Below are 45,752 nucleotides of genomic sequence, written 5' to 3'. Positions count from 1 at the left end.
GAAGACGGCAAGGTCGTCGGCCTGCGCACCGAGCGCACTCAGCTCGACGGCACCGGCAACGTCAAGGGCACCGGCACGTACAAGGACTGGGATGTCCAGGCCGTGTACCGCGCCGTCGGTTACCTCTCGCAGAACGTCACGCAGCTGCCGTTCGACGACCAGGCGGGCACCGTCCCCAACGACGCCGGACGCGTCGTCGCCGACGACAACGCCGAGGGCGCAGCCCGGTTCATGCCGGCCACCTACGTCACCGGCTGGATCAAGCGCGGCCCCGTCGGCCTCATCGGCCACACGAAGGGTGACGCCAACGAAACCGTCGCGAATCTTCTCGAGGATTCCGTCGGCTTCGCCGGCGCCGCGAACCCCGACGAGAACGCCGTCATCGAGTTCCTCGAAGGCAAGCAGGTGCCGTACACGACCTGGCAGGGCTGGTACCGCCTCGACGCGCACGAGCGCAGCCTGGGCGAGCCCGAAGGCCGTGAGCGCATCAAGGTCGTCGAGCGTCACGACATGCTGAAGGCGTCCGAGCCCGACCGCGCGAACTGAGTGCGCAGAAGTAACTGAACAGAAGCCCTCCACCGGCCCGACGCGACCCAGGTCACATCGGGCCGGTGGTGTGTGCGGGGACCCAAGGCAACAGGGCAAAATAGACCCCGTGTTTGACGCCCACGTGCATATCATCGACCCGCGCTTCCCGCTGGTCGAGAATCACGGGTACCTGCCTGAGCCCTTCACCGTGGCCGATTACCGGGCCCGGCTTGCCTCACTGAAGGGCCTGAGTGTTGACGGCGGCGCTGTGGTGACCGCGTCGTACCAGGGCAATGACCAGGAATACCTGAAAGCCGCCTTGTCCGAGCTCGGCGAAGGCTGGGTGGGCGTCACTGCTTTGCCGCTCGATGCGACGGATGAAGACATCGTTGCGCTGGACGCGCTGGGAGTGCGCGCCGTCCGATTCAATCTGCGCCGAGGCGCCACCGACCTGCGTCTACTCGCCGATCTCGCCAACCGGGCATTCGATCTGGTCGGCTGGCACGCCGAGTTCTACGTCGATGCCACGCTGTTGCTGTCGCTGGAACCCGTATTCGCCAAATTGCCGGCGGTGAGCATCGATCACTTGGGAATGTCCACCCGCGGACTGCCGTATCTCCTCAACCTCGTCGACCGCGGGGTACGCGTCAAAGCCACCGGGTTCGGACGCACCACCATCTCCGACGTCGGCGACGTGCTTCGCCAGATCCACGCGGTCAACCCCGCTGCGCTGATGTTCGGCACCGATCTACCCGGCACACGGGCACGTCGAGCGTTCGAGGTCCACGACCTGGACGTGATCGCCGAAGCTGTCGGCGACGACCTGTCCGCGGTCATGTGCGACAACGCCCGCTCCTGGTACCGCTGCGCTCAAGTGAACGCGACGGCTCCCAGCCACAGCCCCGCCGCGATCAGCGCTCCGAACAGTTCCACCAGCATGGACAATCCGACTGCCTTCACCGCGTGAAGCGTCGACGACCAGGCGATGTCGTAACGGCGCAGCCGCGCTAGTTCGGCGAAATACGTTCCGACGATGAATCCGAGGAACAAGCCCACGACCGGAATCACGAAGAACCCGATGATGCCGACGACGCCGCCGACCACCACCGACAGGTTGGGCACTCCCCCGGACTTCATCCGCTTGCCTGGCCAGGTGTACTTCACGATCCCGGTGACCACCAGTGCCAGCGTCGACAGCGCGAACACCGTCCACGCCGTCGCGCCGCCGGTCATGATCGCCCACACCAGAATTGCACCGAAAACGAGAAGTGTCCCCGGAAGAATCGGAACGACGACACCGATCAGACCGACCAGGATGACCAGCCCGACGAGGACCTCGGCCACAGGACTCATCCGACGGGACGCACCTTCGACGCGGCCTCGCGAGCACGGGCGCGTGCAGTCGGCACGTCGGCGGCCGTCGACACTGCAACACCCATGCGACGACGCGTGAAGCTCTCGGGCTTGCCGAAGAGCCGCAGGTCCGTCTCGGGAACCGAGAGTGCCTCGGCGACGCCGTCGAATCCGATCCCCTTGGCCTCCACTCCGCCGTAGATCACTGCCGATGCTCCCGGCACCATGAGCGTCGTGTCGACCGGCAAGCCCAGGATCGCGCGGGCATGCAGCTCGAACTCCGAAAGTCGCTGCGTCCGCAGAGTCACCAATCCGGTGTCGTGCGGCCGTGGGCTCACTTCGGAGAAGAAGACGTCGTCGCCCTTCACGAATAGCTCGACACCGAAGATGCCTCGCCCGCCCAGAGCCGTGGTCACCTTCTCGGCGACGTCTCGGGCCGAGGCGAGGGCAACCGCGGACATCTGCTGCGGCTGCCACGATTCGATGTAGTCACCGGCTTCCTGCAGGTGCCCGATCGGCTCGCAGAACGACGTCTCGACCTGACCGCTCTCGCCGACGGCGCGAACCGTCAATTGTGTTATCTCGTAATCGAAATCGACAAAACCCTCGACGATCACCCGGCCGTGATTCACACGACCTCCGGCCATCGCGTAATCCCATGCGGCGTCGAGATCTTCGGCGGATCGAACCGTCGACTGTCCCTTCCCCGACGAGGACATGACGGGCTTGATGACGCACGGGAAACCGATTCGGTCTGTCGCTGCCTGCACTTCGGCAAGCGAGTCCGCGAAAGCGTACGGCGAAGTGGGCAGGCCCAACTCCTCGGCCGCGAGCCGACGGATCCCCTCACGGTTCATCGTGAGCTGGGTGGCGCGGGCGGTGGGAATGACCACCGCGGCCCCGCGTTCTTCAACGAGTGCAAGCGCATCCGTCGCAATGGCCTCGATCTCGGGAACCACGAAGTGAGGCTTTTCCAACTCGATGACGGCAAGCAGCGCTTCCGGATCGGTCATGTCGACGGTATGCGCACGATGAGCCACCTGGTGCCCAGGGGCATCGGGATACCGATCCACCGCAATCACTTCGACGCCAAGACGCTGCAACGCGATGACAACTTCCTTACCCAACTCGCCTGATCCCAACATCATCACGCGGATGGAGTTCTCGGTCAGGGGAGTTCCGAATCGGAGCGGAAGCGTCGGCAGGGGCGAAGGCGTCGAATCAAGCTGCATGGGTGCGACTATATGCCAATCCCGATGCAGGTCAGCGCGGTTATCGGCCGTCCACCACACCTTCGCGGCCAAATCCTCGCCTGATCGTTCGTGGTATGTCAGGTTTGCGATAGGTGCGGGTGGCCATATCCGGCTCGGAATTCCGTTGCGGCAATGCATCGTTGCCGAGCCGGCGCACTTTCACGAGGTTGCGCCCGGCGCGCTTGGCTTCGTACAGAGCCTCGTCCGCGACGGTCATAAGGGTGGTCAACGTCGGCGTCGCATGATCGACCCACGCGACGCCGACACTGACGGTGCTCGTCACTTCTGATTCGGCCGAGTACTCGACTTGCGCGCCGCGGACCGCCTCGGCCACATCGACTGCTCGCGCGTAGCTGCAGTCCGGAAGCAGAATGGCGAACTCCTCGCCGCCGAGCCTTCCGATCAGATCGCCGTCCGACAATCGGTCAGCGGCCCGTTCGGCGAAGTTCGCGAGAACGCTGTCACCGGTCATATGTCCATGCGTGTCGTTGATGCTCTTGAAGTGGTCCAGGTCGAGCATCAGCAGGCCGACCGGGGATTGTGTGCGAGCCGCGGCGGCAAGCTCCGATTCCGCGTGTCCGAGAAACGCACCACGCGAGAGGACCCCGGTCAGATGGTCGAATTCGACAGCAAGGAAGAGCTCACGCTCGGCAGCGCGACGTTCCTCGGTCGCACAGGCAACCGCGATCGGCCCCAACGCGATCAGCGTGACGGCAATGGACGTGATGACGTCCTCGTTCCACGTCGAGGCAGCTTGATCTCCGATATCGAGTCGACCGCTTCCCGCCATCATGAGTGACCACACCGACCAGACCACTGAAACGAAGGCAGTGCTCGGAACCGAGATGCGAGTGGCGCACCACAGGAGAGCCGGAATCGGAAGGACCAGCGCGATCGGCCCTTCGATGCTGAGGGCGATCGGCACGCAGGCTGCAGTGGCGAGTAGCGGAACGCTCATAGCGGCGACGGTTTTGGCAGTCAGTTTGCTGCGGAACTCGGCAAGGCTCGACGGGATGGTGAGAGTGAGAATGAGAGGAAGGACCAGCAGGTACGCCATGACCTCGGTGGCACCCCAGTGGAAGAACGTGTCGGTAAAGGACTGACCGCGTAAGAGCCGGTCCAAGGCGCCGGCAGTGGCCGCGGTACCAGTCGCCGCGACGAACGAGACGAAGACCATCCACACCAGCGACTGCGAATCGACCAATCGGAACGGTGTGCGCTTCAAGTAGTACAGAACAAGAACACCGACTGTGACTCCGGCGAGGTTCGCCCCGTTCAACTGCACCGCAAGCGAGAGCGAGTTGCCGGTGATCAGGTCAGCGCAGACGTATCCGACAGCCGCAGCGATCCACGTCGGCCACTCGATCAGGACCGGCCATCTGACCATCATTCCCAGCAGAATGGCGTTGGCGCACCAGAATGTCGCGAGCAAACCTGGTGGGCGCGTGAGGATGCCGATCAACGAAGCCGCAAGTACAACGGCCAGCACTAGGAGAAGGCGCAGAAAGCGACTCGTCCCTACCATGCGTCACCTCGCGGTCGGCTACCTCTGAATTCGGGAGCACCGGACGTCGCGGTGACCGTATGCCGATGTCGTCGAACCATCGTACGCAGGTGCTGCCACTCACAGTTCTGTGTTCACACGCCAAAACGGCAACTACGAAAATCTCCGCAAACGCGGGTGCCCTCCGGCCACGACAGTGGACAGAGGGCACCTGCATGCAATCCGATTGGCAGAGCCGAATGGACCTGCCGGAAGGGATGACTACTCGGCGGATCCGCTGGACAGACCCGAGAGTGAACCGGTGGACGAGCCCTCGCCCTCGCCGGACAGCGATTCGGTGGGAACGGACTTGAGGAAAGCTCCGAGCGCGGTGAGCAGGGGTCCGAGGGTGCTGAGTGATCCGAACATAGGAGGTTCTCCTGTTTGTGAGGTGGTGTGATGTTCCAGCGCCATTCCGGCCGCAGGCGGTGGCCGAGATGGTTCGGGAACTTCTGCCGCGCGGATGGCTGAACCGCCCCCCGAACAACATCCCGAGCTGTGATGTAGCGCACTAACTTGGCGCTGCCTGCATTTATAGACTGACTGCCCACACTTGTCTAGCTACCGAATAGCTACCAACTTGAACTGTCGGTAACACCTTCTGACATAATTGCAGTTCATAGGCCAAATAGACGGTTCGAAATATCCTATAATGTGATTTAGCTCACAATTGAAATGCAAAAAGTGTGGCCCGCAGACAACCGCGAGCCACACTTTCGGACAAACGGGACTTACTTGTCAGCCGCCGATCCTGTGCCCGGGGTGAGCGAGCCACCACCGAGTGCCGTGAACAGGTCCTTGAGTACCGGAATGAACGTCTTGACGACGCCGCTGAAGTCTTCGAACGAACCCATGTCGGGCCTCCTTATGTCGGGATGCAGTTGAAATGAAGTGGGGACCGAGAATTACTCGGCAGTGGAACCAGCCGAACCCGAGCCGTCCGCCGATCCCGCGTTCAACTTGGTCACGAATGCGAGAACGCTCTTGAGGAAGGCGTCGAGATTCTGAATTGAGGTCATGCGACTACTCCTGTGTTGTTTCGGAAGAATTGTTGTGGTCGAACGTCAGGAGTTCGAGCTCGCGGTGTCCAGCCCCTGAAGGGTCTTGAGCATGTTGACCAGGGGAAGAAGCTGGAGAATGCCCCAGCCCATGCCGTTGGCCTTGAGAAGGTTTCCGAGGGATCCCATGTGTGACTCCTTGCATGAATATCTATGACGCGGCGCACGTTTTGTTCGCTCCGCCTCTTTGTAGCCAAGCTAAATACGTACGTCCAGTTTGTTTCTATCCAAGAAGGACCGTGACATATTGGAGCAATGTGTAAACCAGCAGTTCAGGCCCTGTGACCTGAAACCAATATCGAATTCAAGTGTGTTGGACATCACATTCGATTTGGACAAATGGATGCAATCGTCAGAGTCGGTGCCAACCTCGACCACGATCTGTCATACCGTGTGCTTGTGATCAATCGCGAACGAGCGGCAACCGAAGCGCACCGGGAACCGTCGTGCTAGCAAAACTCCTCAAGGCGTACCTGCCGCCGTACCGCTGGTTGCTTGCCGGGGTCCTCGCACTTCAACTCTTCGGGGCCATCGCGTCGTTAGTCCTCCCCACGCTCAACGCTCGGATCATCGACGACGGTGTCGCCCGAGGCGACACCGGATTCATCATGTCCACCGGCGGGATCATGCTGCTGGTCTCGCTTGCGTCGATCATCGCGTCGGTCGCGTCGACCTATCTGGCGGCAAAATCGTCGATGGGCTTCGGCCACGACGTTCGAGGCGCCTTTTACAAGGCCGTCGGCAGCTTCTCTGATCGCGAATTCAACAGTTTCGGTGCGCCGACGCTGATCACACGGAACACCAACGACGTCCTGCAGATCCAGGCCCTGGTCATGCTGACGTCCTCGATGCTCGTCAGCGCCCCACTGATGTGTATCGGCGGCATCATCATGGCGCTGCGCGAGAACCTGCAGATGTCCTGGCTCCTGACGATTTCGGTACCACTGCTCGGCATCACCGTCTCGGTCGTGGTGGCCAAGCTGATCCCGCATTTCCGGACGATGCAGACGCGGATCGACAACATCAATCGATCACTGCGCGAACAGCTCACCGGTATGCGTGTCATCCGCGCCTTCGTTCGAGAACCCGACGAGACGATCCGCTTCGACAAAGCCAACAAGGAACTGACCGACACCTCGCTCCTCATCGGTCGCTACCAGGCGGTTCTGCTGCCCACCGTCATGTTGATCGCCAACCTGTCGAGCGTCGCGGTGCTGTGGTTCGGCGCGCATCTGGTCGATACCGGAGACATGCAGATCGGCCAGATCAGCGCCTTCCTCGCCTACGTCATGCAGATCCTGATGTCCGTGGTCATGGCGACCATGTTGGCCGTCGTGATCCCCCGCGCGGCCGTGTGTGCCGACCGCATCACCGAGGTACTCGACACCGAGCCGACCGTGCCCGCACCGGCCCAGCCCCTTCGCCCGACCAGCCCCTACGGCGTTGTCGAGTTCGGTGGAGCCGGATTCACGTATCCGGGAGCTGAAACGCCGGTCCTGTCGAATGTCTCGATGCGATGCATGCCAGGAACGGTCACCGCGATCGTTGGCAGTACCGGTAGTGGCAAATCGACCCTCGTCTCACTCATCCCCCGACTGTTCGACGTCACGGCCGGCGCCGTCTTGGTCGACGGCTTGGACGTGCGTGGCTGGGATCAGGACGAACTCTTCGCCAACTTCGGATACGTGCCCCAGAAGGCGTACCTGTTCGCCGGCACGATCGCGAGCAACATCCGCTACGGAAACCCGACCGCCACCGACGACGACATCTGGGCAGCCCTCACCATCGCCCAGGCAGACGACTTCGTCCGGGAACTGTCCGACGGTCTCGAGTCTCCGATCGCCCAGGGCGGCGGCAATCTCTCGGGCGGACAGAAACAACGTCTCGCCATCGCCAGAGCTGTGGTCCGCAGACCCCGGATCTTCGTCTTCGACGATTCGTTCTCCGCACTCGACATGCACACCGACGCCGCAGTCCGACGCGAACTCCGCACGGTATCGACTCATTCGACGGTCATCATCGTCGCGCAGCGCGTCGCGTCCATCATCGATGCCGACCAGATCATGGTCCTCGAAGACGGCGCTCCGGTCGGTCTCGGCGACCATCAGTTCCTTCTGGCCAACTGTCCTACGTACCAAGAGATCGTGGCTTCCCAGATTCCCGCGGAGATGAGCGCATGACCAGCCCGCAGGACCCGACGTGGGGCAGCCCCAACAGCCAGTACTTCGACGATGCCCCGACGGTGGTGTTCGCCAAGATCCCGAGCGAACCTGAATCCGCGGACGGGGATGCGAAGTCGAGTAACCCCGAGAACCCCGACAAAGAGCCGAAGCCCGCGCTGACCGCGACGGACACCAAACCTCGCCACTTCAAGGCGACGATGAAGCGGCTTCTCTCGCTTCTGCAGCCACACAAGTTTGCGGTCGTCTGTGTCGTCGTTGCGACGATCGCCAGCATCGCGCTCTCCGTCGCGGTGCCGAAGATCCTCGGTCACGCGACAGACCTCATCTTCGCCGGGTTCATCGGCAAGAGCCTGCCCGCCGGACTGACCCGCGATCAGGCAGCAGAGGCGATCCGCGCATCAGGAAATTCGACGTTCGCCGACCTCGTCGCCAACTCGACCGACGTCGTTCCCGGTGTAGGTCTGAACTTCGACGCCATCGGCAAAGTCGTCATGCTCGCGATCGTCGTGTACTTGCTCTCGTCGCTACTTGCCTGGTTGGAAGCATTCCTCCTCAACATCATCGTCCAGAAGACCATCTACAACCTGCGTGCCTCGGTCGAGGCGAAGCTTCACCGTCTCCCCCTTCCATACTTCGACAAGACGCCGCGTGGCGAGATCCTCAGCCGCGTCACCAACGACATCGACAACATCTCGTCGACGTTGTCGTCGACGTTGACCTCGCTCCTGACGTCGGTGCTCACCGTCCTCGGCGTCCTGACAATGATGTTCGTCATCTCTCCGATGCTCGCCCTGATCGCACTGATCGCGGTGCCGGTATCGGTGCTCCTCGTTGCCAGGGTCGCCAAGCGTGCACAGGTGTTGTACAAGGCTCAGTGGACCGAGACGGGCAAGATCAACGCACAGATCGAAGAGAACTACAGCGGTCGCGACCTGGTACGCGTGTACGGGCATCAGGCCGAAGCCGAGCGTGAATTCGCCGAGCAGAACAAGAAACTCCTCGACGCGTCCTTCGGCGCACAGTTCCTCTCCAGCCTGATCATGCCGGTCATGAACTTCGTCGGAAACATCACCTACGTGCTGCTCGCTGTGGTCGGCGCACTCAAGGTCGCCAGCGGCAACATGTCACTCGGTGACGTTCAGGCGTTCATCGTCTATTCGCGCCAGTTCAGCCAACCACTCACGCAGATCGCGTCCATGTCGACGAGCCTGCAGTCCGGAGCCGCGTCGGCTGAGCGGGTCTTCGAGCTTCTCGACGAACCTGAGCAGTCGCCCGACATCGACGTGCCACTAATGCCCGAGCCTGCCGGACGCCATCGCAACGTCGGACACATCGAGTTCGAGAACGTCTCGTTCCGCTACGAGCCGGACAAGCCGTTGATCGAGAACGTGTACCTGACGGCTCGGCCCGGGCAGATGGTCGCCATCGTCGGACCCACCGGTGCCGGCAAGACCACCTTGGTCAACCTGCTCATGCGCTTCTACGAAGTCGACTCGGGCCGAATCACTCTCGACGACGTCGACATCTCGCAGATGCGCCGCTCCGACTTGCGCAAGCACGTCGGCATGGTCCTGCAGGACACCTGGCTCTTCGGCGGAACGATCCGCGACAACATCGCGTACGGCCGGCTCGACGCCAGTGAATACGAGATCCACGAAGCCGCACGCGCTGCCTTCGTCGACCGCTTCATCCACACGCTCCCGGACGGGTACGACACCGTGCTGGACGAGGAGGCATCGAACATCAGCTCCGGCGAGAAGCAGCTCATCACGATTGCCCGAGCATTCCTGTCGGAGCCGTCGCTGCTGATTCTCGACGAGGCGACCAGCTCGGTCGACACACGTACGGAACAGCTTGTGCAGCAAGCAATGTCCGCGTTGCGCGTCGGGCGCACCAGCTTCATCATCGCGCACCGGCTCTCCACCATCCGTAACGCCGATCTGATCGTCGTGATGGAGGCGGGCAAGATCGTCGAGCAGGGCACACACGACGAACTCATCGCAGCTGCGGGCGCGTACTTCCGTCTCTACAACGCTCAGTTCGAGGGTGCCGCCGTCTAGTGATCGGCGCCTCCCTCGGCGGACACAGTGCCCCGGAGCACACCTGACCGATTCGACACGTTACCGTCGAGTCAGGAGTGTTGTCACCGTCTGAATTGGGAGTGCGTGTGTCTGCAGAAGCTGTGGAGAAGAAGGGCCCGCTCGCGGGCATTCGGATCGTGGAATTCGCTGGATTGGGACCGGGCCCGCACGCCGCGACGCTTTTGGCGGACATGGGCGCCGACATCGTCATCGTGCAGCGCGCATGGCAGATTCCGCAGGACTCGAACGCAACCGACCAGATCAAGCGCGGCCGCCGCATCGTCGAGGCCAACCTGAAGGATCCGGCCGACGTCGCCAAGGTTCTCGATCTCCTGGGCCGCGCCGACGTCCTCATCGAGGGCTTCCGCCCCGGCGTCATGGAACGCATGGGACTCGGACCCGACGTGGTGTCGGAGCGCAATCCGCGCCTCGTTTACGCCCGTATGACGGGCTGGGGACAGGAAGGACCGCTCGCCAACGCCGCCGGTCACGACATCAACTACATCTCACTGACCGGTGTCCTCAACGCCATCGGACGCAAGGGTGAACGCCCCGTCCCGCCGCTCAACATGGTCGGCGATTTCGGCGGCGGTTCCATGTTCCTGATCTTCGGCATTCTGTCGGCTCTCGTCGAGCGCTCGACGTCTGGTAAGGGCCAGGTCGTCGACGCGGCGATGGTCGACGGAACCCTCGCGCTCTCGCACATGATGTGGGCATTCCGCGGTCGCGGCGTCTGGTCCGACGAGCGCGGCGTCAACCTCCTCGACACCGGCGCTCCGTTCTACGACACCTACGAGACCTCCGACGGCAAGTACATGGCCGTCGGATCCATCGAACCGCAGTTCTACGCATTGTTGCTCGAGGGCCTCGAACTCGATCCCGCGACGCTCCCTCACCAGATGGACACGTCCAAGTGGGACGACATGAAGACGCTCTTCACCGAAAAGTTCTTGTCCAAGACTCGCGACGAGTGGGCCAAGATCTTCCTCGGCACCGACGCCTGCGTCTCCCCTGTCCTGACTTTCGCCGAGGCTCCGTCCAACGAACACATCGCGGCCCGCGGTTCGCTCATCGAACTCGACGGCGTCACTCAGCATGCTCCCGCACCGCGCTTCTCGCGCACGCCCACCGCGACGCCCGCTGCGCCGGCGCGTGAGGCGACGGATATCGACACGGTCTGGACCTAGGGCCTTCGGCCCCGTGCGCGGTTAAGGAGCCTCAGGACTCTCTAACCACGCACGGGGCGTCAGCCCAACCTGTAGAACCTGAACATCTCGTGCTCGATCGGGAGCACGTCAACCCGCTCGAAACCGGCCGCCTTGGCATAGCTTTCGAGTGTCGAGTGCCTCATCACCGTCCCGGTGGCAACGCTCCCCGGATGCGACAGGCTGTCCGGTAAGCAGCAGGTCAGCGAAAATCCGTACAGCAATTGCTCGATCGGACCCGCCTCGGGATCGAACACATCTGCCGTTCGTTCGTCCATGACGATCACCGGAGCGCCCGGCTGGGCAATCGCCCGAGCCGTGGACAGAAATCCCACCGGATCCGGAACGTCGTGAAGGCACTCGAAAGCGAAGACGGCATCGTAGGTCCCGGCATCGACTCGCCCGGCCTCAGGAGCCTGTCCGGCGACGTCGACCAACGAGAAATGTACTCGGTCGTCCACCCCACGATCGTGGGCGTTACGACGGGCAGCGTTCACCGATGCCGCGTCGACGTCGAAGCCGTGCACTTCGATCTTCGGGTATCCGAGGGCGAGCGCGATCGACGACCAGCCCTCCCCCATCCCGAGATCAGCGACCTGCCCGCCGCCGACAAGTATGGCGTGCAGGTCGGTGACTACCGGCAGGAACTGCTGACAGAGCTGCTGGAGATACATCGGCCGGTTCAGCAGCGCCTGGCCCTCGCGAGCATCGGGGCCCATCGATTCCCACGTGACTCCCCCGCCGTGACGATAAGCGTCGAGTAGACGCGGCATCGACGACGTCGTCGCGACGAACAGCCTCGCCAACGGCGCCAGGAAAAGCAGGTTCTCGTCGTCGACCAGAACATCGGCGTGGGCCTGCGGCAGGCTGTACCGGCGATCGGCATCCGAATTGACCTCCACATAACCGGCGACGGCCTGCTGCTCGAGCCACTCCCGCGCATACCTTTCGACGGTCCCGGTCCGGTCCGCCAGCTCCGTCGACGTGAGCGGGCCGTGATCGCTCAGCGCGCGGTACCAGCCCAGCCGGTCGCCCAGATACACAGCCTGCAGCTCCGACGCCCCGAGCGTGGCCGCGAACAATCGTTCTGCGAGCGCGTCCGCCGCACTTGTTCCCGCTGCGCCTGTACCGTCTACCGCCGTCATGCCCTACCTCCTGGTTTCACACCACTTTCAGGGTGTGTACCCAGTTCTCAGACGACGACCATTCGTTGGTCTGCCGTGTCGCGATCCGTCGCGAGGGTGTCGTACGCAGCGGCGATGGACGCGACGCCGCGAATGAGGTCCTCGGGAGAACGTGCGTACGGCACGCGGATGAATCGTTCGAACGCACCTTCGACGCCGAAACGGGGGCCTGCGGCAAGGAGTACGCCGAAGTTGGGTGCCACCGCCGCCAACGCCGTCGAGACTGGCGCGGACATTCGCATCCAGACCGACATTCCGCCGGAGCCGATGGTGGGACGCCAGTCCGGCAGATGCTCTGCCACTGCGCCGAGGAGTACCGCACGCTGTTCTCGCAGCACTTCGCGACGCTGTTCGAGCAACGAGCGGTCGTCGGCGAGCAAGTACGCGGCTGCCAACTGATCCATGACGGGAGTACCGAGGTCGACCGCGGCACGCGCCCCCACCAACTGGGTGATGAGCGCGGCATCGGCGCGAATCCAACCGACACGTAGCCCGCCCCACAGCGACTTCGCGGTCGAACCGAGCGTCACCACTTCGGTTTTCGCCGCGCCTCGCCCATGTGAGGCGACCGGTGCCGGCGGCGGTGCGTCGAGCCACAGGTCCACCATCGTCTCGTCGACGACCAGAGTCATTCGCGTTTCATGCGCAATCTTCGCAAGCTCGGCGCGGCCGGAAGAGTCCATGCAGAGGCCGGTCGGGTTGTGAAAGTCGGGAATCAGGTATGCCATTCTGGCAGCGGTTTGCCTTGCTGCACTTCGAATCCCGTCGAGATCCCAGGCTCCGGCCGCCGCGAACTCCGGTCGGACCGGAACCGGTACGGGCCGAGCGCCGTTTCGCCGAATCGCTTCCAGCGCATTGGGGTACGTCGGATGATCGACCAGCACTCGCTCGCCGGGTGAGGTGAGCACCGACAGCAACAATCGAAGCGCGTGCTGCGCACCCGAGGTCACCATGATCTGTTCGGCGGTGGTGGGAAGACCCCGCGCCGTGTAGCGCTGCGCGATCACGTCACGCAAGTCGGCGATCCCGACCGGTTCCATCCCGTGCGTGGGCAGGAAGTTCGGAAGTTCCTGCAGCGCAGACGCATACGCCAGTTCGACCTGAGCGGCGGGAGCTGCCATCGCCGCGTAACTGAGGTCGACGACGGGCCCACTCGGCCCCGGTTGATGGGAGCGGAACATCAACCCGTTCGGCCGCGCGCCGGCGGGCAAAGCCACGGTGCTTCGCGAACCCTGCCGGCTGATCAGATACCCCTCGTCTCGCAGCACCGAGTACGACGACGTGATCGTGGTCCGACTGAGTTCGAGCACCGCCGCGAGTTCACGCTCACTCGGCAGTGCGACCCCCAGCGGAACGCGACCGTCGTGCACGAGCAGGCGGATACCGTCGGCAAGCGCACGGTACGCGGGCCTGCGCCCAGACTCTTCCTGCCAGGACCCCAGATCGCGCGCAAGCGAACGGGCACCGAGAACTCGAGTCATCATGCAGTCCAGTATCGACAACTTGGCTATGTAACTCAATACCAGTCGAGTTGATCATATGTCCATGACTACCTTCGCAACCCTGATCGGCATCGGACTCTTCGTGGCACTCGTCTACTTCTTCGCGCCCGCTGAAGGTGAAGGTACATACATTCGTTTGGAGCAGTTTCGCCTGGCAGCACCCCTCGGCGGCATCTTCCACGACAAGACTTCAGACCGCGAAAACGACGCTGTCAGACCCCCGTGCGATTGTGATCAGGGGGAAGAATTCACTGATCTCAGTCCAGTTGCGTAAAACTGGACTCTTTTCGCACTCAGAAAGTCTCCAGAGAGGGATTGCATGCCGGCTTCCAAAAAGATCCTCTACATCGATCTCGACAACACCTTGGTCAACTTCCAGTCGGGCATCGATCGCCTGACCGACGGCGTCCGGGAGAAGTACAAGAACGACCTCGACGAAGCGCCACACATCTTCTCTCGCATGGATCCTCTCGACGGTGCTATCGACGCCTACCACCAACTGGCGCAGCAGTTCGACACCTACATCCTCTCGACAGCGCCGTGGAAGAACGCCACAGCCTGGCACGACAAGGTTCTGTGGGTCCAAGAGCACCTCGGCATGGAGGAGGGCAGCGTCGCGTACAAACGTCTGATCCTCTCGCACCACAAGCACCTCAATCGAGGCGATTACCTCGTCGACGACCGCGGAGCAAACGGCGCAGATCGATTCGAGGGCGAGTGGATCAAGTTCGGCAGCACCAAGTTTCCCGACTGGAAGACCGTCACCGCACACTTGTCGAAGCTGGCTTGAAACACGAATCCCCGCTCCTGCTTGCAGGAGCGGGGATTTCGAGGGAACGAACTAGCGGACGATCTCGCGCCGGACGATCGTCTCGTCGCGGCCGGGACCGACACCGATGCAGGAGATGAACGCACCCGAAAGCTCTTCGAGCCGAAGCACGTAGTTCTGCGCATTCTGCGGCAGTTCCTCGAAGGTGCGAGCCTCCGAGATGTCTTCCCACCAGCCAGGCATCTCTTCGTAGATGGGCTTGGCGTGGTGAATGTCGCTCTGCGACATCGGCATTTCGTCGTGGCGGACACCGTCCACCTCGTACGCGACACAGATCGGCACGGTGTCGAGGCTGCTCAACACGTCCAGCTTGGTGAGGAAGTAGTCGGTGATGCCGTTGACGCGCGTCGCGTAACGCGCGATGACAGCGTCGAACCATCCCGTACGACGAGCGCGTCCGGTGGTGACACCGACCTCGCCGCCCTGCTTCGCCAGGTATGCGCCGTGATCGTCGAACAGCTCCGTCGGGAACGGACCGGAACCGACACGCGTCGTGTACGCCTTAAGGATTCCGAGCACCGTGGTGATCTTGGTGGGACCGATGCCCGAACCGACCGCCGCACCACCTGAGGTGGGGTTGGACGAGGTCACGTACGGGTACGTGCCGTGGTCGACGTCCAGCAGAGTGCCCTGCGAACCTTCGAGCAAGACGGTCTCGCCGCGCTCGAGGGCGAGGTTGAGCTCCAGGCGCGTGTCCGAGATGCGGTGCTTGAAACCCTCGGCCTGCGTCAGTACCTCTTCGACGACCTGCTGCGGGTCGAGTGCCTTGCGGTTGTAGATCTTGACCAGCACCTGGTTCTTGAATTCGAGTGCTGCTTCGACCTTCTGGGTCAGGATCTTCTCGTCCAGGACGTCCGCAGCACGGACACCGACACGGGCGATCTTGTCCTGGTAGCACGGGCCGATACCGCGGCCGGTCGTGCCGATCTTCTTCGCTCCCAGGAAGCGTTCGGTGACCTTGTCGATGGCCACGTGGTACGGCATGATCAGGTGCGCATCAGCAGAAAGCAGCAGGCGGGACGTGTCCACACCGCGCTCTTCCAAGCCTGCCAATTCGGTCAGCAACACACCCGGGTCGACGACGACACCGTTACCGATGACGTTGTTGACGGCGGGGGTGAGGATTCCGGACGGGATGAGGTGCAGTGCGAACTTGTCACCGTTCGGCAGAACCACGGTGTGTCCGGCGTTGTTACCGCCCTGGTATCGCACGACCCACTGAAGCTGCTCGCCCAGTAGATCTGTAGCTTTGCCCTTACCTTCGTCGCCCCACTGGGCGCCGATCAGGACGATTGCCGGCATGACGTTGTCTCCTACGGTCGACGTGCAGCAGTTGTCCCGCCGCATTGGTACTGCCTGGCTTCCGCGCACATGATGCAGCGCCGAACTGTTGCAGTGACCGAAGGAGCAGTCTAGCCCAGAGCACCAGACCAGACCTGACGGTCCAGAATTTGGCCGGTGACCATCACGATTGCGAGTCGACACAGAGACTCGCACTAAGATCGTCGGCAGTGATTCGGACGGCCATTTCGGGGAAGGGTGGCGAGGTCCCACTACCCGAGAAGAAGTCTTGATCGAGCTAGGAGTGGCTTTGACCCCTGTGGTGCTCAAATGTGGCGATTCGCCGGTTCCACTCCCCCTGGGTGAACTCACGTCGTTCACTGTCCCTGAACTTCCGGAGAAGCAGGACTTCGACGAGGCCCTGTCCCAACTGCAGGTCGTCACGGAGCCTCGCTTGATCGTCGTGGGTAACGACGGCGCGTTTGCCGCGGCATTGACACGGTTGATGCGACTGGAGCGACTGAACGTCGAACTCGCCTACGTCACCGAGAACAGGTCCGACGCAACCGACGCGTACAAACTCGCAACCGGTGCCCGGGCTGCGCGCACGGCGTTGAAAGGCACAGTCCACACCGTGCCGCTCATTCGTGACGACGCCGGAATCGCGCTGGTCGGTGCGGCAACTGTCACGGGTCCGGCCGATGCCGCCGAATTGATCGGCGAGGCGTACGTCGACGACAACAAGCTGTTCTCCGGCACAGTCCCCGGTATCCGGATTGTGCCGAGCCCCAAGCTCCCCGGGATCAAGGCATCGGTCGACCGCAAGAGCCGCTGGAGCGGGCGACGCTGGCTGGAAGGCCGAGCGATTCAGCTGGGCTCGCCGGCAGCGCGTCTGGTTCGCGACGGGGTGGCCAACCCACGCGATCTCAAGCGTTCGACCTTCTACCGGCACGACAAGACTTGGTTGTTGGTCAGGTGAGAACCGGAGCAGCACGGTCCGCGGTTCGTCCGAGCCCTGTCTTCCTGGGCGTAGTTGCGATCACCGTCATCGCCGGAGTTGTCGCCTGGAACTCGACGTGGGGTTCCATCGCGGGCCGTGCGGGTGTTTTTGTCCTCGTGGTCGCCGGCTGGGTGGTCACGCTGTGCTTGCACGAATTCGCCCATGCATATCTGGCGTGGCGTCACGGAGACACCGACGTCGAGGCTCGTGGTTATCTGACGCTCAACCCGCTCAAGTACAGCCATCCGATGCTCTCGATCGGGCTGCCGGTGCTGTTCATCGCCTTGGGCGGCATCGGGCTTCCCGGCGGCGCCGTGTACCTGCGCACCGGGATGTTCCCGCCCAAGGTGCAGGCGCGAATATCGCTCGCCGGTCCGTTCACGAACGCCGTCGCCGCCGTGATCCTCCTCGTCGTCATACGTACGTACGGCTCATCGGCCGAGCATCTGACGTTCTGGGCCGGCCTCAGTTTCCTGGCCTTCTTGCAGGTCATGGCAACAGTTTTGAACCTACTTCCAGTCCCCGGTCTGGACGGTTACAACGCGCTGGAGCCCTACCTCGCGCCCAACACACGACACCAGCTCGACCAGTTCAAGCCGTACGGACTGCTCTTGCTGGTTGCGCTCCTGTTCGTCCCGCAGATCAATGTCGTCTTCTTCGATGCGATCTACTGGATCTTCGAACTGAGCGGTGTGTCCGACTACTACGCCATGCTCGGTAACGCCCTCATGCGTTTTTGGACGTGATCGAGTGCACTGGAGGAGACTCGTGAGAGTCTGACATTTCAGACATTCATTCTTCTTCAGGAGAGCATCGATGATTGCGACGTCATTTCAGTCCGGCGGAGTGGAGTACACCCTCACGCGGGCCGAGATTCGACACGTGGAAGCACTGATCGACTTGCTCGCCGACGACCCGATCGGGAGCACCCGGGAGACGACCAACCCCGAGGCCCGAACGATCTACGAGGACGCATTCAAGCGAATCGACGAGGATCCGGCGCAACTCCTCGTCACCGTTCTGGTCGGTGACGCGGTAATCGGCACCATGCAATTGACCTTCATTCCGGGTATGAGCCGAATGGGGGCGACACGACTGCAGATCGAAGCTGTTCGCGTCCACGAGGATTACCGGAGCAAGGGCATCGGCAGTTCGATGATCCGTTGGGCCTGCGAAGAAGGTGCCCGGCGCGGCGCGTTCCTGGCGCAGCTCACCTCGGATCAAACTCGCAAGGAAGCCCACGACTTCTACGAGCGACTCGGATTTGTCGCCTCCCACGTCGGGTTCAAGAAGTCGCTGAGCTGACACACAGCCACCCAGCCAACCACCCAGACTCCCAAACGCGGGCTCGAGCACCGGGGCATGGTTGTGCCCCGGTGCTCGCGTCTCGAGTTATTTCACTTCAGGCTGCTGTCGGTGGGCTGTTCCCGCCGATCGGCTGCTGATACGGATCGATCGACATCGGCGGATAGAACACCGTCTTCCGATCCGGGCCGATCTCGACCCGCCACTCCGTGTGGTGCATCGTCCGATGATGGTGACCGCACAACAAGACCAGATTGTCGAGATCTGTTGGGCCACCATCGTTCCAGTGAACAATATGATGAGCATCGCACCACCCCGACGGAGTCCCGCACCCTGGGAACGCGCACCCACCATCCCGAACTGCCAACGCCCGCCGCTGCGGCACCGTTGCTGTTCTCGCTTCCTTACCGCAGTCGAGCGGAACACCATTCTCGTCCAACAAGATCCGCGTCACGGTGCAGTCGCACGCCAGCATCCGGGCAGTGTCGATACTGATCGGGCCCACCCAATCCGTCCACGCAAACCCCAACTCCTCAGTGGACGGCAACAGGTCTTTCAGAACTTTAAGGTCCGTCATGTCCTTGGCCGATGCGGTGACCGTGATGTGTGGTTTCACGCCGCCTTCGATCGGACCCAGCCCCGCCCGCTCGTACCGGCGCAACAGTTCGCAGAACCCGTCCGCCCGTCGTAATGCCGGCGTGCGCGTGTCCTTCACGCCATCCTTCTCCGGCGTCGGAGCCGACAAACTCGACAACAAGGTGATCAGACGGGCCCCGTTCACAGCATCCAGATCACCCTTCACAGTTACTCTGCCGTACAGGCCTTTCGAGGCGTAGAACTCGTTACGTTCCGAATCTTCCCCGACCGGGACGCCATCCTCGCGTTTTCCGTACTGCTTCTCGATCCGCCGAATCGCTGCCCGCACCGCATCACAATCCGCAATGTTCTTCGACGCCAGGCCAAGCAGAATCCTGCGGGCCTTGTCCACATCCGCCGGGGTCATGTTCTTCGGTGGATGCTGACAAAACGACGCCACCTGCCGCGCCTTCAACGCATCAACATCACCCCGGTGAAACGCATCCGCCACAACAGGTTCGAGCATCAACAACCGCGCCAACCCGACCAGCAAGCTGCACTCACCGATCTCCAAATTCGTCGAACCATGCAACCACTGCGCGATCGCCCGAAAACCCTTCCCGCCGAGAACCTCACGGGAAAACATCTCCACGATCAGCAACACCATCCGCGACTGCAACTCGTGCCGGACACGCACCAGATCCAGAACCTCACTCTTGAGGTCCTCGCCATCCAGCTGCCACGCTTCCCGACTGTCCATGCAGAAAGTTTAATCGAACATACTTTCGAGAGCCAGAGGCAAAGCGGACAACTTCACGAAGACCTACACTCGAGAGCTGTTGAGATGCATTGCTATTCGCGCAACCGCCGACGCGATTCATTGACAGAGACTCGCAACTCCCCCAAAGGCACTTCACGGCCCGACTCACTGCGCACCTCGACACGAACACGCTCACCAGTAGCGTCGTCAGCCACCTCCAACGGTCCGCCTTTTCCACCGTGCAGATACTTGTCTCCCCACTGCATCAGCGCAAGAACCGCCGGCAGCAGGTCACGGCCCTTCTCGGTGAGCACGTACTCGTGCCGCGTCCGCTTTCCAGGCTCCTTGTACGGCACACGCTCGAACAGTCCCGCCTCAGTGAGTTCTTTCAGCCTCGCCGACGCAACCGCCTCGGTGATGCCGACTCGCGACGCGAAGTCGTCGAAACGCGTTGTGCCGTAATAGGCCTCTCGCAGAATGAGCATCGCGGACCGGGTGCCGACCACTTCCATCGCCCGCCCGATCGAACAGTGCGTGGCCCGCCAGGCGTCGCGATCTTCGAGCACTCCGGTCAGTCGTACAGCGTCCATACAATTCACCATACCCCCTGGCTTGCCATAACCATAGTCAGAGTCTAGATTCCTGACTATGGAACTTCATAGCCAGCCAGTGCGGACTGGGCCGCTCCTCGCAATTCTGTCGGGAGCGCCGTTTGTCGCCAGCCTCGATCTTTTTGTGGTCAACGTGGCCTTCGGCGACATCGCCAAGAGCTACCCGGGCCACTCACTCGGCGAGTTCAGTTGGATCCTCAACAGCTACGCGATCGTCTACGCCGCGCTTTTGATCCCCCTCGGACGCTGGGCGGACCGGATCGGGCACAAGCGCGCCTTCATCGCCGGCCTCGCACTGTTCACCCTCGCCAGCGCCGCCTGCGCTTTCAGTCCGTCATTGTGGGCACTGGTGGCATTCCGCATCGTTCAGGCAGTCGGCGCCGCAGCACTCACCCCGGCCAGCCTCGGCCTCCTGATCAGTGCACTCCCGGCTGCGAAACGTCAATCCGGCGTTCGCATCTGGGCGGCAGCCGGCGCGGCCGCTGCGGCATTCGGCCCCGTCGTGGGCGGCATTCTCGTCGAGGCGTCGTGGCGCTGGGTCTTCCTGATCAATGTTCCAGTCGGGATCGTATTGCTCTACTTCGCAGTCCGACTCGTCCCGGATACAACACACAAGGACTCCGATGCCGGGATCGACTTCGTCGGCGCCGCCCTCCTCACCGTCGGAATCGGCTCTCTCGCGCTGGCACTCGTCCAGGGACCTGATTGGGGATGGACCGACAACCGCGTTCTGATCGCCTTCGCCGTCGCCGTCGCGACCCTACTTTCGTTCTGGTGGAGCAACTCTCGCCATCGCACTCCGTTGATTGCTCCCGATCTTCTGAAGATCCGCTCCTTTGCCTGGTCCAACGTCACCGCCATCTTGTTCAGCGCGGCATTTGCTGCCGGACTGCTCTCGAATATCCTCTGGCTGCAAGAAGTTTGGGGATACTCGGCATTGCGCACCGGCTTCGCCGTCTCGCCGGGTCCGCTTCTGGTTCCGCTGTTCGCGATCGCCGGTGGATCGCTTTCGCGCAAGTACTCGGCGGGACGCGTCGCCGCACTCGGCAGCCTTCTGTGGGCAGTCGGAACCGTACTCGTTCTCGTCTCGGTTGATTCGACGCCCAACTACGCGACCGGACTCCTGCCGGGCTGGATCATCGCCGGAATCGGTGTCGGCCTTGCCCTGCCGACCATTCTGTCGCAGGCCACGGCGGATCTTGCACCGGCCCGATCGGCCACCGGTAGCGCTATCGTCAGCATGAGCCGACAGATCGGAACCGTTCTCGGCGTGAGTGTTCTGATCGCGGTTCTCGGCTCCTCCGTCGACCCCGACACCTTCCGCCAGGCCTGGTGGGTGATCTTTGCCGTCGCGCTTGTGTCTGCCCTGGCATCGCTGGGAATGACGCCTGCGACCACACCCACCCCAGTTGTCCCTGCTGAATCCGCCATCCCTGAAAGGAATTTGTCATGAGAGACGCAGTTATCGTCGAAGCCGTTCGCACTCCGATCGGCAAGGGAAAGGCGAACGGCGCCCTGCACGGCATCAACGCCGTCGACCTCCTCGCCTACAGCCTCAAAGCGGTAGTCGAGCGCACCGGGATCGATGCCGCGCTGATCGACGACGTCATCGGCGGCGCGGTCAGTCAAGTCGGTGAACAGAGCCAGAATGTCACTCGCACTGCCCTTCTCGCCGCCGGCTACCCTGAGTCGGTACCGGGAACCACCGTCGACCGACAGTGTGGAAGTAGCCAACAAGCAGTTCATTTTGCTGCTCAGGGCGTTATTGCCGGTGCGTACGACATCGTTGTTGCTGCCGGAGTCGAGTCGATGAGCCGAGTGCCGATGGGCTCGAGTAGCGTCGGGCGCGAGTCACTCGGTGTAGGTTTCGAAGAGCGCTATCCGGACGGTCTGGTACCGCAGGGCATCAGCGCCGAATTGATCGCTGCCAAGTGGGGACTGAGCCGCACCCAACTCGACGAATTCTCGGCGTCGAGTCATCGGAAAGCCGCGCTGGCAACCGAGAGTGGTTACTTCACCAAGGAACTCGCCACGCTCCCGCAACTGTCGGTCGACGAGGCCGTCCGCCCCGGCACCACGGTCGAGACCCTTGCCTGCCTACGGACCGCCTTCGAATCCGACTACTACGCCCAGCGATTCCCACAGATCGACTGGTCCATCACCGCGGGCAACAGCAGCCCGCTTTCGGACGGCAGTTCGGCGGTGATGATCACGACCAGTGAGATCGCCGCGAAACTCGGCCTCACCCCGAAGGCACGGCTGCACAGCTTCGCTGTCGCCGGCGACGATCCGCTGTACATGCTCACGGCGGTCATCCCGGCCACCGAGAAGGTCTTGGCCCGTGCGGGTTTGACGATCTCGGACATCGATCTGTTCGAGGTCAACGAGGCCTTTGCTCCCGTCGTCCTCTCGTGGGCAGCAGACACCGGCGTCGATCTGTCCAAGGTGAACGTCCACGGCGGTGCCATCGCACTCGGCCATCCGCTGGGCGGCAGCGGAACCCGGATCATGACCACTCTGGTCAACGCTATGGAACAGCGCGGCGCGCGCTACGGACTCCAGACCATGTGTGAGGCAGGTGGGCTGGCCAACGCAACCATCCTGGAGCGCTTGGGCTGAGCAATCACCGCTGGACGGCACTCGGACACTAGTGACCGAGTGCCGTCCATTCGGGATCCGGCTTGCGCGCAACGACCCGGAACACGATTCCACCCCGTCCACTGCGCTGCACCTCGTCGATCAGGAAGCCTGCGTTTTCGAGGTATCCGACCGGTTCGCGGGTGAGGTGATCGGCACCGAACCGTACAGAAAGCGGTTCGACGGCCTTCATCAGCGCCCGTACAACCGTGTTGGTGCTCGGCCCGTGCTCAGCGAGCACGAATCGACCACCAGGCACCAGCACTCGAAATGCTTCGCTGGCAACTCGGTCCGGATCGGGGATCGTGCAGAACGCGTAGGTGGAGACCAATGTGTCCACGCATTCGTCAGGAACATCGAGTGCTTGCACGTCTCCGAGTCGTAGGTCGACTTCGGTCTTCACTCCCTCGGAGACCTTGACCCTGGCCTGATCGAGCATCGCAGTCGAGATGTCCACGCCGATGACGTAGTCGACGTCGTCCCCGTAGAGAGGCAGGTTCAGCCCGGTGCCCACGGCAATTTCGACCACGCGCCCATGCGCCTGATCTACAGCCCATTTCCGGGCGTCACCGAGCACAAAGCGCTCGAAGCGCCCGATCTGTCGGTCGTAGTGCGCCGCCATTGCGTCGAAAGTCTTGGCGACCTGTGCAGTGTCTGGTTCACGCATAGTGCCCCGTTTCGATCGATCTTCTGTGCAGTCTTACACGCGAGCACCGGGTCGGGAAGACCTTTCGTGACGAAGAGCGACCGGCCGCGCGACGCAGTCCCTGACGGATGACCCCGGTATCGTTCCAGGTGACCTGACCTCACCAACGACCATCATGGATAGAGACCTCGTGCGATCAAGTAACTGCGTCACCGGATCGGTCCGGCCACCTTTTTCCACTGATTCCACTGGAGGTCTGTGATGGCCGGAGGACTCTTCGCCCTGCTCGACGACGTCGCAGCCCTGGCTCGTATGGCTGCCGCCTCGATCGACGACGTTGCCGCCGCAACCGGTAAGGCGACCGCCAAAGCGGCAGGCGTCGTCATCGACGACGCAGCCGTCACGCCGCAGTACGTCCGTGGGCTCGCGGCCGAACGCGAGTTGCCCATCATCAAGCGCATCGCCATCGGGTCGCTGCGCAACAAGCTGCTGATCATTCTTCCGATCGCTCTGCTGCTGAGTCAGTTCCTCCCCTGGCTGCTGACGCCACTGTTGATGGTCGGCGGCTGTTACCTCAGCTACGAAGCGGTTCACAAGATCTGGGGTGCAATTTTCGGCCACGGTGACCACCACGAGGCCGCCGACGAGCATCCTCGCGACGAAGAAGCAGTGGTTTCCGGCGCAGTCCGCACCGACCTGATCCTGTCCGCCGAGATCATGGTGATCGCACTCAACACCATCGCGGGCGAAGGTTTCTGGAGCCGGTTGGTGATCCTTGCCGTCGTGGCGGTCGTCATCACCGTGGTCGTCTACGGCGTCGTCGGACTGATCGTGAAGATGGACGACATCGGATTGAAGATCGCCGAGACGTCGTCTGGCTTCACCCACAAGGTCGGCCGAGGCCTCGTTCGCGGCATGCCTCACGTGATGTCAGTGCTCTCGGTGGTGGGTACCGCCGCGATGCTGTGGGTCGGTGGCCACATCCTGTTGGTCGGCATCGACGAACTGGGCTTCCACCCGCTCTACGACGCCGTTCATCACGGCGAAGAAGCAGTCAGTGACATCGCCGGAGTCGGCGGGGTACTGGTGTGGATCGTCAACACCCTTGCGTCGGCGGCACTGGGTCTGGTGGTCGGCGCCATCATCGTCGCAGCTCAACTGGGTATCACCCGCCTGCTCGCAAAGCGTTCTGCAACGGCCTAGTCACTGCGAGTTGTGGCGGAGCACCATCTGCTCCGCCACGGCGCGCAGTCCTTCACGCAACGACCGTGGCTCGAGCGCTTCGACGTCCGCTCCCAGACCGATCAACTGCGAGAGCGCGACAGCTTCGCTCTCGAGTTTCAGCTCCGCACTCACCCATCCGTCGTTGTCCTCTGGCCCCACTTCGACGGCAGCGGCAAGCTCGCCCACCACATCGGGGAGCCGGCGCCTGCCCTCTGGTGACAACCGCACGCGACATTCGAAGCGAAGCAGCGAACGGTCGAACTCGGCCATCGACGCCGCCCACCACGACGGCAGGTCGAAATCCACCGGCCGAGTGAACGAATCATCTTCTACCACGGCATTTTTGATGCGCCCGACTCGAAACGACAGCGTTCGACCGTTCATCCCCGCCACCAGATACCAAACACCGGCTTTGATGACCAGACCCAGCGGTTCGACCGTCCGCTCGCGATCGCGATAGGCGAAGCGCAGTCGACGCGAGTCCAGCACAGCGGATGTGACGATCGGAAGCGCAGAGATGTCGTCGACGCCGCCGAACCAACCCGGAACGTCCACGAGAATGCGGTCCTGCCACAGTCGTGCACTCTCGCGCAGGGGACCGGGCAGGGAGCGGAGCAGTTTGGCCCCCGCCGAACCGACGGCGTCGGATCGCCCGAGATCTGCAGCGATGGACGGCACGCCCAACAGCATGAGTGCGGACGTCTCGTCGTCCGTCATACCGGACAGCTTGGACTGCCAACCGTCGAGCAGACGGATGCCACCACCGGGGCCGCTCTCGGTCCAGATCGGCACGCCGGCAGCCGACAACGAGGCCACGTCGCGGTAGATCGTCCGCACCGAAACGCCGAACTCTTCGGCCAACTGATCGGCGATAACGCCGCGACTCCCCTGCAAACGCAGCATGAGTTGGAGCAACCGCGCGGATCTCATGGACCGAACATTACCGAGAATCACTGACAGAAGTTGTCAGGAATAGGAGTGCACAATGACCGTCATGGTCACTTGGAAGCAGTTCTCCGAAGAAGTACCCGCTCTTGCCGACGCGGTCCAAGCACGATTCAAAGCCCACAAGCATCACGTCCTCGCAACGCTGCGCAAGGACGGTTCACCGCGCGTGAGCGGCACCGAAGTCGAAATCCTCGACGGGCGTCTGGTCCTCGGTTCGATGTTCGGCGCACTCAAGGCGAAGGATCTCATCCGTGACGGGCGCTACGCCCTACACAGCAATCCCGGTGAGCACACCATGGAGGGCGGCGATGCGAAGATCGCCGGAATCGCACGCGAGGTGACCGGCGACGAGTTCGAAGCCGTGCTCGCAAGCTACACCTACGAGGTTCCGAAACCCCTGCACCTCTTTGTCCTCGACATCGACGAGGTGGTGCACACGACGGTCGACGACGAGCACATGTACGTCGATCTCTGGAAGCCGGGCAAGGAGATCACCCGCTTCACCAAGTGACGTTCTTCTCGCAATGCTCGCCGTTGGCACACGATTCCACCTGAACGGTGGCGTGGGAAAGACCGTGACTCTCGAGGACGGTGCGCGCGGATTCCAGAACGTTCGACGAATTCGCGTCACTGGTCAGGTGGACTGTCGCGACATCCATGCCGGTGGTGAGCGTCCAGACGTGTAGGTCGTGAACACCCATCACGCTCGGCAGCGCCGCCAGGTCGGCCTCGACCGCTTCGACGTCGACGTCGGCCGGCGACGCCTGCGTCAGAATGCGCAGCGATGCTGCGGCCAGTTTGATCGCACGCGGCACCACCCAGAGCGAGATGAGAACACCGACGACGACGTCCGCCCACGTCCAGTTGAACAGCAGGACAAGGCCACCGGCAATCAGAACTCCGACGCTACCGACGGCGTCTGCAAGCACTTCGAGGTAGGCGCCACGCACCGCGAGGCTGTCCTTGGAATCGCCGCGCAGCATCAGCATCACGACGATGTTCGCGGCCAATCCGGCAGCTGCAGTGATGATCAGGGCGCCGCCCGGGATCTCGGGTTCGTTACCGATGCGGCCGATTGCCTCGTAGAAGACCCAGGCGGCGACGGCCAGCAGCATCACGGCGTTGGCCATGGCAGTCAGCACTTCGGCGCGGTGCCAACCGAAGGTCCTGGCCGCGGTGGTGCTGCCCTTCTTCGCGAGCAGCAAAGCCGTCAATCCCATGGCCATGCCCACCACGTCGGTGAGCATGTGGCCGGCGTCGGCAAGCAGCGCCAGCGAGTTGATCAGAATGCCGACCGTGGCTTCGAGTACGAGAAATGCAACGAGGATCGCAAGCGCGATCGCCATTTTCTTGATGCGTTGCGGTGACGGCCCTACTCCGACCGAATCTGCTGCCGAGTGGCCGTGTGAATGGCCGTGCCCTGCTCCCATTTGTCCTGTTCCCTCCCAAGTCCTTCTCAGAGCATATGCATACATTCGCATACATACAATGAGTTGCTCAGTGAGCGGGAAAAGGCAGAGGTCAGTGATCCGGCTCGTACGCCGGGTGCGGCACAGTGGGCGGCAGAGTGGCGATCGACGAGATGCGCTTCATGCCTGCTACCTGCAAGAGGTCGACGACCAGCGATCGAATCTGGGCAAACACCACCGTCGAGGACAGGCCCGCGTTCTCGACTATCGCCGGTTTCAGTTCCTTCGCCACCGAGCGCAGGACGCGCGCTGCCTCGGCCTGATCAGGCTGCTCCCCCGGCTCCGCCAGGATCATGTCCTTGAGAACTTCGACGGCTTTCGACAAGCGCTCGACCTGCGCCACCAGACGCGGATCGAGTATCTCGTCGTCCCTGACCAACGTCAACGAACGACGCGCGAGTACTCGAATGTTGCGCATCGCGTTGTCGATGGGATCGGCTGTCGCCATGAGCCTTTCGAGGCGCGGTCGACTGTTCCAGTACAGCGGGGAGATTCGGCTGATCTCGCGCCCGCCGAGGAGGTTGCTGCGCAATCCGTCGATGGCACCCTGAGTTGCGCGCGCCTTCTGCAGCGCCTTCACGATCGGGTCCGGGTCGTTCGCGACGAGGCCGTCTGCCACCAATTGCAGTACCTCTGACGCTGTTCCGAGAATCGATGCAGCGTCCTTGCGTGCGCGTCGTACCGGGTGCGTGGGGATGATCGCGACCACCGCGATGCCCACCAAACCACCGACAAGGGCGTCGATCATGCGATCGGGCCCGCCACTGCCGCCCGGTGGGATCAGCGTCGCCACCAGCACGGCCGAGTTTCCGGCCTGCATGGAGAAGATCGGCCCACTGTTCAGTAGCACCGCGACGGACATCGCCAGCACGACAACCAAACTGATCTGCCAGGGTCCGCTCCCGATGCCGGAGATGATCAGGTCACCGATTCCGATACCGACCGTGACACCCGCAACCAACTCGAACGAACGTCGTAGTCGGGCGCCCAACGACAGACCGAGCGAGACCACGGCGGCAATCGGCGCGAAGAACGGCGCATGGTGCCCGATCACCGTGGTGGCAACCCACCACGCCAATCCGGCCGCCAAGGCACATTGAATGATCGGTAGCGCCGACGTCTGAAGCCGACGCACCGATTTGCGAGCACGGTCCTTGATACCGGCCCGGCTCGGACGGAAACTGCTAACCGAGGCCAAGCGCTTCGGCGGCGTTGGGATCGCAGTCTTCGAGCAGATCTAGGCAACGCGCGTACTCGTCGGCCTCACCGATCGTCTTCGCGGCCTTGGCCAAGACAGCGACGCAACGGAGGAATCCGCGGTTCGGTTCATGGCTGTAGGGCACAGGACCGAAACCCTTCCAACCGTTACGACGCAGTTGGTCGAGTCCGCGGTGGTAGCCGGTACGCGCGTAGGCGTAGGCAGTGATGGTTTCGCCCTTGTCCAGGGCAGCCTCGGCGAGGTAGGCCCACGCGATGGAGGCAGTGGGATGGTCGGCCGCGACCTGGGCCGGGTCAGCGTGGTTGAGCAGTGCCGATTCCGCCTCGTCGTCGCCGGGAAGCAGAGTGGGCTTGGGTCCGAGCAGGTCACCGAATTGGGTCATGCGCTCATTGTGCCCGCTACGCCTTTCTGCCACAGGACCGCCTCGCCGACGGTCGGAGTTATGCCCGGTACATACCGGTCGTTACCCTGACATGGTCATTGCCGCATAAGACCGAAGGGTTACCCGTGCCGGACTCGAAAGACGACAACTCGAAAAAGAGCGCAGCCCCGAACGGTGCGCCCGAGAAGTCGGCCCCGACCGAACCTGCGACTGTGGCGATCCAGAAGGCAGACAAGAACTCGAAGGCGGACAAGAACTCGAAGGCGGACGGCGACGCCAAAGCCGCCAGCGCGCCAACCGTCGCGATCCCCAAGGCAACTCAGGCACCCACAGCAACACCAGCAGAAACACCGGCAGCAGCACCGACACCCCAGCCCAAGCCGGAGCCCGCCACCGTCGCGATTCCGAAAGCCTCGCAGCCGACACCGCCACCCCGGCAAGTTCCAACCCCGCCGCCACCGCCACAGCGCTCCGCGCCTCAACCGCCACAGCGCTCCGCGCCTCAACCGCCACAGCGCTCCGCGCCTCAACCGCAGCAGCGCGCCGCGCCTCAACGTGTGGGTGTCGCAGCGACCCCACCGCCGGCCCAGCCGATGCCGACTCGCATCGAGCCTGCCGCGCCGGAAAAAACCAAGCGCAGTGGCAAGGGCTGGTACATCGCGGCAGCAGCGGCCGGCGTCGCCGTCCTCGCGGCAATCGGCATCGCAGTCTTCGTCTCGTCCACCAGCGGTAGCGGCGAAAGCTCACCTGAAGCCCAGGTTCAGACCGCCATCTCGACGTACGTCGATGCTCTTCAGACCGGTGATCTGGCAACGCTGCGAACGTCGACGTGTGGGGCGTTGGGCGAGTACTACCGCACTATTCCGGACGCGGCGTTCGCTCAGGTCCACGACAATGCCGTCGCTCAGAAGACGATCCCGCAGGTCGGAGCCGTCGATGCGGTGCGCATCACCGACGACACCGCGATCGCTCAGGTCCAGGCAAGTTTGCCGAGCACCGGCGAACAGTCGTGGCGCACGTTCGACCTCGAGCGCCAGGACGGCACGTGGAAGGTCTGCGATCCCAGCAAGTAAGCACCTGAACAGAAAATGCGCGCCGACGAGAAATTCGTCGGCGCGCATTTTGTTCTGTGTAGCTGAGTTGTGAAGCCGATCAGCCTGCGGACACCGAGCGTCCGGCCGACTTCAGGTCGTTGCACGCCTCGACGACGCGAGCCGTCATGCCTGCTTCGGCCTTCTTGAGGTAGCTGCGCGGGTCGTATGCCTTCTTGTTTCCGACCTCGCCGTCGATCTTGAGGACGCCGTCGTAGTTGGAGAAGAAGTGTCCGGCGATCGGACGGGAGAACGCGTACTGGGTGTCGGTGTCGACGTTCATCTTGACGACGCCGAAGTTCAGCGAATCCTCGATCTCGGACTTCAGCGATCCCGATCCACCGTGGAAGACGAAATCGAAGGGCTGCGAGCCTGCGGCCAGGCCGAGCTTGGCAGCGGCGACCTTCTGGCCCTCTTCGAGAACCTCGGGCTTGAGCTTGACGTTGCCCGGCTTGTAGACGCCGTGAACGTTGCCGAAGGTGGCTGCGAGCAGGTACTTGCCCTGTTCGCCGATGCCCAGAGCATCGACCGTCTTCTCGAAGTCTTCACTCGAGGTGTAGAGCTTGTCGTTGATCTCGGCCTCGACGCCGTCTTCTTCGCCGCCGACGACACCGATCTCGACCTCGAGGATGATGCGTGCAGCCTTGGAGAGGGCGAGCAGTTCCTTGGCGATTGCCAGGTTCTCGTCGATCGGGATAGCCGAGCCGTCCCACATGTGCGACTGGAACAGCGGGTTACGACCGGCGTCGACGCGCTCCTGCGAGATCGCGAGCAGCGGACGCACGTAGGTGTCCAGCTTGTCCTTCGGGCAGTGGTCGGTGTGCAGCGCGATGGTGACGTCGTACTTTGCCGCGATCACGTGTGCGAACTCGGCGAGCGCAACAGCGCCGGTGACCATGTCCTTGACGCCCAAACCGGAACCGAACTCGGCGCCGCCCGTCGAGAACTGGATGATGCCGTCACTGCCGGCGTCCGCGAAGCCCTTGATGGCTGCGTTGATGGATTCGGAGCCGACACAGTTGATGGCGGGGAAGGCAAAGGAATGCTCCTTGGCCCGACCAAGCATCTCGGCATAGACCTCGGGAGTTGCGATAGGCACGGCGGGAGTCCTCCATATACGTGTCGTTCGGAGCGCTCGGCGATGTGAAAGCGCTTCGTGTGGTCCTAGCAGTATGGCAAGTCCGACTCGTCACGTCTCTTTGCGGTCTCGGCCGCCGCCACCGACGCGATGACCTGCGGTGGTGGGAAACACTCAGATTCGGCCGGTACTCTGGCCCCCGTGAATGTGCAGGCAGCAACTGAATCCGTGACGAACCTGGCCTTGCTGCCTGGCTTCCTCGATCCCGTGAACCTCTTGAATTCCTTCGGAACGTGGGTTCTGGTGGGACTGCTTCTGGTGGTCTTCATCGAATCAGGGCTGCTGTTTCCGCTCTTGCCCGGCGATTCTCTGCTCTTCACCGCAGGGCTGATCGCGGCTTCCAAGTCCACCGAGATCGAACCGTTCGCGCCGCTGTGGGTGCTCCTGGTGACGATTCCGATCGCCGCGATTCTGGGTGACCAAGTCGGGTTCTACATCGGCGCCAAGGGCGGAACTGCCCTGTTCAAGACGGACGACGCGCGGTTCTTCAAGAAGAAGTACATCGACGAGTCGCATGCCTTCTTCGAAAAGCACGGCCCGATCACCATTATCCTGGCGAGGTTCGTGCCGATCGTGCGTACTTTTGCACCGGTTGTCGCGGGCGCCTCGAAGATGAAGTACTCACTGTTCCTGACCTACAACATCGTCGGCGGCATCCTGTGGGGTGCCGGTGTGACTTTGCTCGGCTACCTCCTGGGGCAGATCGAATTCATCCGCGACAATGTCGACTACATCTTCATCTTGATCGTCCTGGTGTCGGTTCTGCCGATCGTCTTCGAAATCGGAAAGCGAATTCTGGCGTCGAGACGCGGTGAATCGGCGAATACTTCCACTACGGACAATTCGACGGTGACAGTCCCCGAAGACCCCACCCCCTGATTGCAGAACGAGGCGAAGAACTGACCACGATGACGCTCGCATCCGGCAGTTTCTCCCCACTCGAGACTGCCGGGCCCCTGTTGGTCTGGATTATCGTCGTCACGTTCGTCTTCATCGAGTGCGCGATCATCCTCGGGTTGTTTCTCCCCGGCGACTCACTGCTGATCACAGCCGGAATCGTGCTTGCCGGTCACGAATCCGGTGCAGGCCACGTGTGGGCGCTGTCGGTGGGCGCGATGATCGCTGCCATTGCCGGCAACCAGGTCGGGTACGTCATCGGCCACCGGACGGGAAACCACATCAAAGCCCGTAAGGGCGGCAAGTACTTCACCGAGAAGAATCTGCACCGGGTCAACATCCTGTTGGAGAGACACGGGTTCTGGGCGGTCCTGATCGCCCGCTGGGTTCCGTGGGTTCGCACCCTGTGCCCGATGGTCGCAGGCGCAGCCAAGATGAACCACACGCGCTACACCATCGCGAGCACCATCGGCGCGATCATCTGGGCACCGGTACTCCTGCTGCTCGGTTTCTACGGTGGCTCGTTCCTCGATCGCGTTCCGTGGTTGCTGCCCGCCGTGCTGATCGTGATGATGGTCAGCTTGGTCATCGGCACCGCGTTGGGAATCTGGCAGTACCGCAAGGAAATGGCCCGACCGGCCGAAGACGTCGAGGTAGAAGAAGTCCTCGACTAGAAGCTGTCTGCTCAGTGCAGGTGGCTCTGGTCCCACGCCGGAAGCGGGTCGTCGTAGCGAATCCAGGCCCGCGGTCCTTCGCGTAGTTCGTCATCGGTCAGCAGAGCCGGATCGAGGATTCGCGACGGCGTCGCCGAGTCGAGTTTCACTCCGATGAACACGATCTCCTGCCCCGGTTCCTCCGCTGCCGACGCCCACAGTTGCGCCGGTTCGATGACGAGGTTGGGGCCCGCCTGCGACCAGATAGCGGCGAACTCGGGCCGACTGGCGATCCAGCAGAAGCCTTTGCTTCGCAAGAGTCCCGCGAACTGACCGAGCGCAGCCTCGAGTCGCGCCGGATGAAAGGGTCGCGAGGCTCGATACGTGACGCTGCGTATTCCGTATTCCTCGGTTTCCGGGGTGTGCCCGCCGGCCAGCTCCTCGTCCCAACCGGGTACTTGCGCAGCCAGTTCCGGGTTGTAGAGACCGGTTTCGAGGACGCGATCGAGGGTGACTTTTCCGTGGTCGGTCCGAATCAGCTGAGCAGTGGGGTTGAGCCTTCGAAGCGTCGCCTCGACGGTTCCCGCCGCCCGCGGGCTCACCAAGTCGGTTTTGTTCAGCAAGATGACGTCGGCGAACTCCACCTGATCGACCAGGAGATCGGAGATGCTGCGTCCGTCCCCCTCCCCGGCTTCGAGGTTGCGCTCGTCCAGTCGCTCGCCTTTTGCCAGCTCGCCGAGGAAGGTCGACGCGTCCACCACGGTCACCATCGTGTCGAGCTTCGCGAGCGAGCCGAGGCTGAAGCCGTCCTCGAATTCCCAGTCGAAGGTGGCCGCCACCGGCATCGGTTCGGAGATGCCGGTGGACTCGATCACCAACTGATCGAACCGCCCCTCGCGGGCCAGCGCGCCGACGGCGTCGATCAGATCCTCGCGCAGCGTGCAGCAGATGCATCCGTTGGTCAGCTCGACCAACTTCTCCTCCGTGCGATCGAGGTGGCCCTGGCCCGCGACGAGGGCCGCGTCGATGTTGATTTCGCTCATGTCGTTGACGATGACGGCGACCCGACGGCCGTCTCGATTGGCGAGGATGTGGTTGAGGAGTGTGGTCTTGCCTGCGCCCAGAAATCCGGACAGCACGGTTACCGGTAGCTGCTTCATTCCTTAATGGTAACCATTGTCATTATCGACAACGGGAGGCGGGCCTACTGCACTGCGGACGCACTACCCGAGAACTGGCTCTCGGGCCTCGGCAAGCCGAAATGATCACGAAGCGTCGTACCCGTGTATTCGGTCCGGAAAAGACCGCGATCCTGCAGGATCGGGACCACACGCTCGGTGAAGATTTCGAGTCCACCCGGGTAGTACGGCGGCATGACGTTGAATCCGTCAGCAGCACCGCTGGTGAACCATTCCTCGATCGTGTCAGCCACCTGCTCGGCGGTTCCGGCAAACACCCGGTGTCCGCGCGCACCCGCCAAACGATGAAGCAGGCCCCGAACCGTCGGACGCTCACGCTCGACTATGCCGGCGATCACCTGCAATCTGCTTTGCTTGTTGTCGGTGACATCACCTGCCGCCGCGAACAATTCGACAGGAACCGGTGCATCCAGTTCCAGATTCCGAACATCGGTCCCGGTTAGTGCACCGAGTTGCGCGAGCCCGTACTCCGGCGAAGTCAACTCGTTGAATTCTCGCTCGAGCGCCTTGGCTTGTTCCTCGGTGTCACCGATGAACGGGCTGATTCCGGGCAGGATCTTGACATGATCGGGGTTGCGCCCGAACTGAGCAGCCCTCGACTTGATGTCGGTGTAGAACGCCTGCGCATCGGAAAGTCTCTGGTGCGCTGTGAAAATCGCCTCCGCATACTGACCGGCAAACGCGCGACCGTCGTTGGACGCCCCGGCCTGCACCAGCACCGGGTATCCCTGCGGCGTTCGCGGCGCGTTGAACGGTCCCCGCACCCGAAGATGCCGGCCGACGTAGTTGATCTCGTGAATCTTGTTTCTGTCCGCGTAGATTCCGTTCTCCCGGTCCAGACTGATCGCGTCGTCCTCCCAGCTGTCCCACAACCGCACCACCGCGTCGACGAATTCCCTTGCACGCGAATACCGGTCGCCGTGGTCCGGATGCTTGGCCAGCCCGAAGTTGGCGGCAGCCAGATCCGTACCCGTGGTGACGATGTTCCACCCAGCGCGTCCGTTCGAGATGTGGTCGAGCGAGGCGAACAGCCGAGCCAGGTTGTACGGCTCGTAGTACGTGGTCGACGCCGTCGCGATCAATCCGATCCGCTCGGTTGCCACTGCAATGGCCGTCAACAAGGTGATCGGCTCCAACGTCCCTGCGGGACCGTGCTCGACGTCGCTGCGCAACGCGGGACCGTCGGCGAAGAAGATTCCGTCGAACTTCGCCGCCTCAGCAGTGCGAGCGATCTCCTGGAAATACGTGACGTCGAACAGACGTTCCGGTGTTGTCCACGGATGACGCCACGCCGCTTCGTGATGACCGGCGGGGTGGATGAACGCGTTGAGGCTCAGTTGGCGCGGAGAATCAGACATGCCTGAATGCTGGCAACTGCCGCCGCAGTCCGACAGGGTTAGGGTTCGCGTGATTCCAACTCGGGGTTGGCAGCTCGGTATCGTCACATGGGTGAGCCGCGTAGTTGTAGCCGAGTTCGTACCGTCCGGATCGACAGCATCGGTTCTTCACCAGTGCTGTGAGGTCTTCGCCGAAGGCCAGCGTCACCTGTCCGGAACTGCGCCGACAGCGACGGCGCTGATGGAAATGATCGAGGCCGAGGACGGTTCGGCCGATGTATGGCGTTGGATCGCACGCGACGGCGGAACGGACGAGGTCCTCGGTATCGCCCAGGCGCGACGCAACTCGGCGGAACCTGATCTCGCAGAGTTTCGGATGTACGTGACACCCCACGCGCAGCGACGAGGGGTAGGACGAGCGCTTGCCGAACTCGCCGAAGTCGACATCGCCGGGTTCGGCGTGCGAAGAATCAGAGTGACGGCGCTCGTCGGAAGCGCAGCCGAGCATTTCCTGGGATCGTTCGACGGCCACCGTGTGTTGCTTCGGTTGGCCAACCAGGTTCAGCACCTCAGCCCTCCCACCGCACACAGCGCCCGCCCCGGCTATCGAATCGTCAGTTGGCGCAACCGAACCCCGGACGAGCTGGTCCACTCCTTCTCGGAGGCATTGAACCGACTCCTCGACGCGCCGGGCGCCGAACTGCAGATGCCCGAACGTAATTGGGGAGCCGACGAGGTCAGATCGTGGGAACAGAAGATGACGGGTGGCTCTCAAGTACTCCTGGTGTGCTGCGCGGTCGACGACAGCGTCGGCGAAGTAGCCGCAGCGACAGTGGTGACGGTGGACGAACATGACAGCACCCACGCATCACAGCACGACACCGTGGTACTTCCCCAGCACCGCGGACACGGTCTCGCTCGGTGGGTCAAGGAGCAACAAGCGTCTGTGTTGGCAGCTGAATTTCCCTCGCTGCAAAAGATTTACACAACGGTGAACGCGGAAAACCACCCGATGCTGACCGTCAATCGGAGCCTGGGATACCAGACCGTTGCGGAGCGGATCCTGGTGGAGATCAGGAGAGTCGAGAGTGCGTCGCACAAGCCTCGGTGACGATCTTCCTCCACAGGAGCGGGTGAGACTGCCAGAAGTTGTGCGCGACACCGTCGACGACCTCGAAACTACCGTTAGGCACGAGCTCGGCCAGTTGCTGCAACGGCCACGACGGGCGAATATCGTCGGCCGCCGCGAGAAATGTCATGGGCACGGGTGAGTCGGCCAACTGCCGAAACAGCTGTGGTTCATGGATCCATTCGATGAACGATTCTTGAAGCGATTGCCAGACAACAGGTTCCCAAGGTATCTGCGGGTCCGGCTCGATTCCCGCTTCGTACTGCTTCGACCAGGTCCGGTCCTTGTGGAGGCCGTGCCCCGCGATGCCGACGACGCCGGACACCGATTCCGGACAGTCGAGTGCGTACCGCACCGCCAAGTCGGATCCCCACGAGTGCCCCAGCACGACCCAGCTGTCGATCTCGAACGTGCGTCGGACGAGTTCGAGGTCCGCAACCGCCTGCGCCATCGTATGAGCGCCGCCACCGGACCGGCCGACTCCGCGTGGCTCAGGGCACCACGCGCGCATTCCTTCCGGAACCAGCTCGTCGTGAGCAAGATAGTGAACGCATCCCGGGCCGCCGGAGAGAACCAGAACGTCCGCCCCTGCCCCACCGACATCGATGTGAAGACGTACGCCGTCCGTGTCGACCACGTGCCGGGATTCCATGAGGGAAAAGCCTAACGCTTACGCGGGTATCCAGCCGCCGAGACGACAAATGCCGCCTCCATGAGCATCCACCCACCTACCTGCACCGAGAGGTCTCGCTCGGGCACGCTCGACGAGCGCACCGTTCCGGCGGCGAAGGTGGCGATGTCGCCGGACAGACTCGGCAACTGAGCATCCTTGGTCCAGTCATGCCCGAACAGCGGCAGACCTTCGATCTGCAGTCTGTTGTTCCAGGCCGCTTCCGCGGAGGACAGAACGATCTGCGCTGCGAGTTCGCGCGCTCGCAGGTCCTCGTGAGTCTCCCAGGACAAGTTCACCACCACGAACGCGAGGTAGCGAGCCAGGATTGCGTTGAACAGTCCGCCGTCGCCTCCGCCACCGCCCGTGATGACTCCGTACTCGGTCATTCCGTCGTACACCGCGTCGACGAGTTTGTGGACTCGCTCGCGGTGGCGCGGTTCGCCCAATCGCGTCGACAACTCGGTTTCCAACCCCAGCGTGACGCCCTGACAGTACGAATAGATCGCGCGCTCGAGGGTGCCGTCGCGGCGGATACCGTCGAAGATCAGTCCGGAGTCCGGATCCCGCAGCGTCTCGTCGATCCAGTCGGCCGTTGCCTGCGCGCGCCAGAGTTTTCCGGTGCGCGCCAGCATGATTCCGGCGGGTCCGTTTGCCGGGGTGTTGTAGAAATCGGAACCTTTGCACCACGGAATACCGCCGCCGTCGGCCGGGGACCACGAATCGAAGAGTTGCGATTCGAGCGCCTGGACCGCGGTCCGGTGATCGACCGAGAACATACGTTGAGCACGTTCGAGCGAGAGGCCCAGCCACGCCATGTCGTCGTAATAGTTGTTGGTCCACGCCGAGACGTTGCGGACCCGCACACTGCGGGCAACCTTCGCCACCCGGCGACGACGCTTGGGCGTCGGGTCACGTTCGAGCGCGTCGATTGCAGTGTCGAGCAGGTGTGCTTGCCACCAGTAGTGCCACGGCTTGAACATCCGCTCGCGCCGAACAGCGGGCCAGGCAACCACGCCGAGTGCTGTCCGGGGCATTCCCCACAGGCGCCGAAGGTGACGACTGACTATCGCGCCCTCAGCCGCATCGGCTCGCTCTGCCCACACTTCCTGCATAACTACCTATCCTGTCTGGTCGAGGCGCTACGCGCTAGCCGGAATTCGCGAGCGAGATCAGCGGGAATCGGCGAGATCGGCATGCTCACGTACCCACGCGTGCATCGCAATGCCGGCCGCGACACCGGCGTTGATGCTGCGAGTCGACCCGAATTGTGCGATCGAGACCGTCATGGACGCAACCTCTTTCGCATGTTCGGTCACTCCGGGCCCTTCTTGACCGAACAGCAGGATGCACTCTCGCGGCAGGCTTGCCGTTTCCAGCGGCACCGACCCCGGGGTGTTGTCGACGGCAACGATCGTGAGTGAATTCTCACGGGCGTACTCGACGAGCTCGCTGATGTCGGCGTGGTGAACGATGTGTTGGTATCGATCGGTCACCATGGCGCCCCGCCGATTCCAGCGCCGACGCCCCACGATGTGGACCGCGGCCGCAGCAAACGCGTTTGCCGTGCGGACCACCGTGCCGATATTGGCGTCGTGCGCGAAGTTTTCGATGGCGACATGCATCGTGTGACGGCGCGAGTCGATGTCCTCGACTATCGCTTCCCGCGTCCAGTACCGGTACTCGTCCAAGACGTTTCGACGATCACCCTCGGCGAGGAGTACGGGGTCGTAGCGCTCGTCTGTCGGCGGTTCCGTGTCGTGCCCCTCGGCCCACGGCCCGACGCCGTTGGGGTTCTCGCCCCACTCGGTGGGTCCCGGTTCACCGGCCCCACCGGAGACGTCGTCGGCTGCGACTTCGGTCATCAGTACACCTCGTTGGAATCTGCAGCCACCGTGAAGCCGTGCGTGGTCTGATCGTTGACACACGAGACGTCTGTCGCGGTGGTCGTACAGGTGAAACCCAGTTTGCTCAGCGGTTGACCGGCCGCCAACACCGGATCGGCGTCGGGACCGCCCGAGGTGTACACCTCTCCGCCCGAACACATGAAAGCACCCTCACCCTCGTCGGTGACGCGAATACCGTTGCCCCAGTTGACCATGCAGCTCTCCGGCCGCGGCGGAACCGGAGTGGTCGTTCCCTCGCACCCGGCTTCGATTCTGGTGGGCAACTTGATGATGCCGCACTGGAAGTTCCCGTCGGGAGTGGTGAAGTAGTACGACTCGTTGCGCTCGAACTGCACGTCCGTGAGCGTCGTCGTCGGTGGCAGCGTCGTGGTCGGTGGTTCGGTGGTCGTGGGGACGACGGGCGCGACGGTGGTGGTTGTCGTCGGCACTGCGGTAGTGGTGGTCGAACTTGGCTGCGCCGCTACGGTCGGCGCTGAATCCGCCTCCCCGCCGCACCCTGCGAGCACGAGCGCCGACCCGACGCCCAACAAGACGAACCCCACCCGAACACGAACCACCCGACTACCTCCACACACGTCATCTTGGCCCAGCAACAGCCGACAGTGCACTCTATCGTGTGGTCGACTAAGTGCTGGTGACGCGCTTGTTCATCAGCCGTGAGAGCCACGCGGGCGAGAACCGCGACGCACTGAGAAAGAGCTTTGCCTGAGTTCCGACCGGGTAGTGAACCTTGTGTACGCATCCGGCGCCGCGTGTGGCCGCCCACAGCTCCTTCGCGACGTCGGTGGCAGTCAGCTTGATACCCAACGATCTGGTGGCTCCGGTGTCCATTCCAGTGACCATCGCGGTCTGGACGAACAACGGCCAGAGCGCGAGAACACGGATGTCGTGCTGTGCCCATTCCAGATCGAGCGCCTCGGTCAGGCCGCGGATCGCGAACTTGGTTGCACCGTACGTCGCCAGTTCGGGCTGGCCGTAGATCGCCGAAGCGGAGCACAGATTGACCACCTGAGCGCCGACGGTATCGCGGAGGTACGGGAAAGCCGTGTGCGTGCCGTTGAGGGTGCCGGTGATGTTGATGTCGACCATTCGGCGATGCGCCGCAAGAGAAATATCCTCGAACCGTCCCGAGGAGAGCACGCCCGCATTGTTGATCAGGATGTCCAGACGCCCGGACTCCCCGGCAAAATCGGCCAGACACTGCGCCCATCCCACCGGATCGGTGACGTCCAGGACACCCGTCACGACGCTGCCACCGAAACCGTCGATCTCGGCCTTCAACGAGGCAAGGCCGGCGTCGTCGATGTCGAACGCGCCGACGCGGTATCCGTTGCGCGCGAACAACAGCGACGTCTCCCGCCCGATTCCAGCCGCAGCACCGGTGATGAAGACGTTCGGTTCGCTCATCCGGTCAGGCTATCCTGGATGTGGAGGAAATCTGATGAATCACCGTCGCGTCGTACATACCGTGTGTTTCATCGCGGTGGGATATCTGATCGTGCTCGCGGTGTGGCTCGGATGGCTGGTCGAGCACACCCCACCTGGCACTCTGCCCTATCAGATCGGCGGGCTACTCGCCGCTTTCGGCTCGGCACTCGGATTCGGAATGGCCTGGGCCAATCGACCGACCCGCGCCGAGCGCAAGCTCGAAAAGCACGGCCTCGAAGGGTGGGCACGAATCGACAAGGTCACACCCCTGCGTCGAACCGTCGACGGCGAGTTGGCCAAGCTCGCACTCCGCCTCACGGTTCCAGGTTCCGATTCGTACTCGGGCCGGATCGAGTACGAGATCCGACCCGAGTTCAAAGACAAGATCACTCCCGGATCCACGGTCACCGTCATGGTGGACCCGAAGAACCGAGACCGAATCATGCTGTGCCCGTGAAAAACTAGACGCTCTTCTTGCGTCCCAGCGCCAACATGCCCTCCACCAGCATCAGTTGCGCTCCCGCGTACGACGCCAGGATCACACCCTCGGCAGCGGCACGGCCGGCGGTCCCGCGGATGAACAGTCGACGCACCACGATCAGCCCGTCGGACGCGGTGAAGAGCACTCCGCCCAATCCGAGCCAGGAGCGTCGATCCTTGTTCGGGACGACAACGTCGAGCACGGCCTTGGACTGCGGTGCCAGAGCGGGGTCCGCCGACAACGTCGAGGTGGTTCCCAACATCAATCCGTATCCGGTGAGCGGCGTCGACACGCTCGGTGCCTTGGCACGGAGCAGACCGGACGCCGTCGACCAACCGCTGATGCGGGGTTTGAGGGCAGCACGGGTCGGCCGTGCCCCGCGGCGCAGGAGAAGAGCCGAGTAACTGGCCTGCATCACCGCGAACGACGACGCGCCCTTGATCAGACGAGCATCGTTGTCCGGGTCGATCATGAACACGTCGCCGACGGTCGCGGCGGCGAGGCCGGCCAGAAGCAGTGCGGTATCGGCAGTTTCCGTCTCCGAACGCTTGCGCAGCACTCGGGCGGCCAAGGCAGGTGCAATCAGCGGCTTGGCGATCTGCTGAACCCGCTCGTTACCGACCACTGCCCCGACCACCGTCGCTGCCGTCGCCGCCGCAAAAACTGCGTGCTCGATGCCCCACTTGCCCGCCATCACAATCCTCCTGTTGGTTACACGTCCAACAGCGACCGTACTGGGTCACTCAGGCAGCATCGCCGGATTTGACGTCCGCGCCGTAGACATCGACGTATTCCTGCCCCGACTGGTCACAGAGCACTGCCATCAATTCATCCGTCGCCGCGCGCACGACGGCCTGGTAGCCACGAAGTTCGCGGTACCGAGAGAAGTCGATCGGCTCCCCTACCGTGATCCGGACCTTGCTGAAGCGCCACATCCGCGTACCCGGCGGGTTGACTGCGTCGCCGCCGTGCACGACGACGGGAATGACCGGCGCCCCGGTTTCCAAGGCGACACGAATCGCTCCGGTCTTTCCCTTGTACAGGCATCCGTCGGGCGATCGAGTTCCCTCGGGATAGATCCCCCAGACTCCGCCTTTGTCGAGAATTCCGATGGCCGTGTCCAATGCCGCACGGGAGGCATCGGCGCCGCTACGGTCGATCGGCACCTGACCCGCCCCACCGAAGAACCAGCGCTGCATCGCGCCCTTCACACCGGTCCCGGTGAAATATTCACTCTTCGCGACGAAGGTGATGCGTCGGCGCACCATGAGGACCAGGAAGAACGAGTCGACGACTGCCCGATGGTTTCCGGCGAGAATCACCGGCCCTTTCTTGGGGATGTGGTGCTGCCCCTCGATCGTCGGCCGCCCGAACAGCCAGAGGACCGGGCCGATCAGAACGTATTTGAACAGCCAATAGAGCACAGGGCATCACCTTTTCCGTCTAGTAGACAGTGTCTACGACGAGAATAGTAGACACTGTCTTCCATGACTGTCAGCAGCCTTCGCGAAACACTCGTCGCCACCGGCGTCGAGATTCTCGATGCCGACGGCGCCACAGAACTGACGCTACGGGAGATCGCGCGGCGCGCGGGCGTGTCGCACGGCGCCCCGCGGAGATACTTTCCGACCCACAACAGCCTGCTTGCCGCAATTGCCTCGCACGGCCTGCGCGATCTCACCGAAAGACTCCAGCCGGCACTCGTCGGCAAACAACCCGCTCGTAGCCGATTGATCTCGGCAGCAATCGAATACGTGTCATTCGCCCAGGAGCGGCCGGCGATGTTCGAGTTGATGTTTCGCCACGACCTCCTCGAGGGCACCGGCAGCAACCTCCGAGAGTCGTCACTCCCGCTCTTCGCCGCCCTGCAAGCCTTGACCGAAGAGGCCGACGCGTCCGATCCCACCAACTCTGCAGTGAACATCTGGACCGGAACCCACGGCATCGCAGTGCTGGCGGCAAATCGAAGCCTCGCGCTCGTTGCACCCGGCCTCGACATCGCGGCACTGGTCACCACGAGTGTGACGGACCACCTTTTACGGACTCGTTGATTTACATAGTTACCCTATGCAATAATATTTTTCGTGACAGATGAAGAGCAGCAACTGCACGAACTACTCGTCAACCTCGTGAGCAACACGCACCGCTTCGCGAAGCTGGCAGGTTCTTTCGCGTCCGATCAGTACCCACGCGCCTGGCTGCGCGCGCTCTCACTCCTCGAGGAATACGGCGAAATGCGGATCAGCGATTTCGCTCGACTCGACAGAAGCTCGCAGCCCTCTGCCACTGCCCTACTGCGCAAACTCGGCGAGAACGGTTACGTCGAACGCCGCGCCGACCCGGAGGACGCCCGCGCAGTGCGCGTCGCCATGACCGAGAAGGGTCGAAAGATCCTGAACGACGGCCGAAACGAGATCGCCGACGCTCTAGTCCCCCACTTCGTCGAACTCGGGCCCGAGCAGATCAAGAAACTGGCCGACGGATTGTCCGAATTGCGGTCCATCATCAAGACTTCCGACCCCAGCTGAAATACCCACCACTGAAAAAGGAGGTGGCCGTGAGCAACACGACCGCGACATCAACGCACCAGAACGAGGCTCCGCCGAGCCTCCTGAAACAACCGAAAGCGGTGTGGGCGGTAGCCTTTGCCAGCGTCATCGCCTTCATGGGCATCGGATTGGTCGATCCGATCCTCAAGCCGATCGGCGAACAACTCGACGCCACACCGTCGCAGGTTTCGCTCCTGTTCACCAGCTACATGCTCGTCACCGGCGTGGCCATGCTCATCACCGGTGTGGTGTCCAGCCGCATCGGCGCCAAGAAAACACTTCTTGTAGGCCTTGCCATCATCATCGTGTTCGCCTCTCTGGCAGGCGCTTCCAGCACCATCGGCCAGATCGTCGGATTCCGTGCCGGCTGGGGACTGGGCAATGCACTCTTCATCGCAACGGCATTGGCGGCCATCGTCGGCGCGGCCAGCGGCGGCGTCGCACGGGCGATCATCCTCTACGAGGCTGCACTGGGCATCGGTATCGCGGTCGGACCGCTGGTCGGCGGCGTTCTCGGTGACATCAGCTGGCGCGCACCGTTCTTCGGCGTCGCAGCCCTGATGGCGGTTGCTTTCATTCTCATCGTCGTGATGCTTCCGAGCGCACCCAAGCCCGAACACCACACGTCCATCGCTGCGCCCTTCCAGGCGCTGCGACACCGCGGGCTACTCACCGTTGCCATCACCGCGCTGCTCTACAACTACGGATTCTTCACGCTGCTCGCGTACACACCGTTCCCCCTCGACATGGGGGCGTACCCGATCGGATTCATCTTCTTCGGCTGGGGCCTGATGCTGGCGATCTCGTCGGTTTTCCTCGCCCCTCGCCTGCAACGACGCTTCGGCACACTACCGATGATGATGCTGGCGCTGACACTGTTCGCACTCGACCTCGGCATGATGGCGCTCTTCACCGAGAACAAGATCGTCTTGATCGTGGGTGTCGTCCTCGCCGGGTTGTTCCTCGGCGTGAACAACACACTCATCACCGAAACCGTCATGATCTCGGCTCCCGTGGAACGGTCGACCGCCTCGGCTGCCTACAGCTTCGTTCGATTCGTCGGCGGCGCCGCAGCTCCGTGGGTAGCCGGCAAGCTCGGCGAGTCCAACGTCCACATGCCGTTCTGGGTCGGCGCGGTGCTCACCCTCGCCGCTGTGTTCGTCCTGTCGAGCGGACGCAAGGTCCTCGCACACGTCGACGACCACGATCCCGCGCCGCACAGCGTCGACGAAGCACTCGCCGTCACCGTAGGCGACTGACCCCTGTGAGTGGTTGAGGAGTGCAGGGACCCCTTAACCACTCACGGGGCGTCAGCTCAGGTTCAGATCTTCCAGGCCCAGCAGCGATCGGTACTCGACGCCCTCGGCACCGATAATCGCGTCCGCACCCGTCGCGCGATCGACGACGGTAGCGACTCCGACCACTGTGGCCCCTGCCTCGCGCAGAGCCTTCACTGCTGTCAACGGAGAATTGCCCGTCGTGGTCGTGTCCTCGACAACCAGGACACGCTTGCCCACGATGTCCGGGCCCTCGATCTGACGCTGCATCCCATGAGCCTTCGCAGCCTTGCGAACGACAAACGCGTCGATCGGGCGTCCGGGAGCGTGCATCACCGCCATCGCAACCGGATCGGCGCCCATCGTCAAACCTCCGACTGCGTCGAAATCCCAGTCCGCGACCAGTTCACGCAGCAGCGAGCCGATCAGCGGCGCCGCCTTGTGGTGAAGTGTCGCGCGGCGAAGGTCGACGTAGTAGTCGGCTTCCTTGCCCGAAGACAGCGTCACCTTTCCGTGTACAACAGCCAATTCGCGCACCAGCGCAGCCAAATCCTCACGATCGCTCATGAGTGCTCAGCCTACCGACCACTGGCTTATGTTCGGCTTCTGCCTCTGGGCTACGTTCGGCTGCTGCCTCTGGGCTACGTGCGCCCGCGGCCTCGTCCAACGATGTTGGTCAACCGGCGAACCAGCCCCTTGGGAACCAGACGCCCGGCCGTCGTGAGGACCTTGTACTGAATTCCCGGAATGCTGATGACCTTGTCGTCACCGAGATCCTTCATCGACGCCGCAACCACCTGGTCGACGCTCAACCACATCGGCTTGGGGATCGTGGACATCTCGATGCCCGCACGCTCGTGGAACTCGGTGCGGATGAAGCCCGGGCACAGCGCCTGAACGCGCACTCCCGTCCCGGCCAACCCGCCGGAAAGCCCTTCGGTGAACGAGATGACATAGGCCTTGCTTGCCGAATACGTCGAACCCCGGCCGGACAGCAGGCCCGCGACGCTCGCCACATTGACAATCGTTCCGTGCGCCGACGCGATCATGCTGGGCAGCGCCGCACGGGTCAGCCGCATCACGGCGGTGACGTTGACGTCGAGTTGAGACTGAAGAAGCGCCGGATCTGCAGTCCAGAACTCGCCGGAGGTACCGAATCCGGCGTTGTTCACCAACACCTCGACGCCCTTCTCCAGACGAAGCGCGACGGTGTCGCGTC

The 45,752-nt window shown here is 62.8% G+C and carries 50 protein-coding genes; 22 read left to right on the top strand and 28 right to left on the bottom strand.

The annotated features are described in order from the left end of the window. Together RE4_RS19135 and RE4_RS19130 are read left to right on the top strand one after the other, a co-directional pair. Positions 1-546 (top strand): ferredoxin--NADP reductase domain-containing protein (locus tag RE4_RS19135; protein WP_502686331.1); only part of this gene is annotated, 546 nt, incomplete at its 5' end. Positions 547-655: 109 nt separating this feature from the next. Continuing rightward, positions 656-1,495 (top strand): amidohydrolase family protein, encoded by an 840-nt coding sequence (locus RE4_RS19130; protein WP_024487914.1) that lies wholly within the window; start codon positions 656-658, stop codon positions 1,493-1,495. Here RE4_RS19130 and RE4_RS19125 read toward each other — a convergent pair. From RE4_RS19125 to RE4_RS31650, 6 genes are all read right to left on the bottom strand, one after another. Next, complete coding sequence (locus RE4_RS19125) at positions 1,399-1,881, bottom strand: DUF456 domain-containing protein (RefSeq protein WP_019749482.1); 483 nt, start codon at positions 1,879-1,881, stop codon at positions 1,399-1,401. The two genes, RE4_RS19130 and RE4_RS19125, sit on opposite strands and share 97 nt — an antisense overlap. Beyond that, complete coding sequence (gene purT / locus RE4_RS19120) at positions 1,878-3,113, bottom strand: formate-dependent phosphoribosylglycinamide formyltransferase (protein WP_019749481.1); 1,236 nt, start codon at positions 3,111-3,113, stop codon at positions 1,878-1,880. The genes RE4_RS19125 and purT overlap by 4 nt, the downstream gene beginning before the upstream one ends. 40 nt (positions 3,114-3,153) lie before the next feature. Continuing rightward, entirely contained in the window at positions 3,154-4,659 is a 1,506-nt protein-coding gene (locus tag RE4_RS19115) for a GGDEF domain-containing protein (protein ID WP_238077012.1), read from the bottom strand. Between the two features lie 240 nt (positions 4,660-4,899). Continuing rightward, positions 4,900-5,046, bottom strand: a complete 147-nt coding sequence (locus tag RE4_RS19110) for a hypothetical protein (RefSeq protein ID WP_003944356.1) — start codon at positions 5,044-5,046, stop codon at positions 4,900-4,902. Positions 5,047-5,408: 362 nt separating this feature from the next. Beyond that, positions 5,409-5,531, bottom strand: a complete 123-nt coding sequence (locus tag RE4_RS31655) for a hypothetical protein (protein ID WP_019749478.1) — start codon at positions 5,529-5,531, stop codon at positions 5,409-5,411. A gap of 210 nt (positions 5,532-5,741) precedes the next feature. Further along, positions 5,742-5,864: a hypothetical protein gene (locus tag RE4_RS31650; protein WP_003944443.1), complete on the bottom strand. Its 123-nt coding sequence runs from the start codon at positions 5,862-5,864 to the stop codon at positions 5,742-5,744. Positions 5,865-6,181: 317 nt separating this feature from the next. Here RE4_RS31650 and RE4_RS19105 point away from each other — a divergent pair, with 317 nt between their 5' ends. The 3 genes from RE4_RS19105 (at position 6,182) to RE4_RS19095 (ending at position 11,186) form a co-directional block, all read left to right on the top strand. Further along, positions 6,182-7,915, top strand: a complete 1,734-nt coding sequence (locus tag RE4_RS19105) for an ABC transporter ATP-binding protein (protein WP_019749475.1) — start codon at positions 6,182-6,184, stop codon at positions 7,913-7,915. After that, on the top strand, positions 7,912-9,978 hold the full coding sequence (locus tag RE4_RS19100; RefSeq protein ID WP_019749474.1) for an ABC transporter ATP-binding protein: 2,067 nt from the start codon (positions 7,912-7,914) through the stop codon (positions 9,976-9,978). The genes RE4_RS19105 and RE4_RS19100 overlap by 4 nt, the downstream gene beginning before the upstream one ends. Positions 9,979-10,085: 107 nt before the next feature. Beyond that, complete coding sequence (locus tag RE4_RS19095) at positions 10,086-11,186, top strand: CaiB/BaiF CoA transferase family protein (RefSeq protein ID WP_060939141.1); 1,101 nt, start codon at positions 10,086-10,088, stop codon at positions 11,184-11,186. A gap of 59 nt (positions 11,187-11,245) precedes the next feature. Here RE4_RS19095 and RE4_RS19090 read toward each other — a convergent pair whose 3' ends face one another. Together RE4_RS19090 and yczR are read right to left on the bottom strand one after the other, a co-directional pair. Continuing rightward, complete coding sequence (locus RE4_RS19090; RefSeq protein WP_020906655.1) at positions 11,246-12,349, bottom strand: class I SAM-dependent methyltransferase; 1,104 nt, start codon at positions 12,347-12,349, stop codon at positions 11,246-11,248. A 47-nt stretch (positions 12,350-12,396) separates the two neighbouring features. Continuing rightward, positions 12,397-13,872: a MocR-like transcription factor YczR gene (gene yczR, locus RE4_RS19085; protein WP_019749471.1), complete on the bottom strand. Its 1,476-nt coding sequence runs from the start codon at positions 13,870-13,872 to the stop codon at positions 12,397-12,399. 61 nt (positions 13,873-13,933) lie between these two features. Between yczR and RE4_RS19080 the strand changes: the two genes are divergently transcribed. Then, positions 13,934-14,164: a hypothetical protein gene (locus RE4_RS19080; protein ID WP_003944349.1), complete on the top strand. Its 231-nt coding sequence runs from the start codon at positions 13,934-13,936 to the stop codon at positions 14,162-14,164. Between the two features lie 45 nt (positions 14,165-14,209). Then, complete coding sequence (locus RE4_RS19075; protein ID WP_042951097.1) at positions 14,210-14,680, top strand: 5' nucleotidase, NT5C type; 471 nt, start codon at positions 14,210-14,212, stop codon at positions 14,678-14,680. Positions 14,681-14,731: 51 nt separating this feature from the next. Here RE4_RS19075 and RE4_RS19070 read toward each other — a convergent pair whose 3' ends face one another. Then, the gene (locus RE4_RS19070) at positions 14,732-16,021 is read right to left on the bottom strand and encodes an adenylosuccinate synthase (protein ID WP_003944351.1); all 1,290 of its coding nucleotides are present in this window, start codon (positions 16,019-16,021) and stop codon (positions 14,732-14,734) included. A 283-nt stretch (positions 16,022-16,304) separates the two neighbouring features. On the opposite strand from RE4_RS19070, the gene RE4_RS19065 reads away from it, so the two are divergent. The 3 genes from RE4_RS19065 to RE4_RS19055 all read left to right on the top strand — a co-directional run bounded on the left by RE4_RS19065 (position 16,305) and on the right by RE4_RS19055 (position 18,305). Next, a complete protein-coding gene (locus RE4_RS19065) occupies positions 16,305-16,979 on the top strand; it encodes a hypothetical protein (protein ID WP_019749469.1) in 675 nt (224 codons plus the stop codon). Continuing rightward, complete coding sequence (locus RE4_RS19060) at positions 16,976-17,746, top strand: site-2 protease family protein (RefSeq protein ID WP_019749468.1); 771 nt, start codon at positions 16,976-16,978, stop codon at positions 17,744-17,746. The genes RE4_RS19065 and RE4_RS19060 overlap by 4 nt, the downstream gene beginning before the upstream one ends. Before the next feature lie 70 nt (positions 17,747-17,816). After that, positions 17,817-18,305: a GNAT family N-acetyltransferase gene (locus RE4_RS19055; protein ID WP_007726792.1), complete on the top strand. Its 489-nt coding sequence runs from the start codon at positions 17,817-17,819 to the stop codon at positions 18,303-18,305. A 97-nt stretch (positions 18,306-18,402) separates the two neighbouring features. Here the strand turns inward: RE4_RS19055 and RE4_RS19050 are convergent, their stop codons facing one another. Together RE4_RS19050 and RE4_RS19045 are read right to left on the bottom strand one after the other, a co-directional pair. Further along, entirely contained in the window at positions 18,403-19,641 is a 1,239-nt protein-coding gene (locus RE4_RS19050; protein WP_060939140.1) for an HNH endonuclease signature motif containing protein, read from the bottom strand. 92 nt (positions 19,642-19,733) lie between these two features. Beyond that, positions 19,734-20,231, bottom strand: coding sequence for a winged helix-turn-helix transcriptional regulator (locus tag RE4_RS19045; protein WP_003944415.1), 498 nt, complete (start codon positions 20,229-20,231; stop codon positions 19,734-19,736). A gap of 58 nt (positions 20,232-20,289) precedes the next feature. Between RE4_RS19045 and RE4_RS19040 the strand changes: the two genes are divergently transcribed. Both RE4_RS19040 and RE4_RS19035 read left to right on the top strand, forming a co-directional pair. Then, complete coding sequence (locus RE4_RS19040; RefSeq protein WP_029254758.1) at positions 20,290-21,705, top strand: MFS transporter; 1,416 nt, start codon at positions 20,290-20,292, stop codon at positions 21,703-21,705. Next, entirely contained in the window at positions 21,702-22,871 is a 1,170-nt protein-coding gene (locus RE4_RS19035) for a thiolase family protein (RefSeq protein ID WP_060939139.1), read from the top strand. The genes RE4_RS19040 and RE4_RS19035 overlap by 4 nt, the downstream gene beginning before the upstream one ends. Positions 22,872-22,899: 28 nt before the next feature. Here RE4_RS19035 and RE4_RS19030 read toward each other — a convergent pair whose 3' ends face one another. Beyond that, positions 22,900-23,556: a class I SAM-dependent methyltransferase gene (locus RE4_RS19030; RefSeq protein ID WP_003944335.1), complete on the bottom strand. Its 657-nt coding sequence runs from the start codon at positions 23,554-23,556 to the stop codon at positions 22,900-22,902. 240 nt (positions 23,557-23,796) lie between these two features. On the opposite strand from RE4_RS19030, the gene RE4_RS19025 reads away from it, so the two are divergent. Continuing rightward, positions 23,797-24,738, top strand: coding sequence for a DUF808 domain-containing protein (locus RE4_RS19025; RefSeq protein WP_060939138.1), 942 nt, complete (start codon positions 23,797-23,799; stop codon positions 24,736-24,738). Here RE4_RS19025 and RE4_RS19020 read toward each other — a convergent pair whose 3' ends face one another. After that, positions 24,739-25,689 (bottom strand): helix-turn-helix transcriptional regulator, encoded by a 951-nt coding sequence (locus tag RE4_RS19020; RefSeq protein ID WP_060939137.1) that lies wholly within the window; start codon positions 25,687-25,689, stop codon positions 24,739-24,741. A 64-nt stretch (positions 25,690-25,753) separates the two neighbouring features. On the opposite strand from RE4_RS19020, the gene RE4_RS19015 reads away from it, so the two are divergent. Further along, positions 25,754-26,218 carry a pyridoxamine 5'-phosphate oxidase family protein gene (locus tag RE4_RS19015; protein ID WP_029254754.1) on the top strand — a complete coding sequence of 155 codons (465 nt, stop codon included), beginning with the start codon at positions 25,754-25,756 and terminating at the stop codon, positions 26,216-26,218. On the opposite strand, the gene RE4_RS19010 is transcribed toward RE4_RS19015, so the two are convergent. The 3 genes from RE4_RS19010 to RE4_RS19000 form a co-directional block, all read right to left on the bottom strand. Next, positions 26,208-27,137, bottom strand: a complete 930-nt coding sequence (locus RE4_RS19010; protein ID WP_019749454.1) for a cation diffusion facilitator family transporter — start codon at positions 27,135-27,137, stop codon at positions 26,208-26,210. The two genes, RE4_RS19015 and RE4_RS19010, sit on opposite strands and share 11 nt — an antisense overlap. A gap of 91 nt (positions 27,138-27,228) precedes the next feature. Then, positions 27,229-28,374 (bottom strand): FUSC family protein, encoded by a 1,146-nt coding sequence (locus tag RE4_RS19005; protein ID WP_019749453.1) that lies wholly within the window; start codon positions 28,372-28,374, stop codon positions 27,229-27,231. After that, complete coding sequence (locus RE4_RS19000) at positions 28,361-28,777, bottom strand: DUF3151 domain-containing protein (RefSeq protein WP_003944361.1); 417 nt, start codon at positions 28,775-28,777, stop codon at positions 28,361-28,363. Before RE4_RS19000 ends, RE4_RS19005 begins: the two co-directional genes overlap by 14 nt. A gap of 125 nt (positions 28,778-28,902) precedes the next feature. Here RE4_RS19000 and RE4_RS31770 point away from each other — a divergent pair, with 125 nt between their 5' ends. After that, the gene (locus RE4_RS31770) at positions 28,903-29,850 is read left to right on the top strand and encodes an Rv0361 family membrane protein (protein WP_060939136.1); all 948 of its coding nucleotides are present in this window, start codon (positions 28,903-28,905) and stop codon (positions 29,848-29,850) included. Positions 29,851-29,929: 79 nt separating this feature from the next. Here the strand turns inward: RE4_RS31770 and fbaA are convergent, their stop codons facing one another. Beyond that, positions 29,930-30,967 (bottom strand): class II fructose-bisphosphate aldolase, encoded by a 1,038-nt coding sequence (fbaA, locus tag RE4_RS18990; protein ID WP_021343256.1) that lies wholly within the window; start codon positions 30,965-30,967, stop codon positions 29,930-29,932. A 180-nt stretch (positions 30,968-31,147) separates the two neighbouring features. On the opposite strand from fbaA, the gene RE4_RS18985 reads away from it, so the two are divergent. Next, on the top strand, positions 31,148-31,885 hold the full coding sequence (locus RE4_RS18985) for a VTT domain-containing protein (protein WP_029254751.1): 738 nt from the start codon (positions 31,148-31,150) through the stop codon (positions 31,883-31,885). 29 nt (positions 31,886-31,914) lie between these two features. Then, positions 31,915-32,577: a DedA family protein gene (locus tag RE4_RS18980; RefSeq protein WP_019749448.1), complete on the top strand. Its 663-nt coding sequence runs from the start codon at positions 31,915-31,917 to the stop codon at positions 32,575-32,577. A gap of 11 nt (positions 32,578-32,588) precedes the next feature. On the opposite strand, the gene RE4_RS18975 is transcribed toward RE4_RS18980, so the two are convergent. Further along, on the bottom strand, positions 32,589-33,716 hold the full coding sequence (locus RE4_RS18975; RefSeq protein WP_060939135.1) for a GTP-binding protein: 1,128 nt from the start codon (positions 33,714-33,716) through the stop codon (positions 32,589-32,591). A 44-nt stretch (positions 33,717-33,760) separates the two neighbouring features. Further along, a complete protein-coding gene (locus RE4_RS18970; protein WP_007726771.1) occupies positions 33,761-35,113 on the bottom strand; it encodes an LLM class flavin-dependent oxidoreductase in 1,353 nt (450 codons plus the stop codon). A gap of 91 nt (positions 35,114-35,204) precedes the next feature. Here RE4_RS18970 and RE4_RS18965 point away from each other — a divergent pair, with 91 nt between their 5' ends. After that, positions 35,205-36,203 carry a GNAT family N-acetyltransferase gene (locus RE4_RS18965; RefSeq protein ID WP_238077010.1) on the top strand — a complete coding sequence of 333 codons (999 nt, stop codon included), beginning with the start codon at positions 35,205-35,207 and terminating at the stop codon, positions 36,201-36,203. Here RE4_RS18965 and RE4_RS18960 read toward each other — a convergent pair. From RE4_RS18960 to RE4_RS18940, 5 genes are all read right to left on the bottom strand, one after another. Further along, positions 36,166-36,873 (bottom strand): alpha/beta fold hydrolase, encoded by a 708-nt coding sequence (locus RE4_RS18960; RefSeq protein WP_020968806.1) that lies wholly within the window; start codon positions 36,871-36,873, stop codon positions 36,166-36,168. The two genes, RE4_RS18965 and RE4_RS18960, sit on opposite strands and share 38 nt — an antisense overlap. Before the next feature lie 11 nt (positions 36,874-36,884). Then, a complete protein-coding gene (locus RE4_RS18955; protein WP_003944321.1) occupies positions 36,885-38,006 on the bottom strand; it encodes a glycoside hydrolase family 76 protein in 1,122 nt (373 codons plus the stop codon). A 57-nt stretch (positions 38,007-38,063) separates the two neighbouring features. After that, positions 38,064-38,756, bottom strand: coding sequence for a TrmH family RNA methyltransferase (locus tag RE4_RS18950; RefSeq protein ID WP_020906640.1), 693 nt, complete (start codon positions 38,754-38,756; stop codon positions 38,064-38,066). Further along, positions 38,756-39,355, bottom strand: a complete 600-nt coding sequence (locus tag RE4_RS18945) for a DUF6636 domain-containing protein (protein WP_020968805.1) — start codon at positions 39,353-39,355, stop codon at positions 38,756-38,758. Before RE4_RS18945 ends, RE4_RS18950 begins: the two co-directional genes overlap by 1 nt. A 67-nt stretch (positions 39,356-39,422) precedes the next feature. Further along, the gene (locus tag RE4_RS18940; protein ID WP_060939133.1) at positions 39,423-40,205 is read right to left on the bottom strand and encodes an SDR family oxidoreductase; all 783 of its coding nucleotides are present in this window, start codon (positions 40,203-40,205) and stop codon (positions 39,423-39,425) included. Positions 40,206-40,239: 34 nt separating this feature from the next. Between RE4_RS18940 and RE4_RS18935 the strand changes: the two genes are divergently transcribed. Further along, positions 40,240-40,683, top strand: a complete 444-nt coding sequence (locus RE4_RS18935) for a hypothetical protein (protein ID WP_060939132.1) — start codon at positions 40,240-40,242, stop codon at positions 40,681-40,683. A gap of 4 nt (positions 40,684-40,687) precedes the next feature. Here the strand turns inward: RE4_RS18935 and RE4_RS18930 are convergent, their stop codons facing one another. Together RE4_RS18930 and RE4_RS18925 are read right to left on the bottom strand one after the other, a co-directional pair. Next, positions 40,688-41,401 (bottom strand): lysoplasmalogenase, encoded by a 714-nt coding sequence (locus RE4_RS18930; RefSeq protein ID WP_021343244.1) that lies wholly within the window; start codon positions 41,399-41,401, stop codon positions 40,688-40,690. Positions 41,402-41,450: 49 nt separating this feature from the next. After that, positions 41,451-42,131 carry a lysophospholipid acyltransferase family protein gene (locus RE4_RS18925; protein WP_003944312.1) on the bottom strand — a complete coding sequence of 227 codons (681 nt, stop codon included), beginning with the start codon at positions 42,129-42,131 and terminating at the stop codon, positions 41,451-41,453. A gap of 63 nt (positions 42,132-42,194) precedes the next feature. Between RE4_RS18925 and RE4_RS18920 the strand changes: the two genes are divergently transcribed. Genes RE4_RS18920 through RE4_RS18910 form a run of 3 tightly spaced genes read left to right on the top strand, consistent with a single transcriptional unit; the run spans position 42,195 to position 44,515 of the window. Further along, entirely contained in the window at positions 42,195-42,758 is a 564-nt protein-coding gene (locus RE4_RS18920) for a TetR/AcrR family transcriptional regulator (RefSeq protein WP_060939131.1), read from the top strand. Positions 42,759-42,791: 33 nt separating this feature from the next. Further along, the gene (locus RE4_RS18915; RefSeq protein ID WP_060939130.1) at positions 42,792-43,235 is read left to right on the top strand and encodes a MarR family winged helix-turn-helix transcriptional regulator; all 444 of its coding nucleotides are present in this window, start codon (positions 42,792-42,794) and stop codon (positions 43,233-43,235) included. Positions 43,236-43,258: 23 nt separating this feature from the next. Beyond that, positions 43,259-44,515 (top strand): MFS transporter, encoded by a 1,257-nt coding sequence (locus RE4_RS18910; protein ID WP_020906634.1) that lies wholly within the window; start codon positions 43,259-43,261, stop codon positions 44,513-44,515. 51 nt (positions 44,516-44,566) lie between these two features. On the opposite strand, the gene pyrE is transcribed toward RE4_RS18910, so the two are convergent. Both pyrE and RE4_RS18900 read right to left on the bottom strand, forming a co-directional pair. After that, a complete protein-coding gene (gene pyrE, locus RE4_RS18905) occupies positions 44,567-45,100 on the bottom strand; it encodes an orotate phosphoribosyltransferase (RefSeq protein ID WP_019749433.1) in 534 nt (177 codons plus the stop codon). A 74-nt stretch (positions 45,101-45,174) separates the two neighbouring features. Next, the coding region (locus RE4_RS18900; RefSeq protein WP_060939129.1) for an SDR family NAD(P)-dependent oxidoreductase at positions 45,175-45,752 on the bottom strand (578 nt) is incomplete at its 5' end.

The sequence above is a fragment of the Rhodococcus erythropolis NBRC 15567 genome (genome assembly GCF_001552595.1).
GTDB classification, from domain to species: Bacteria; Actinomycetota; Actinomycetes; order Mycobacteriales; family Mycobacteriaceae; genus Rhodococcus_F; species Rhodococcus_F erythropolis.
This window is presented reverse-complemented; position numbering and strand designations above follow the sequence as displayed.

Coding starts and splice junctions, on each gene's coding strand:
- RE4_RS19125 (WP_019749482.1), bottom strand. CDS start 1,881: ATGAGTCCTGTGGCCGAGGTCCTCGTCGGGCTGGTCATCCTGGTCGGT.
- purT (WP_019749481.1), bottom strand. CDS start 3,113: ATGCAGCTTGATTCGACGCCTTCGCCCCTGCCGACGCTTCCGCTCCGA.
- RE4_RS19115 (WP_238077012.1), bottom strand. CDS start 4,659: ATGGTAGGGACGAGTCGCTTTCTGCGCCTTCTCCTAGTGCTGGCCGTT.
- RE4_RS19110 (WP_003944356.1), bottom strand. CDS start 5,046: ATGTTCGGATCACTCAGCACCCTCGGACCCCTGCTCACCGCGCTCGGA.
- RE4_RS31655 (WP_019749478.1), bottom strand. CDS start 5,531: ATGGGTTCGTTCGAAGACTTCAGCGGCGTCGTCAAGACGTTCATTCCG.
- RE4_RS31650 (WP_003944443.1), bottom strand. CDS start 5,864: ATGGGATCCCTCGGAAACCTTCTCAAGGCCAACGGCATGGGCTGGGGC.
- RE4_RS19100 (WP_019749474.1), top strand. CDS start 7,912: ATGACCAGCCCGCAGGACCCGACGTGGGGCAGCCCCAACAGCCAGTAC.
- RE4_RS19090 (WP_020906655.1), bottom strand. CDS start 12,349: ATGACGGCGGTAGACGGTACAGGCGCAGCGGGAACAAGTGCGGCGGAC.
- yczR (WP_019749471.1), bottom strand. CDS start 13,872: ATGATGACTCGAGTTCTCGGTGCCCGTTCGCTTGCGCGCGATCTGGGG.
- RE4_RS19080 (WP_003944349.1), top strand. CDS start 13,934: ATGACTACCTTCGCAACCCTGATCGGCATCGGACTCTTCGTGGCACTC.
- RE4_RS19075 (WP_042951097.1), top strand. CDS start 14,210: ATGCCGGCTTCCAAAAAGATCCTCTACATCGATCTCGACAACACCTTG.
- RE4_RS19070 (WP_003944351.1), bottom strand. CDS start 16,021: ATGCCGGCAATCGTCCTGATCGGCGCCCAGTGGGGCGACGAAGGTAAG.
- RE4_RS19055 (WP_007726792.1), top strand. CDS start 17,817: ATGATTGCGACGTCATTTCAGTCCGGCGGAGTGGAGTACACCCTCACG.
- RE4_RS19050 (WP_060939140.1), bottom strand. CDS start 19,641: ATGGACAGTCGGGAAGCGTGGCAGCTGGATGGCGAGGACCTCAAGAGT.
- RE4_RS19045 (WP_003944415.1), bottom strand. CDS start 20,231: ATGGACGCTGTACGACTGACCGGAGTGCTCGAAGATCGCGACGCCTGG.
- RE4_RS19040 (WP_029254758.1), top strand. CDS start 20,290: ATGGAACTTCATAGCCAGCCAGTGCGGACTGGGCCGCTCCTCGCAATT.
- RE4_RS19035 (WP_060939139.1), top strand. CDS start 21,702: ATGAGAGACGCAGTTATCGTCGAAGCCGTTCGCACTCCGATCGGCAAG.
- RE4_RS19030 (WP_003944335.1), bottom strand. CDS start 23,556: ATGCGTGAACCAGACACTGCACAGGTCGCCAAGACTTTCGACGCAATG.
- RE4_RS19025 (WP_060939138.1), top strand. CDS start 23,797: ATGGCCGGAGGACTCTTCGCCCTGCTCGACGACGTCGCAGCCCTGGCT.
- RE4_RS19020 (WP_060939137.1), bottom strand. CDS start 25,689: ATGAGATCCGCGCGGTTGCTCCAACTCATGCTGCGTTTGCAGGGGAGT.
- RE4_RS19015 (WP_029254754.1), top strand. CDS start 25,754: ATGGTCACTTGGAAGCAGTTCTCCGAAGAAGTACCCGCTCTTGCCGAC.
- RE4_RS19010 (WP_019749454.1), bottom strand. CDS start 27,137: ATGGGAGCAGGGCACGGCCATTCACACGGCCACTCGGCAGCAGATTCG.
- RE4_RS19000 (WP_003944361.1), bottom strand. CDS start 28,777: ATGACCCAATTCGGTGACCTGCTCGGACCCAAGCCCACTCTGCTTCCC.
- RE4_RS18980 (WP_019749448.1), top strand. CDS start 31,915: ATGACGCTCGCATCCGGCAGTTTCTCCCCACTCGAGACTGCCGGGCCC.
- RE4_RS18975 (WP_060939135.1), bottom strand. CDS start 33,716: ATGAAGCAGCTACCGGTAACCGTGCTGTCCGGATTTCTGGGCGCAGGC.
- RE4_RS18970 (WP_007726771.1), bottom strand. CDS start 35,113: ATGTCTGATTCTCCGCGCCAACTGAGCCTCAACGCGTTCATCCACCCC.
- RE4_RS18960 (WP_020968806.1), bottom strand. CDS start 36,873: ATGGAATCCCGGCACGTGGTCGACACGGACGGCGTACGTCTTCACATC.
- RE4_RS18955 (WP_003944321.1), bottom strand. CDS start 38,006: ATGCAGGAAGTGTGGGCAGAGCGAGCCGATGCGGCTGAGGGCGCGATA.
- RE4_RS18950 (WP_020906640.1), bottom strand. CDS start 38,756: ATGACCGAAGTCGCAGCCGACGACGTCTCCGGTGGGGCCGGTGAACCG.
- RE4_RS18940 (WP_060939133.1), bottom strand. CDS start 40,205: ATGAGCGAACCGAACGTCTTCATCACCGGTGCTGCGGCTGGAATCGGG.
- RE4_RS18935 (WP_060939132.1), top strand. CDS start 40,240: ATGAATCACCGTCGCGTCGTACATACCGTGTGTTTCATCGCGGTGGGA.
- RE4_RS18930 (WP_021343244.1), bottom strand. CDS start 41,401: ATGGCGGGCAAGTGGGGCATCGAGCACGCAGTTTTTGCGGCGGCGACG.
- RE4_RS18920 (WP_060939131.1), top strand. CDS start 42,195: ATGACTGTCAGCAGCCTTCGCGAAACACTCGTCGCCACCGGCGTCGAG.
- pyrE (WP_019749433.1), bottom strand. CDS start 45,100: ATGAGCGATCGTGAGGATTTGGCTGCGCTGGTGCGCGAATTGGCTGTT.